This window comes from Cupriavidus sp. 8B, from assembly GCF_054589115.1.
Genome location: NZ_BAAILO010000150.1, coordinates 1 through 57,671 on the forward strand (window position 1 = coordinate 1; position 57,671 = coordinate 57,671).

48 protein-coding genes, 1 tRNA gene and 2 pseudogenes are annotated in these 57,671 nt (G+C 62.1%); 19 read left to right on the forward strand and 32 right to left on the reverse strand.

The window, feature by feature from the left end; all coding sequences use genetic code 11:
- Nucleotides 1–250: pseudogene (locus ACYP5B_RS15195) on the forward strand (transposase); the annotation flags it as partial.
- 20 nt (nt 251–270) lie between these two features.
- On the forward strand, nt 271–2,307 hold the full coding sequence (locus ACYP5B_RS15200; protein ID WP_459570264.1) for an acetoacetate--CoA ligase: 2,037 nt from the start codon (nt 271–273) through the stop codon (nt 2,305–2,307).
- A 67-nt stretch (nt 2,308–2,374) separates the two neighbouring features.
- Here the strand turns inward: ACYP5B_RS15200 and ACYP5B_RS15205 are convergent, their stop codons facing one another.
- The gene (locus ACYP5B_RS15205) at nt 2,375–3,031 is read right to left on the reverse strand and encodes a glutathione S-transferase family protein (RefSeq protein ID WP_267604017.1); all 657 of its coding nucleotides are present in this window, start codon (nt 3,029–3,031) and stop codon (nt 2,375–2,377) included.
- A gap of 492 nt (nt 3,032–3,523) precedes the next feature.
- On the opposite strand from ACYP5B_RS15205, the gene ACYP5B_RS15210 reads away from it, so the two are divergent.
- A complete protein-coding gene (locus tag ACYP5B_RS15210; protein WP_459570265.1) occupies nt 3,524–4,738 on the forward strand; it encodes a polyhydroxyalkanoate depolymerase in 1,215 nt (404 codons plus the stop codon).
- A 52-nt stretch (nt 4,739–4,790) separates the two neighbouring features.
- On the opposite strand, the gene ACYP5B_RS15215 is transcribed toward ACYP5B_RS15210, so the two are convergent.
- Nucleotides 4,791–5,276 (reverse strand): cupin domain-containing protein, encoded by a 486-nt coding sequence (locus ACYP5B_RS15215; protein WP_459570266.1) that lies wholly within the window; start codon nt 5,274–5,276, stop codon nt 4,791–4,793.
- Between the two features lie 257 nt (nt 5,277–5,533).
- Here ACYP5B_RS15215 and ACYP5B_RS15220 point away from each other — a divergent pair, with 257 nt between their 5' ends.
- The 3 genes and pseudogenes from ACYP5B_RS15220 to ACYP5B_RS15230 form a co-directional block, all read left to right on the forward strand.
- Nucleotides 5,534–6,469, forward strand: coding sequence for an aldose epimerase family protein (locus ACYP5B_RS15220; protein ID WP_459570267.1), 936 nt, complete (start codon nt 5,534–5,536; stop codon nt 6,467–6,469).
- 312 nt (nt 6,470–6,781) lie between these two features.
- Nucleotides 6,782–8,029 (forward strand): O-antigen ligase family protein, encoded by a 1,248-nt coding sequence (locus ACYP5B_RS15225; protein WP_459570268.1) that lies wholly within the window; start codon nt 6,782–6,784, stop codon nt 8,027–8,029.
- A gap of 292 nt (nt 8,030–8,321) precedes the next feature.
- Nucleotides 8,322–8,858, forward strand: a pseudogene (locus tag ACYP5B_RS15230) (IS630 family transposase); the annotation flags it as partial.
- 28 nt (nt 8,859–8,886) lie between these two features.
- On the opposite strand, the gene ACYP5B_RS15235 reads toward ACYP5B_RS15230, so the two are convergent.
- On the reverse strand, nt 8,887–9,747 hold the full coding sequence (locus tag ACYP5B_RS15235) for a phage integrase N-terminal domain-containing protein (RefSeq protein WP_459570309.1): 861 nt from the start codon (nt 9,745–9,747) through the stop codon (nt 8,887–8,889).
- A 1,159-nt stretch (nt 9,748–10,906) separates the two neighbouring features.
- On the opposite strand from ACYP5B_RS15235, the gene ACYP5B_RS15240 reads away from it, so the two are divergent.
- Both ACYP5B_RS15240 and trmB read left to right on the forward strand, forming a co-directional pair.
- Nucleotides 10,907–10,981 (forward strand) — tRNA-Gly (locus ACYP5B_RS15240).
- Between the two features lie 75 nt (nt 10,982–11,056).
- Complete coding sequence (gene trmB, locus ACYP5B_RS15245) at nt 11,057–11,824, forward strand: tRNA (guanosine(46)-N7)-methyltransferase TrmB (RefSeq protein ID WP_459570269.1); 768 nt, start codon at nt 11,057–11,059, stop codon at nt 11,822–11,824.
- 106 nt (nt 11,825–11,930) lie between these two features.
- Here trmB and ACYP5B_RS15250 read toward each other — a convergent pair whose 3' ends face one another.
- The 3 genes from ACYP5B_RS15250 to ACYP5B_RS15260 form a co-directional block, all read right to left on the reverse strand.
- Entirely contained in the window at nt 11,931–12,812 is an 882-nt protein-coding gene (locus tag ACYP5B_RS15250; protein WP_459570270.1) for an undecaprenyl-diphosphate phosphatase, read from the reverse strand.
- Nucleotides 12,813–13,014: 202 nt separating this feature from the next.
- Complete coding sequence (locus ACYP5B_RS15255; RefSeq protein ID WP_459570271.1) at nt 13,015–13,575, reverse strand: DUF1439 domain-containing protein; 561 nt, start codon at nt 13,573–13,575, stop codon at nt 13,015–13,017.
- Between the two features lie 19 nt (nt 13,576–13,594).
- On the reverse strand, nt 13,595–13,879 hold the full coding sequence (locus ACYP5B_RS15260; RefSeq protein ID WP_459570272.1) for a YkgJ family cysteine cluster protein: 285 nt from the start codon (nt 13,877–13,879) through the stop codon (nt 13,595–13,597).
- Between the two features lie 168 nt (nt 13,880–14,047).
- On the opposite strand from ACYP5B_RS15260, the gene ACYP5B_RS15265 reads away from it, so the two are divergent.
- The 6 genes from ACYP5B_RS15265 (at nt 14,048) to ACYP5B_RS15290 (ending at nt 22,020) form a co-directional block, all read left to right on the forward strand.
- Nucleotides 14,048–14,833, forward strand: a complete 786-nt coding sequence (locus tag ACYP5B_RS15265) for a TetR/AcrR family transcriptional regulator (protein ID WP_267604034.1) — start codon at nt 14,048–14,050, stop codon at nt 14,831–14,833.
- Nucleotides 14,830–15,954 (forward strand): efflux RND transporter periplasmic adaptor subunit, encoded by a 1,125-nt coding sequence (locus ACYP5B_RS15270; protein ID WP_459570273.1) that lies wholly within the window; start codon nt 14,830–14,832, stop codon nt 15,952–15,954. Before ACYP5B_RS15265 ends, ACYP5B_RS15270 begins: the two co-directional genes overlap by 4 nt.
- Nucleotides 15,955–15,966: 12 nt before the next feature.
- The gene (locus ACYP5B_RS15275) at nt 15,967–19,173 is read left to right on the forward strand and encodes an efflux RND transporter permease subunit (RefSeq protein ID WP_459570274.1); all 3,207 of its coding nucleotides are present in this window, start codon (nt 15,967–15,969) and stop codon (nt 19,171–19,173) included.
- A gap of 219 nt (nt 19,174–19,392) precedes the next feature.
- Nucleotides 19,393–20,046 (forward strand): protein-L-isoaspartate O-methyltransferase family protein, encoded by a 654-nt coding sequence (locus tag ACYP5B_RS15280; RefSeq protein ID WP_459570275.1) that lies wholly within the window; start codon nt 19,393–19,395, stop codon nt 20,044–20,046.
- Nucleotides 20,047–20,060: 14 nt separating this feature from the next.
- Nucleotides 20,061–20,384 (forward strand): rhodanese-like domain-containing protein, encoded by a 324-nt coding sequence (locus tag ACYP5B_RS15285; protein WP_267604038.1) that lies wholly within the window; start codon nt 20,061–20,063, stop codon nt 20,382–20,384.
- A 148-nt stretch (nt 20,385–20,532) separates the two neighbouring features.
- On the forward strand, nt 20,533–22,020 hold the full coding sequence (locus ACYP5B_RS15290) for a TolC family outer membrane protein (protein WP_459570276.1): 1,488 nt from the start codon (nt 20,533–20,535) through the stop codon (nt 22,018–22,020).
- 97 nt (nt 22,021–22,117) lie between these two features.
- Here ACYP5B_RS15290 and ACYP5B_RS15295 read toward each other — a convergent pair whose 3' ends face one another.
- From ACYP5B_RS15295 to ACYP5B_RS15310, 4 genes are all read right to left on the reverse strand, one after another.
- The gene (locus ACYP5B_RS15295) at nt 22,118–22,972 is read right to left on the reverse strand and encodes an META and DUF4377 domain-containing protein (protein WP_459570277.1); all 855 of its coding nucleotides are present in this window, start codon (nt 22,970–22,972) and stop codon (nt 22,118–22,120) included.
- A gap of 201 nt (nt 22,973–23,173) precedes the next feature.
- Nucleotides 23,174–24,487, reverse strand: coding sequence for a lipid IV(A) 3-deoxy-D-manno-octulosonic acid transferase (waaA, locus tag ACYP5B_RS15300; RefSeq protein WP_459570278.1), 1,314 nt, complete (start codon nt 24,485–24,487; stop codon nt 23,174–23,176).
- Nucleotides 24,487–25,512: a lipopolysaccharide heptosyltransferase I gene (gene waaC / locus ACYP5B_RS15305; protein WP_459570279.1), complete on the reverse strand. Its 1,026-nt coding sequence runs from the start codon at nt 25,510–25,512 to the stop codon at nt 24,487–24,489. Before waaC ends, waaA begins: the two co-directional genes overlap by 1 nt.
- Before the next feature lie 82 nt (nt 25,513–25,594).
- Nucleotides 25,595–26,980, reverse strand: a complete 1,386-nt coding sequence (locus ACYP5B_RS15310; protein ID WP_459570280.1) for a phosphomannomutase/phosphoglucomutase — start codon at nt 26,978–26,980, stop codon at nt 25,595–25,597.
- Nucleotides 26,981–27,316: 336 nt separating this feature from the next.
- Here ACYP5B_RS15310 and ACYP5B_RS15315 point away from each other — a divergent pair, with 336 nt between their 5' ends.
- From ACYP5B_RS15315 to ACYP5B_RS15335, 5 genes are read left to right on the forward strand one after another with little or no spacing between them, the layout of a single operon-like run.
- Nucleotides 27,317–28,474, forward strand: coding sequence for a glycosyltransferase family 4 protein (locus tag ACYP5B_RS15315; RefSeq protein ID WP_459570281.1), 1,158 nt, complete (start codon nt 27,317–27,319; stop codon nt 28,472–28,474).
- Entirely contained in the window at nt 28,471–29,787 is a 1,317-nt protein-coding gene (locus tag ACYP5B_RS15320; protein ID WP_318231835.1) for a sugar transferase, read from the forward strand. The genes ACYP5B_RS15315 and ACYP5B_RS15320 overlap by 4 nt, the downstream gene beginning before the upstream one ends.
- Nucleotides 29,788–29,822: 35 nt before the next feature.
- Nucleotides 29,823–30,947, forward strand: coding sequence for a glycosyltransferase (locus ACYP5B_RS15325; protein ID WP_459570310.1), 1,125 nt, complete (start codon nt 29,823–29,825; stop codon nt 30,945–30,947).
- On the forward strand, nt 30,947–32,197 hold the full coding sequence (locus ACYP5B_RS15330) for a lipopolysaccharide biosynthesis protein (RefSeq protein WP_459570282.1): 1,251 nt from the start codon (nt 30,947–30,949) through the stop codon (nt 32,195–32,197). The genes ACYP5B_RS15325 and ACYP5B_RS15330 overlap by 1 nt, the downstream gene beginning before the upstream one ends.
- Nucleotides 32,194–33,270, forward strand: coding sequence for a glycosyltransferase family 4 protein (locus ACYP5B_RS15335; RefSeq protein WP_459570283.1), 1,077 nt, complete (start codon nt 32,194–32,196; stop codon nt 33,268–33,270). The genes ACYP5B_RS15330 and ACYP5B_RS15335 overlap by 4 nt, the downstream gene beginning before the upstream one ends.
- Nucleotides 33,271–33,470: 200 nt before the next feature.
- Here the strand turns inward: ACYP5B_RS15335 and ACYP5B_RS15340 are convergent, their stop codons facing one another.
- The 22 genes from ACYP5B_RS15340 to rfbB all read right to left on the reverse strand — a co-directional run bounded on the left by ACYP5B_RS15340 (nt 33,471) and on the right by rfbB (nt 56,970).
- On the reverse strand, nt 33,471–34,385 hold the full coding sequence (locus tag ACYP5B_RS15340; protein WP_459570284.1) for a D-glucuronyl C5-epimerase family protein: 915 nt from the start codon (nt 34,383–34,385) through the stop codon (nt 33,471–33,473).
- A gap of 325 nt (nt 34,386–34,710) precedes the next feature.
- Nucleotides 34,711–35,307 carry a sugar transferase gene (locus ACYP5B_RS15345; RefSeq protein WP_459570285.1) on the reverse strand — a complete coding sequence of 199 codons (597 nt, stop codon included), beginning with the start codon at nt 35,305–35,307 and terminating at the stop codon, nt 34,711–34,713.
- Nucleotides 35,307–36,476 (reverse strand): DegT/DnrJ/EryC1/StrS family aminotransferase, encoded by a 1,170-nt coding sequence (locus ACYP5B_RS15350; protein ID WP_318231841.1) that lies wholly within the window; start codon nt 36,474–36,476, stop codon nt 35,307–35,309. The genes ACYP5B_RS15345 and ACYP5B_RS15350 overlap by 1 nt, the downstream gene beginning before the upstream one ends.
- The gene (locus tag ACYP5B_RS15355; RefSeq protein WP_318231842.1) at nt 36,473–37,060 is read right to left on the reverse strand and encodes a GNAT family N-acetyltransferase; all 588 of its coding nucleotides are present in this window, start codon (nt 37,058–37,060) and stop codon (nt 36,473–36,475) included. The genes ACYP5B_RS15350 and ACYP5B_RS15355 overlap by 4 nt, the downstream gene beginning before the upstream one ends.
- Nucleotides 37,057–38,169 (reverse strand): glycosyltransferase family 4 protein, encoded by a 1,113-nt coding sequence (locus ACYP5B_RS15360; RefSeq protein WP_459570286.1) that lies wholly within the window; start codon nt 38,167–38,169, stop codon nt 37,057–37,059. Before ACYP5B_RS15360 ends, ACYP5B_RS15355 begins: the two co-directional genes overlap by 4 nt.
- 11 nt (nt 38,170–38,180) lie before the next feature.
- Entirely contained in the window at nt 38,181–39,284 is a 1,104-nt protein-coding gene (locus tag ACYP5B_RS15365) for a DegT/DnrJ/EryC1/StrS family aminotransferase (RefSeq protein WP_459570287.1), read from the reverse strand.
- Entirely contained in the window at nt 39,284–39,697 is a 414-nt protein-coding gene (locus ACYP5B_RS15370) for a sugar 3,4-ketoisomerase (protein WP_318231845.1), read from the reverse strand. The genes ACYP5B_RS15365 and ACYP5B_RS15370 overlap by 1 nt, the downstream gene beginning before the upstream one ends.
- A 209-nt stretch (nt 39,698–39,906) precedes the next feature.
- A complete protein-coding gene (locus tag ACYP5B_RS15375; RefSeq protein ID WP_318231846.1) occupies nt 39,907–40,392 on the reverse strand; it encodes an acyltransferase in 486 nt (161 codons plus the stop codon).
- Nucleotides 40,389–41,258: a glucose-1-phosphate thymidylyltransferase RfbA gene (gene rfbA / locus ACYP5B_RS15380; protein WP_459570288.1), complete on the reverse strand. Its 870-nt coding sequence runs from the start codon at nt 41,256–41,258 to the stop codon at nt 40,389–40,391. Before rfbA ends, ACYP5B_RS15375 begins: the two co-directional genes overlap by 4 nt.
- 115 nt (nt 41,259–41,373) lie before the next feature.
- Nucleotides 41,374–42,150: a glycosyltransferase family 2 protein gene (locus ACYP5B_RS15385; protein ID WP_459570289.1), complete on the reverse strand. Its 777-nt coding sequence runs from the start codon at nt 42,148–42,150 to the stop codon at nt 41,374–41,376.
- A gap of 44 nt (nt 42,151–42,194) precedes the next feature.
- On the reverse strand, nt 42,195–43,463 hold the full coding sequence (locus ACYP5B_RS15390; RefSeq protein WP_459570290.1) for a hypothetical protein: 1,269 nt from the start codon (nt 43,461–43,463) through the stop codon (nt 42,195–42,197).
- A 29-nt stretch (nt 43,464–43,492) separates the two neighbouring features.
- Nucleotides 43,493–44,566: a non-hydrolyzing UDP-N-acetylglucosamine 2-epimerase gene (wecB, locus tag ACYP5B_RS15395; RefSeq protein WP_318231850.1), complete on the reverse strand. Its 1,074-nt coding sequence runs from the start codon at nt 44,564–44,566 to the stop codon at nt 43,493–43,495.
- A gap of 99 nt (nt 44,567–44,665) precedes the next feature.
- Nucleotides 44,666–46,549 (reverse strand): asparagine synthase (glutamine-hydrolyzing), encoded by a 1,884-nt coding sequence (gene asnB, locus ACYP5B_RS15400; protein WP_459570291.1) that lies wholly within the window; start codon nt 46,547–46,549, stop codon nt 44,666–44,668.
- An 11-nt stretch (nt 46,550–46,560) separates the two neighbouring features.
- On the reverse strand, nt 46,561–47,847 hold the full coding sequence (locus ACYP5B_RS15405) for a lipopolysaccharide biosynthesis protein (protein WP_459570292.1): 1,287 nt from the start codon (nt 47,845–47,847) through the stop codon (nt 46,561–46,563).
- 10 nt (nt 47,848–47,857) lie between these two features.
- Nucleotides 47,858–48,949 (reverse strand): DegT/DnrJ/EryC1/StrS family aminotransferase, encoded by a 1,092-nt coding sequence (locus ACYP5B_RS15410; protein WP_459570311.1) that lies wholly within the window; start codon nt 48,947–48,949, stop codon nt 47,858–47,860.
- 186 nt (nt 48,950–49,135) lie between these two features.
- A complete protein-coding gene (locus ACYP5B_RS15415; protein WP_459570293.1) occupies nt 49,136–49,483 on the reverse strand; it encodes a MarR family EPS-associated transcriptional regulator in 348 nt (115 codons plus the stop codon).
- 251 nt (nt 49,484–49,734) lie between these two features.
- Entirely contained in the window at nt 49,735–50,304 is a 570-nt protein-coding gene (locus ACYP5B_RS15420; RefSeq protein WP_318231854.1) for an acyltransferase, read from the reverse strand.
- Nucleotides 50,305–50,306: 2 nt separating this feature from the next.
- Nucleotides 50,307–51,368: a Gfo/Idh/MocA family protein gene (locus ACYP5B_RS15425; RefSeq protein ID WP_459570294.1), complete on the reverse strand. Its 1,062-nt coding sequence runs from the start codon at nt 51,366–51,368 to the stop codon at nt 50,307–50,309.
- Between the two features lie 13 nt (nt 51,369–51,381).
- Entirely contained in the window at nt 51,382–52,686 is a 1,305-nt protein-coding gene (locus ACYP5B_RS15430) for a nucleotide sugar dehydrogenase (RefSeq protein ID WP_459570295.1), read from the reverse strand.
- Nucleotides 52,687–52,781: 95 nt separating this feature from the next.
- Nucleotides 52,782–53,759: a hypothetical protein gene (locus ACYP5B_RS15435; RefSeq protein ID WP_459570296.1), complete on the reverse strand. Its 978-nt coding sequence runs from the start codon at nt 53,757–53,759 to the stop codon at nt 52,782–52,784.
- A gap of 73 nt (nt 53,760–53,832) precedes the next feature.
- Complete coding sequence (locus tag ACYP5B_RS15440; protein WP_459570297.1) at nt 53,833–55,755, reverse strand: polysaccharide biosynthesis protein; 1,923 nt, start codon at nt 55,753–55,755, stop codon at nt 53,833–53,835.
- Between the two features lie 150 nt (nt 55,756–55,905).
- The gene (rfbB, locus tag ACYP5B_RS15445; RefSeq protein WP_459570298.1) at nt 55,906–56,970 is read right to left on the reverse strand and encodes a dTDP-glucose 4,6-dehydratase; all 1,065 of its coding nucleotides are present in this window, start codon (nt 56,968–56,970) and stop codon (nt 55,906–55,908) included.
- Nucleotides 56,971–57,671: the final 701 nt, after the last annotated feature.

Genomic DNA, 57,671 nt, shown 5'->3' on the forward strand with positions numbered 1-57,671 from the left:
GCTGCAAGGCAAGCGCGAGGGCGACAAGTTTTACCGTGCCAACGGGGACGTTCTTCAGGCGGATACCAATGCAGCGCGGAACGTGCGGGACAGGATACACGACCGGGACATTACCCGGTATATGCCTCACCTCCAGGTGAAGCAGATTCTGCTCGCGCGCTCCTCCGGCGCAACTGAGCGTCAAGGGGCTTCAGTTGGGCGGCGCAAGCCGCGTCAACGAAGTGCGGATAAATCCAATGCTCAACTTTGAGCAGATTTTATGGAACAGACATGACGACCCTTGAAGAAGGGCAACTGATGTGGACGCCATCGCCGGCGTTCCGCGACGGCAGCCGCATTGCGCACTTCATGGGCTGGCTGGAGAGCGAGCGCGGCCTCGCCTTTGCCGATTACGCCGCGCTGTGGCAGTGGTCGGTGACCGACCTGGAAGCCTTCTGGGACGCCATCCGCGCCTATTTCGACCTGCGCTTCGACACCCCGCCCACGCGCGTGCTCGCCAGCGCCCAGATGCCCGGTGCGCGCTGGTTCGAAGGCGCCAGCCTCAACTATGTGCAGCAGGTGTTCCGCCATGCCGGCAGCGGCGCCGCGCGCCAGCGCACGGCCATCCGCTACGCCGGTGAATCCATCGCGGTCACCGACCTGAGCTGGGATGCGCTGGAGCAGCAGGTTGCCTCGCTGGCGCATGCCTTGCGCGGCATGGGCGTGGCGCGCGGTGACCGCGTGGTGGGCTACCTGCCGAACATTCCCGCCACCGTCGTCGCCTTCCTGGCCACCGCCAGCCTGGGCGCGACCTGGTCGGGCTGCGCGCCCGACATGGGCCAGGTCGCGGTAATCGACCGCTTCCGCCAGATTGAGCCCAAGGTGCTGATCGCAGTCGATGGCTACCGTTACGGCGGCAAGCCCTACGACCGGGCACCGGTGCTGGCCGACCTGGCCGCCGCCCTGCCCTCGCTCACGGACCTGGTGCTGGTGCCGGGCGAGCATGCCGATGCGCAGGCCGGCCCGGACGCCATCCCGCTCCCCGCCAACGTGCGCCGCCACACATGGCAGGCGGTGCTGGCGCATAGCGTGGCGCTGGCGATCGAGTCCGTGCCGTTCGACCACCCGCTGTGGATCGTCTATTCGTCAGGCACCACCGGCATGCCCAAGCCCATCGTGCATGGCCACGGCGGGATCGTCATCGAGCAGCTCAAGCTGATGGCCTTTCACAACAACCTCGGGCCGGACGACGTCTTCCATTGGTACAGCAGCAGCGGCTGGATCATGTGGAACGCGCAGATCGCAGGCCTGCTGCTGGGCAGCACCATCGCACTCTACGACGGCAATCCCGCGTGGCCCGATGGCGGTGTGCTTTGGCGCTTCGTGGACGCCGCCCGCGTCACCGCCTTTGGCGCGGGCGCGGCGTTCTTCACCGCCGGCATGAAGGCGGGGATCGAACCCGCCCGCCTGGCCGACCTTTCCCGGCTGCGCGCGCTCGGCTCGACCGGCTCGCCGCTGCCGGCCGAAGCCTATGACTGGATCTACCGCCACGTGGGCGCGGACATCTGGCTTGCGCCGATGAGCGGCGGCACCGACTTCGCCGGCTCGTTCGTGGCAGGCTGCCCGATCCTGCCGGTCTACTCGGGCGAGATGCAGTGCCGCTGCCTGGGTGCGAAAGTCGAAGCCTTCGACGAAGCGGGCAACGCGCTGGTGGGCGAAGTGGGCGAGCTGGTCTGCACGGCGCCCATGCCGTCGATGCCGCTGTTCCTCTGGGGCGACACGGACGGGCAGCGTTACCGTGACAGCTACTTCGACACCTATCCCGGCGTGTGGCGCCACGGTGACTGGATCAAGATCACCGCGCACGGCGGCGCCATCATCTACGGCCGCTCGGACGCAACCATCAACCGCCACGGCATCCGCATGGGCACCAGCGAGCTGTACCGCGTGGTGGAGGACCTGCCGGAAGTGCTCGACAGCATGGTGGTGGACCTCGAATACCTGGGGCGCGATTCGTACATGCCGCTGTTCGTGGTGCTGCGCGAGGGCATGGTCCTGGACGATGCATTGCGTGACACCATGCGCGCGCGCATCCGCTGCGCGCTGTCCTCACGCCATGTGCCCAACGAGATCCTGCAGGTGCCCGGCGTGCCGCGCACGCTGTCGGGCAAGAAGATGGAAGTGCCCATCAAGAAGCTGCTGCTGGGCCACCCGCCCGACAAGATCGCCAACCGCGACGCCATGGCCAACCCGGGAACGCTGGACTGGTACTTCGCCTACGCCGAGCGCTTTATCGCGGCGCGCGCCAGCGAATCCGCGGCGGTGTGAAACGAACAAGGGCGCACCGCGGCGCAAAACGCCGCGGTGCGCCCTCTTCCATCTCCTGGCAAGAAGGTCAGAACTCCACTTCGAGTTCGCTGATTTCGTCGGGCTCCTTCTTCGCCGCGGCAATCCATTCCTGCAACTCGGGCATGGCGAGTATCTGCTTGCAGTACTCCACCGGCGCCGGATCCAGCATCACGCCGTAGGTCACGAAGCGCGTCACCACCGGCGCGTACATCGCATCGGCCATGGTGCGCGTCGCACCAAACAGGTAGGGGCCGCCGTATTGCGTCAGGCACTCGGTCCAGATCTGCGTGATACGGTCGATGTCGGCCTGCGCGCGCGACCACACCTTGAAGCCAGGAAAATGCCCCTTCAGGTTCATCGGCAACGCCGCGCGCATGGCGGCGAAGCCCGAGTGCATCTCGCCGCAGATGGCGCGGCAATGCGCGCGCGCGGCGCGATCATCCGGCAGCAGTCCGGCCTTGGGGCGGACCTCGTTGAGATACTCGGCGATGGCCAGCGTGTCCCACACTGTCACGCCCTGATGCAGCAGGCGTGGAACGAGGATCGAAGGCGACAGCAGCAGGATTTCCGCGCGCGCCGCGGCGTCGTCGGGGGGCACCAGCACCTCCTCGAATTCCAGCCCCGCGAAGCGCACCAGCAGCCAGCCGCGCAGCGACCACGATGAATACGTCTTACTGCTGATGGTGAGTGTCGTCCTTGCCATCCCGCCTCCTTGCCACCTGGAAAAGCCGTTGCATGGCGGGCGAACCCCGTCATCTGTGTGCCAGCAGACGGTGCGCCCGTGCCTCTCGCTGCAGTGTCGCGCTATGCGTTGTGTGCTTTGTGCTAGCTGCTTCTACTATGAATTTGTACTACATCATGGCGGGAACATTAGTCCTGCTTGCGCTTACCTTGACGGGATGCAAAGGCATGCGCCGAGCCTGAAGCCGGTGTGCATCGGGTACGCCATTCCATGGTCCGGACGTGCTGCGGCCAAGGCGGCACCGGCACAGTGCGCCGCGCGGCACCAGCATGAGGCAGATGTACTGGCGAAGATCCGCGTGCGTCGTTCGCGCGCGCCGCTTGCGCCGCATACGAACCAGAACAGGTCACCCCGTTCCGCTATACGGGCAGGCCCGCAAGCCTCATGCCAACTGGAGCGGCCGTGGCACGCATATTGCGGCTGATGAGGTGAACGCATAAAAGGGGGCGAGCCATGCTGTATCAGGTGTACCAGACTTATGCGGATCTCATGCAGCCCGCATGCTGCATGGCCGACATGGTGTCGAGCACCCTTGCCGCCAACCCGCGCCTGGCAGGCAGCGAGCCGATGCGCGCCACGCGCGCGGCCTGCGACGTGCTGGCGCTGAGCCGGTTGACGCACCATCGCCCGCCCTTCGCCATCGACAGCGTGATGGTGAACGGCACACCGGTACAGGTCACGGAGGAAGTGACCGGGAGCACGCCGTTCTGCTCACTGCTGCACTTTCGCAAGCACGGCGTCTCGGGCCAGCCGCGCGTGCTGCTGGTGGCGCCGATGTCGGGCCACTTTGCCACGCTGCTGCGTGGCACCGTGCAGACCATGCTGCGCGATCACGATGTCTATATCACCGACTGGCACAACCCGCGCGACATCTCGCTGGCGCATGGCCGCTTTGGCTTTGACGAGTACGTCTACCACCTGATGGATTTCCTGCGCGCGCTTGGCGGCGGCACACACCTGATGGCGGTATGCCAGCCCACCGTGGCCGCGCTCGCCGCCGTGGCGTTGATGGCCGAGGATAGCGATCCGGCACAGCCGCCGAGCCTGATCCTGATGGCCGGCCCCATCGACGCGCGCATCAACCCGACCAAGGTCAATGAGCTCGCCACCAGCCAGCCCATCGAATGGTTCGAGCGCTCGCTCACCAGCTACGTGCCGTTTCGCTTTGCCGGCGCGATGCGTCGCGTGTATCCCGGCTTCATGCAACTGATTGCCTTCATGAGCATGAACAGCGAGCGCCACCAGCAGGCCTTCCGCGACCTCTATGATCTGCGTGCCAACGGCCAGCATGATCGCGCGGATGCCATCCAGGTGTTCTACGAAGAATACTTCGCCACCATGGACCTGACCGCTGAGTTCTATCTGGAGACCGTGAGCATGGTGTTCCAGGAATTCCTGCTGGCACAGGGCCTGCTGGACGTCGGCGGGCGCCGCGTGAACCCGCACGCGATCCACCGCACGGCACTCCTCACGGTGGAGGGCGAGCGCGACGATATCTGCGCCATCGGGCAGACCATGGCCGCGCAGGAACTGTGCGGCAGCCTGCGGCCCTATATGCGCATGCACCACGTGCAAACCGGCGTGGGGCATTACGGCGTGTTCAATGGCAAGCGCTGGGATTCGCAGGTTTATCCGCTAGTGCGCAACGCCGTCCATATGAACGCGTGATGTTGAACACACAAGGCCGAACGCATAAGGCCGCGCGGCGCGGCAAGGCGGCTTAAGCGGCGTCGTGGTCCGCCGGCCACGGCGTCACCGCCGGCACCGCGCACGGGCCCTCGACTTCGACGGTGCCAAAATCCGCTGGCCCCACGATCTCCAGGTACTCCATATCCGGCGAGTAGTCGAACAGGAAATGCGTGATGCCGGGGCGCTGGTGCACGCAATCGCCGGTCGCCACCAGCGTCTCCTTGTCCTCGTACATAAAGCGGGCCCAGCCCTTGAGCATCAGCACCACATGGAACTGCGCCTCGTGCCGGTGCCAGCCTGTGCCTTGCTCGGGCGGCTGGTTGGCCTTGACCAGCTGCACCAGCAGCTTGCCGCCGGTGGCCTCGGCGATGCCCAGGTCGCGATACAGGAAGAAATCGCGCAAACCCTGGTCGACGAAGGCGGTGTCTTGCGGGCGCACGTGGGAGAACTTCGTGGGAGAGGCGTCCTTAGCGGCATCGCCGGCGGACGCGGTGGACTTGCTGAGGGACTCGGCCATGACAAGCTCCTTTCGCTGGGGGACACGCTCTGCGCTGCGACGCAACATTCACGCCAGCGCCCGGCCTGCCCACGGCAGCACCGGAAGCGGCGAGAACCGATCCGAATGTGGCGCGCCGATCGCTGCGCAAGGCGCACGCCGGATGATCGCCCGACGCTTCTGCACTCGTCGAGGGCGCTGGCGGGCACCGGGCCGGTGCCGCGGCACGGCGCGTTGACGGCTATCATGCAGCGATGTCCACTCCCGCCGTAACTTGCATGCCGCCTCTCAATTCTATGCATTTCCAAGGCCAGGAACTGATCCGGGTCGGAGACGATTCCAGTTTCTTGCTGCTCGCCCCGGAGTTTGGCGCCCGCCTGGTGCGCTGGGTGCATCGCGGCGAGGACATCCTTTACTGGCCGGAGAACGCCGACTGGTCCCAGCTCGCCCGCGTGCGAGGCGGCAACCCAATCTTGTTCCCCTTTATTGCCAGGCACTTCGTCGACGGCGTGCCCGGCGCATGGAAAGACGCCAGCGGCACCGTGCGGGCGCTGCCGGTCCACGGCTTCGCACGCGACCTGCCCTTCGCGGTCAAGCAGTTTGAGGCGGGACGCAGCCTGACCATGACGTTGCAAGCGTCGGACGCAACGCGCGCGGCCTACCCCTTCGAGTTCCTGTTCGAGGTCACCTACCGGCTGCTCGACGACGGCCTCGAAGCCACGTTGCGCACGAGCAATGCCGGCGAGCAGGCGCTGCCTTACTACGCTGGCCATCACTTCTACTTCCCGCTTGCCCACCAGGCGCGCGCCGCTTCCACGCTGGCCATGCCGGCCGCGCAACGGATGCGCCAGCGCCCCGACGGCTCGCTGGAGTTGAACGGCCAAGGCGCCGAGACCTATCGGCTCGACGACCCACGCCTGCAAGACACCTTTCACGTACTGCAGGCACAGGCTGCAGCGCCGCGCAACTGCACGCTGGCCACGCCGCCCGATGCCACCGCCCCGCATGGCCGCAAGCTGGTGATCGAGCTGGATACGCCGGGCAGCACGCCGTGGTTCGCGGTCACCACCTGGTCGGAGCGCGCCGACTCCGACTTCTACTGCGTGGAACCCTGGCTCGGCCTGCCCAACGCCATCCACCACGGCACAGGGTTGCGCTGGCTCGCGCCAGGCCGGGAAGAAGCGGCGGTCTGCCGGCTGCGGCTGGCTCAATAGGGTCAAGCGCGCTATCGAGTTTTCCCGGACGCTTCGGCAGAGCGCGGCTCGGTCACGCGGGAGCCGCGTCGGACAGTGGACAAGCCATTTCCCGACGCGATCCTCGATGCTGGCCCCATTCGCGGTAGATGCCCTCTAGGCGCCGGGTGTTCTGTCTATCAGAACTTGCTGGCCTGCATCCTGAAGCTTGGCGCGGCGGTTCGACCTGTGGCTCGCAGCTCCCCGGCCCCCTGGGGCCACCTGCGATCCTATCCACTATAATCGCGCGGTCGCGACGGGGGTTCCGCCGCTATTGAGAGTCAAGCAGAGTTTATGACGTTTCGAGCAACGAAGCTGGCTACCTTTGCCAGCGCCCTGGTTCTGGCATTTCCAATTCTTCTTCTCTGTGTGCCACGTGGTTCAGGGATCTTTCTGGCCGCGGTGGTAGTGCTAGCGTTATGCGGCGGCCACCGAATGGCCAAGACCTGGGGGACATACCGTGATCTGCTCAATCCCTTGAGCCTGGCCATTCTGGCCCTGATGGTCGTCTACCTGGGATCAAAGCTGTACTTCGGCGTGCCGTGGAACGTCATCGACAACCCGTCAAGAATTCTACTTGCCCTACTGGCCTGCGTGGTGTTCATGCGCACGGTCCCGGATCCCACCGCAATCTGGCGTGGGATCACCATCGCACTGGTAGCTAGTCTCGCAATCGTCGCCATTCAGCACTACACGCTAGGCGAGGAACGACCGTCCGCGTGGACACAGGCCATTGCGTTCGCCAACATGGTCGCCGCGCTTGGTTTAGTCGGCTTTGCTCGACCGGGCACCAGTCGTTGCGCGCACGCGTTGGCCTGGGTGAACCTTGTGCTTGCAGCGATGATCCTGTTCTTGAACGGGACACGAGGGGCAACGCTCGCCATGCTTCTCACCGCGCTTCCACTGCTCTTTGTCCGGTACCGCGGACTGAGCGCTGCAAGGTTCTTTGCTGCAATAGCGCTTTTTGCAGCGTTGGGCGTTGGCGCCTATCTGATTCCTGGCGGTCCTGTAGCGCAGAAAATTGATCAGGTGCGCAACGAGGTCGGGCAGTTCGAGAAAGGGGATGTGGAAACATCCGCCGGCGCGCGCCTGGAGGTATGGAGAATCGCGGCAAAGTCGATCACCACGCACCCTTGGATGGGCGTAGGCGTTGGGCAGTTTGCCCGAATCCTGCATGCATCTGACTTCTGCAAGAGCACCAAGTCCGCGGCCTGCAATCTGGAGCACGCTCACAACGACGTGGTGGAGGCTGCCGCAACCACCGGCCTACCCGGCATGCTCGCGCTGCTGGGTATATTCCTTATTCCTGCAGTCCTGTTTCTACGGACGTTGCGCGCATGCCGCAGCAATGACAACGCGCTCGGCGTCAGCCTCAGTGGGGCTGGCCTTGGCGTCGTGATGGCAAGTTTGATCAGCGGCCTGACGCAAGTGACGATGGCGCATCAGGCGAACATCGTCTTCTACGCCGGCATTATTGGGCTGTTGCTCGGTCTAGCCGGGGTGCAAGCAAAGCTTCCACGCACCGCCAAGGCAAATGCCTGAGGAAGCCCTGTTCAACGACTTGCCAATCAACGGCCGGACGCGGAAACATGAAAGGCATCGGAAACAATGCTAGAACCCGCCTCCAGCAAGCCTTAGCGGGCGTCGTATAATGGCCATTACCTTAACTTCCCAAGCCGCAACGGCCTGACCAAACCCACTGTTCATGCGGGTTTCATACGCGAGTTCTCGCGGCTGACCATTTTTCCCCACCAAATCTGCGTATCTTGGCGCGATGCAAGTTTCGGCGCCACCTTGTTCTGAAGAAAGCTAATATCCTACCGATCGCTGTATAACCGGTGTTCAGACGCTGAATCGCAAAGATCCCGTGCTGCCACTTTTCGCCAGGTCGGGCTGAGCGCCATGGTTTCGAATACTACCGGCATGGCACGTTATCGCTCCATGCGGCATTCAACACGAGAACGGGTGAAGTGCTTGGCAAGACGGCTGCGAGGCACACCTCTGCAGAGTTCGTCGCGTTTCTGACTGACATCGTGGCCAATCAGCCTCGCGGTAAAGAGATCCATGTCATTGCCGACAACCTCTCCGCCCACAAGAGCAAGCTGGTTGAAGCATTCTTGGCCGACCACACCAACGTGCATATGCATTTCACTCCAACGTATTCGTCATGAATCAATCAGGTGGAACTGAGGTTCGCCAAGATCGAGCGAGATGTCATCGCCCCGCGGCATCTTTACCTCTGTGAGCGATCTCAAACGAAAGCTCATGCGCTATTTACCGCCACTACAACAAACAGCCCAAACCTGTGAAGTGGAAGAACTTCGATTCCGCTCGTCGAATTACTCCCAGTTCAAACCTTACGGCCCACTAGTAGCATCGAGCAAGGCCACGACAACGCGTTAGCGGCCTAGATAAACGGCTGTAATCTCCTCGCGATTGTGGCCCAACTCGGCAGACACCTGGAGCCGTGCTGCACGATCCACGGCCCGCTGCTGCGGCGTGAACTGTGCTGACACCGGACCACCCGCGGCAGGAGCAAGCCAGCCGGTGAGCTGGTGGTAACGCTGCTGGGCATACTCATGCCGAAGGCCATGTAACTTAGACATGCCAGCCTTCTCGACAGCCCAGACATAGCGGTGGAGCTGGTCGACGTACTTGAGATTCTTCGGGATCATGGAGCCACTTCCACAGAGCGCTACCGCACGCGCAAGCACAGCCCGCTGATGCTCATTCGTGACAGGCACAGCACGTGCCCGGCCGCCCTTACACCAAGTCGGCTTGAGCTGAATCTCCCGTACTACATCCGGCGTCAGGCCTGCCAGCGCAAACCTCGGCTGAAACTTGAGACACTCCTCTCGGCGCAACCCAAAGGCCTGCTGCAACTCGACAGAACAGCGCAGGCGCTCATCGGTAATTTTCTCGATATCACCCGAAGCCAGCACCAGTGCCTTCGAAACGTTGGTCACATACCGGCGCCTGCCAATGCCCAGCTCGCCATTGGTGCGCGGGACGCAATTCTGCTTGCCGACCTTCTCTGCCCACCACCGCACATGTGACATACGGTTCTTCATGGTGCCCAGAGCAATGCCGGAGGCCTGCCAACGATTGACCAGCGCGGCAACATGCTTTGGCTTCAACCCGGTAGCAGGAAGCGTTCGGAAGCCCATGTCCTTGAGGTCATGAGCCACCTGCGCGAGGACTTCCCTGCGGGCCGCCTGGGTCGCATACGAGCCATCCCGATTGCGCTCAACCATGCGCATCAGGTCCACAAAAATATCGATCTTCACAGGGTCCTCACTTGGTCAGTGTTAACTGCGGCTGGCTAAACCAGCCCTGGCACCGCGACCCTCGGGTACGCGGTACGGGTACAGCGAACAGCTTCGGCACCACCAGCGGGCCGGTGCGTCCCGTCAGGCACACACAGACGTTCTGGCGACAACATGCCGGGACTACGTGAGGTGGAGCGCTACAACAGCGTCGATGTCGGGGGCTGAGGCGGCAAGTAGCAACATTGCTCCAGCCACATCTCGCCCGGGCCAGCCGGACCTTCTTCGTACCATCGTCATCGATGTCCAGCTTCACGAACTGACCATCGCACTAGGTACAGGCTATCCCCCACGTCCACCTTCATCACCTTCCCCAACTGGCAACGGTTGGGTTCCGTTGGTTGGATGTCTGCTTTGAGAGTGCAGACGAACTCGCCGGATACAGTCCGGCCTTGCTCAGGCTGTCCTGAGGACATCACTAGGGAGAAGGGCCTGGAACCCCTTATCAACGCTGCTGATTTACGGCCACAGCGAAATGGCAAGAGTGGACGTGAGTACAAGGGCATGCAAAACCCTTCGGCTACGATTCGGGAAAGTTGCGGAGGAGGTAGAAGACAGGAAAACGGGAGGGATACCCGCAGCGACGCTACGGGGATCATTGCAGGCGGGGGATGAGAGCTGGACGGACTTAGATAGCCCGCCCGGATGGCCCAAAAAATGGATGGACGGTGGCTAAGGGAAGCACTTACGGTGCCAAAGCGCCCAAGCCCATGAGCCGCATCCTGTCGTGGCGCGTAACGCCAATGTCGATGTCAATGCCGCTAAAGCGGCGATAAGTGCTGACAGAATAATCTGTAGAATTCAATTTGACAAGGTTGCCAGCGCTCCATGGCCCCTCACCTTAGTTCAGGCGTGTTTCTTGAACTGCCATGCGCTACGCCCCAGTCCGTCGGCCATTATGCCGTACACGGCATATTTGCTTTTGGCGATTGGGCCTCTTGCAGCCTATTGCAGTCGCAGGTTTGACCTTTCCGTCGTCGCCGGCGAAGCTAGCGCATCCAGCACGAATTGTAGAAGTGGATACACTTTTCACCCCACTAGCCACCGAAGCACCTTGCACTTCCCCCAAGTTCCCGCATAGAATTGCGGATTCGCGGGCGTCGTATAATGGCCATTACCTTAGCTTCCCAAGCTAAAGACGTGGGTTCGATTCCCATCGCCCGCTCCACCTCGGATTGAGACGAGCCGCCTTCGCCACTGGTCGCATGCCCGATCAGGATCGCCCGGCGGCTTTTTTGTTGCCATGCTCCCCCAAGACCCCAGTTCCGACCCGACGCCAGCCGACGACGCTGACAACGCGCCCGCCAAGGCTGCCGACGGCAGCGACGTGGCGCATCCGCGCCGTATCCGTTCCTTCGTGCGCCGCGCGGGACGAACCTCCACCGGCCAGCAGCGTGCCATCGATGACCTGGGGCCGCGCTATATCCTGCCCTATGCACCGCAGCCGCTTGATTGGGAGGCCTCGTTTGGCCGCGCGGCGCCGGCGATCCTCGAGATCGGGTTCGGCATGGGCGAGACCACCGCGCATATCGCGCAACTGCGCCCCCAGGACAACTTCCTGGGTTGCGAGGTGCATGAGCCCGGCGTGGGCGCCCTGCTCAAGCTGCTGGGCGAGCGCGAAATCGGCAATGTGCGGATCATGCCGCATGACGCCGTAGAGGTCATCGCGCATATGCTGACGGAATCCTGCCTGGACGGCGTGCATATCTTCTTCCCGGACCCGTGGCACAAGAAGCGCCACAACAAGCGGCGCCTGGTGCAGCCGCCGCTGGTCAAGCTGCTGGCCAACCGCCTCAAGCCTGGCGGCTACCTGCACTGCGCGACCGACTGGGAAGAATATGCCCATCAGATGGTGGAAGTGCTGTCAGGCGAGCCCGCCCTGGCCAACACCTCGGACGCCGCCGACGGCTTTGCGCCGCGGCCGGACTACCGCCCGGTGACCAAGTTCGAACGCCGCGGTGTGCGGCTGGGGCATGGCGTGTGGGACGTGGTGTTCCGCAAGCGGGCCTGAACGCAAAGGCCGCGCCGAGAGCCGGCGCACATGAAAAAAGCGTGGCCTGGAGCCACGCTTTTTTTATTCCTGCGGCAGTCGCAGGCTCTATCCAACACTACCACCTTCAGGCATGCCAGGCGATCAGCCCCGAGTACGCGGTCGCCAGCACAACGATGCCGAAGATGATCCGGTACCAGGCAAACGGCTTGAAGTCATGGGTGGCGACAAAGCGCAGCAGCCAGCGCACGCACAGGAAGGCGGACAGAAAGGCAAAGACGAAGCCGATGCCGAAGATGCCCAGGTCGTCGGCGGACAGCAGCGCGCGGGACTTGTACAGCTCGTAGACGGTGGCGCCGAAGATCACCGGGATCGCCAGGAAGAAGGAGAACTCGGTGGCCACCTGGCGCGACAGCCCGAACAGCATGCCGCCGATGATGGTGGCGCCGGAGCGCGAGGTGCCCGGGATCAGCGCGAAACACTGCGCCAGCCCGACCTTGATCGCATCGCGCCAGTGCAGGTCGTCGACCGACTCGATGCGCGGTGCGCCGGCCTTGGCGGCCTCCAGCAGCGCATTGCCTTGCGGGTGGGAGACCTGGCCGCGATGGCTTTCCCGCCATTCGGCCCACAAGATCACCACACCGCCAATGATAAACGCGGTGGCCACGGTGATCGGGTTGAACAAGTGGGCCTTGATCCACTTGCCGAATACAAGCGCCAGCACGATCGCCGGCACGGTGGCCACGATCACGTTGATGGCAAAGCGCCGGGCCTTTTCATCGGTGGCCAGTCCGCCCACCACTGTGGCGATGCGGTGGCGGAACTCCCAGCAAACCGCCAGGATGGCGCCGAACTGGATCACGATCTCGAAGATCTTGCCTTTTTCATCATTGAAGTCGAGCAGCTGGCCGGCGAGGATCAGGTGGCCCGTGCTGGAGATGGGCAGGAACTCGGTCAGTCCTTCGACGATGCCGAGGATCACGGCTTTCAGGGCGAGGGCAATATCCATGCTGATTGGAATGAGTGGAATGCTGAATGGAGGAGCAAAGGAAAAGCCAAGGACAGGCCGAGGACAAGCGAGCAAAAAGGAAACGAACAACCGTCAGCCCTATGCCATCAGCCACGCACCAGGCGCCAGGAATCACGACTATCCACCACGACCATGACACCGGAGTGGCTGTGCAAAGCGCATGCCTGCGCGTGGCGCGTCATCAAGGACGATTGATCTTGACGTTGATCCCGTTGGGCAAAACGGTGATTGTACCGGGTTCGACACTGGCGCCGGCGAGGCGCAGCTCGTCGGGACGGAAGGTGTAGAGCGGATAGCCCTGCAACAACTGCTCCGCAAGGATGCCGCCGAGCGCATTGAGCTGGCGCGTGAATTGAGGCGGCAAGCCTTTGACGTCGAACTGCTGGACCTGCGGATCCTGCAGCACCACTGCGCGGCTGGCCGGGTCGTAGCGCAGGCCGCTGTCCAGCGCGAAGCGGCCTGCCAGCGGCTCGCCGAAGAACAGGCGGTTGTTCACGGTGGCGTCGAACTGCACGTTGACGCGGTTGCGGCTGGGATCGAGCGTGAGCTGCGGGTTGGCGAGCTGGATGTCGAACAGCTCCATGTAGCGTTTGTTGAACGGAAACTTGCGCTCCAGGGCCGATTGCAGCTGGCTCTGCGAGAAGGTGTAGTCGTTGCCCATCATGCCGCAGCCGGCCAGTGCCGCGGCCAGCGCGGCGACTGCGCTTGCTGCCAGCCAACGCCGGCGAGTGATCATGATCATCTGTTTGTTCCTTGCGGGTTCAGGCGGAGCGGCCAGGCGCGGTGGCAACCTCGAGCTGCGTCAGCCAGGCCAGCGCGTGCCCGCGGGTTTCGCCGCACATGTCGGCAGAGGGCTTGAGCCCGGCGCAAAATGCCGGCCGCGTGGGCTCGCCAAAAATCGCGCAGCGCCGGTCGGGCAGCAACTGCACACAGGGTACGCCGGCCGGCTTGCCGCCGGGCATGCCGGGAATCGGCGAGGTGATGGAGGGCGCGGTGCAACAAGCGCCACAATCGGGCCGGCAGGAGAGTTCAGACTGATGGGACATGGCAAAGGTTCAGGCGCGGACGACGCCCGGCAGCCCGTATTGTGCCCCAAGCCGTGCGGCCCTCCCCGCGCTTGACCGCCGGATTCCGCTCCACTACATTACTGACCCAAGAGTTATTAATTAGCAAATCTCGCGGCGCGCCCGCCCGCAGAGGTGCGCAGCGCCCCAGTGAAAAATCCTCCAGGCCAGAATCAGGAATCCGCGAACACCAAACGCTGGGCTCGCCGCAAGGCAGCGCGCCCACAGGAACTGGTGGCTGCCGCACTCGATCTCTTCGTCGAACGCGGCTATGCGGCCACCCGGCTGGAAGATGTCGCTGCCGCGGCTGGCGTGTCCAAGGGCACGGTGTATTTGTACTTCGCTAATAAGGAAGAGCTGTTCAAGACGGTAGTGCGTGAAAACCTGGTGCCGACCCTGACCAGGGGCATCGACCTGGTGGAGAACTACCAGGGCTCGACGCCGGAGTTGCTCAGGGAATTGCTGCGCGGCTGGTGGGGCCTGGTCGGGGCCACGCCGGTAGCCGGCCTGACCAAGCTGATCATGGCCGAATCCAGCCATTTTCCTGACATTGCCCAGTTCTACCATGAGGAAGTGGTGCTGCCGGGAGATGAGTTGTTCGCGCGCGTGCTCAAGCGCGGTGTGGCGCGTGGCGAGCTGCGAGACATGCCGGCCAACCCGACCACAACGCTGATCTGCGCGCCGCTGATGTTCCTGATGCTGTGGCAGCGTGCGTTCAGCGCGTCGTCGCGCATCGAGATCGACCCCGAGGCGTTCCTCGACAACCTGCTTCAGATGTTGCTGTTCGGCCTGACCACCGGCGCGGCGCGCGATACGCCGCTGCCACCTAAGGTCGGCCCCTACGTCTGGGAACAGATACAACAAGAAGCCCTGGCACAAGCGCAGGGGCAGCAGGCCGCGCGGGAGACCCCGGCGCAGCCGCCGGAGACAGCATGACCCGACGCAAGAAAATCCTGATCGCCGCGGTCGCCACCATCGCGGTGATTGCCGTGCTCAGCGCCGCTGCCGCCGTGCGCAAGGCGAGCAACGGCAAGCACGGCGCTGCCCCGGCTGCCAGGGCGCCCGAGTTGGTGGAGTTCCTGCAATCCGACCTGGTCGATGCCACCACGCAAGACTTGCGCGTGTCGCTGCCGCTCTCGGGCGGGCTGCGGGCGCTCAACCAGGCCTCGGTCAAGGCCAAGGTCTCGGGCGAGGTGCAGCAGGTGCTGGTGCGCGAGGGCGAAGCCGTGCGCGCCGGCCAGGTCATCGTGCGCATCGATGCGACCGAGTACCAGGCCAAGGTGGCGCAGGCGCGCGGGCAGATGCTGGCGGCGCGCGGCCAGTACGAGAATTCCAGGCAGACCTTCGAGCGCAACCGCGACCTTGTGGCCAAGGGCTTTATCTCCAAGACCGCCTTCGACAGCTTCCAGAGCAACCTGGACGTGGCGCACGCCAATCTCGACGCCGCCCAAGGCGGCCTTGAAGTCGCGCAGAAAGCGCTCGCCGACACCATCGTCAAATCGCCGCTGGATGGCCTGGTGGCCGCACGCGCGGTGCAGCCGGGCGAGAAGGTCTCGCCCGACACGCGCCTGATCGACGTGGTCGACCTGCGCGCGCTGGAACTCGAGGCGCCGATCCCCATGGCGGATGTGGCTCGCGCTGCCATCGGCCAGGCCGTGCAGCTCGATGTGGAAGGCAGCGGCCGCTTCGAGGGCAAGCTGGTGCGCATCAACCCGGCGGTAAGCCAGGGCACGCGCAGCATCATGGTCTATGTGCGGGTGGACAATCCCGAGGCGCGCCTGCGCGCGGGCATGTTCGCCCAGGGCGCGCTGGTGCTCGGCCACCACGCCGGCGTGGTGGCGGTGCCGGCCACGGCGGTGCGCAGCGATGGCGAGCGCGCCTTCGTCTACAGCGTGGAGAATGACGTGCTGGCGGAACGCCAGGTCCAGCTTGGCATCCGCGACGATGCGAGCGGGCTGGTGGAAATCACCAGCGGGCTGGCCGCCGGTGCCAAGGTGGTGCGCAACAACCTCGGCACCCTTCGCGCGGGCAGCCGCGTCAAGCTGGTCAAGGCGTAGGAGCCCCCGCCCATGTGGTTCACCCGCCTGTCCATCCACAACCCGGTGCTGGCCACCATGATGATGATGGCCTTCATCGTGATCGGCCTGTTCTCCTACCAGCGCCTGCCGGTTGACCAGTTCCCGGACATCACCTTCCCCATCGTCGTGGTGCAGACCGAGTACCCCGGCGCCGCGCCGGAATCGGTGGAGTCCGACGTCACCCGCAAGATCGAGGAAATCGTCAATACCATCTCCGGCATCGACGAGATCTTCTCGCACTCCTACCAGGGCACCTCGGTGGTGGTGATCAAGTTCGATCTCTCCGTCGATGTGGGCCAGGCCGCGCAGGACGTGCGAGACAAGATCGCGCTGATCCGCCCGCAGTTCCGCGACGAGGTGAAAGACCCGCGCGTGCTGCGCTACGACCCGTCGGACGCGCCGGTGTTCTACCTGTCCGTGTCGAACGCGCCGGGCGCGCAGCGCACGCAGCGCGAGCTGACCACCATCGCCGACCAGATCGTGCGCAAGCGGCTGGAGACCGTGCGCGGCGTGGGCGCCATCAGCCTCGTTGGCGGCACCAAGCGCGAGGTCGAGATCCGCATCCGCCCCGCCCAGCTGGAGGCGCTCGGCATCGGCGTGAACCAGGTGATGGACGCCATCCGCAACGAGAACCAGGAACTGCCCGCGGGCGAGCTGCGCTCCACCTCCACCGAGACGGTGGTGCAGATCAAGGGCCGCGTCATCACGCCGGATGCCTTCCGCCACATCATCGTGGCGCGCCGCGCGGGCCAGCCGGTCACGCTGGAGCAGGTCGCCGACGTGCGCGACGGCGAGGAGGAGCAGGAAAGCCTGGCGATGCTGGACGGCAAGCGTGCGCTGTTCCTGGCGGTGGTGAAGGCACAGGGCCAGAACACGGTCGACACCGTCGATGGCCTGATCAAGATGACCGACGAGGTGCGCAAGCTGGTGCCCGCAGGCGTGAAACTCACCGTGGTCAACGACGCGGCACGCGGCATCCGCAGCAGCGTCAAGGAAGTCCGCTCCACCCTGCTCGAAGGCGCCTTCCTGACGGTGGCCATCGTCTTCCTGTTCCTCGGCTCATGGCGCAGCACGGTCATCACGGGGCTGACCTTGCCGATCGCGCTGATCGGCACGTTCGGCGTAATGTATATGTTCGGCTTCACGCTCAACGTGATCACGCTGATGGCGCTGTCGCTGTGCGTGGGCCTGTTGATCGACGACGCCATCGTGGTGCGCGAGAACATCGTGCGGCACAACCTGATGGGCAAGGACCATCGCACGGCGGCGCTCGACGGCACCAACGAGATCGGGCTGGCGGTGCTGGCCACCACCTTCTCCATCGTGGCCGTGTTCCTGCCGGTGGGCTTCATGGGCGGCATCATCGGCCGCTTCTTCCACCAGTTCGGCGTGACGGTGGTGGCGGCGGTGCTGATCTCCATGTTCGTCTCGTTCACCCTGGACCCGATGCTGTCCTCGGTCTGGCACGACCCCGACCTGCACGGCACCGGCAACAAGAAAAGCCTGTACGGCCGCACCGTGGGCCGCATGCTGGACTGGTTCTCGGCGCGCATGGATGCGCTCGGCCACGGCTATGGCTCGATGCTGGGCTGGGCGCTCAAGCACCGGCTGGCCACCGCCATCATCGCGGCGGTGACGTTCTTCGGCAGCTTTGCGCTGGTGCCGCTGATCGGCACCGAGTTCGTGCCTGCCGCCGACCTCGGCGAAACGCAGGTGGGCTTCACCACGCCGGTGGGCACATCGCTTGCAGTTACCGAAGCCAAGGTCAGGCAGGTGCAGGCCGCGCTCAAGGCCTTCCCCGAGGTGGCCTACACCTACGCCACCATCAACTCGGGCAATACCTCCGGGCGCAACAACGCGCTGGTGTCGGTGCGCCTGACCGAGCGCCGCGCGCGCAAGCTCACCACCAAGCAGCTCAACCCCATGATCCGCGAGCGCATGTCCGCCATCGCCGGCATCACGCTGACCATGGTCGGCATGCCGGACGGCGCCGGCGGACAGAAGGCGCTGCAGGTATCGATCCAGGGCGACGACCTGGAAACGCTGCGGCGCCTGTCGCTGGAAGCCAGCCGGCGCATGGCCGAGGTGCGCGGCCTGACCGACCTCGACTCCAGCATGAAGGACGACCGCCCCACGGTGGAAGTGCGCATCCGCCGCGAGCTGGCATCCGACCTGGGCGTGGGCATCGTGCAGATCGGCAACGCGCTGCGCCCGCTGCTGGCCGGCGACGCCATCAGCTCATGGCGCGCGCCCGACGACCAGAACTATGACGTACGCGTGCGCCTGCCCAAGGACGCCCGCACCGGCATGGCCGACCTGAGCGCGCTGATGATCGCCAGCAGCCAGAACAACACGGATGGCTCGCCGCGCATGGTGCCGCTGCGCCAGATCGCCGAGCTGGTGCCCACCACCGGCGCCAACCAGATCAGCCGGCGCGACCTCTCCCGCGAAGTGGAGCTGACCGCCAATACCGCGGGCCGCTCGCAGGGCGAGGTGGCGCGCGAGGTCAAGGCGGCGCTGGACGGGATGAACTGGCCTGCCGGCTACAAGTACCGCTTCGGCGGCTCCACCAAGTCGATGAACGAATCGTTCGGCTTCGCGGTGTCGGCGCTGGCGCTGGCGGTGATCTTCATCTACATGATCCTGGCCTCGCAGTTCACCAGCTTCTTCCAGCCGATCGCCATCATGACCTCGCTGCCGCTCACGCTGGTGGGCGTGTTCGCCGCGCTGCTGCTGTTCCGCTCCACGCTGAACATGTTCTCCATCATCGGCTTCATCATGCTGATGGGGCTGGTGACCAAGAACGCCATCCTGCTGGTGGATTTCGCCAACCAGGCCCGGCGCGGCGCCGACGGACAGCCGCCGATGTCGCGCGAGGCCGCGCTGATCGCAGCCGCGCGCGTGCGGCTGCGGCCGATCCTGATGACCACGCTGGCCATGATCTTCGGCATGGTGCCGCTGGCCTTCAGCCTGGGCGAAGGCGCCGAGCAACGCGCACCGATGGGCCAGACGGTGATCGGCGGCATCATCACCTCGTCGATCCTGACCCTGGTGGTAGTGCCGGTGATCTATACGTACCTCGACGACTTCAGCGCGTGGCTGGGCCGCAAGTGGCGCGGCAAGCAAGCCGTGGCGACTCCCGCCACCGCGCCCGAAGCCGGCGGCACAGCGGCGCACAAGCCAGCAAGCGCGGAATGAGGCAAGCCGCCCCAAAAGCCCTGAGAAAGCCGGGAGCCAGCCCGGAATGGCGCAGCCATGGCCGGACTGCGGCATCGAGGCCACAACCTGGGCGACGCGCTTGGGCAAGTGTCTTGGCGCGGGGTTAAAATGTCAGGTTTGACGGATTTCCCCGGCCCCTGGCACCGCGCGGCCGGAACTCTGAACTGATTAGCGGTTGGCATTGGAAGGAATGGCAAGATGGACCTCGAGAAAGCCCGATTCAATATGATCGAACAGCAAATCCGCCCCTGGGATGTGCTGGATCAGGAAATCCTGGACCTGCTGGCGGTAGTCAAGCGGGAACAGTTCGTGCCGCAGGCCTACGCCGCGCTGGCCTTCGTCGACATGGAAATCCCGCTGCCGGGCGGCCAGAACATGCTGGCCCCGCGCGTGGAAGCCCGCATCCTGCAGGACCTGGCCGTGCGCAAGCATGAGCAAGTGCTGGAAATCGGCGCCGGCTCCGGTTACATGGCCGCCCTGCTCGCTCACCGCGCGCGCCACGTGCTGACCGTGGACATCCTGCCGGAACTGGCAGAGCTGGCCCGCAAAAACCTGGCCGACGCCGGCATGACCAATGTCGACGTGGCCCAAGGCAATGCCGCCACCGGCTGGGCCGCGAGCGCCCCGTACGACGTGATCTGCATTTCCGGCGCGCTGCCCTCGGTGCCCGCGTCCATCCTGTCGCAAGTCAAGGTTGGCGGGCGCATCGCCGCCTTCGTCGGCGCGCTGCCGGCCATGGAAGCGCAGATCATCACGCGCGTCAGCGAGACCGAGTACAAGACCCTCAACCTGTTCGAGACCGCCGTCACGCCGCTGATGGGCGCCGAGCAGCCCTCGCGCTTCCAATTCTGAGCGGGAAACAAGACATGCAGGTAATCAACGCCCCCGAACTGATGCACTGGCTGGCGGATGCCAGCCGGCCGCAGCCGGTATTGCTCGACGTACGCGAAGGCTGGGAGGTGCAGACCTGCGCCATGCCCGGCATCACGCATATCCCGATGGGCCAGATCCCGGCACGCGCCGGCGAGCTCGACGAAGACGCCGACATTGTCTGCATCTGCCATCACGGCGCGCGCAGCATGCAGGTGGCAAGCTTCCTCGAGCGCCAAGGCTTTGCCAAGGTCTATAACCTGACGGGCGGCGTCCACGCGTGGGCCGAGCAGGTCGACCCGGCAATGCCGAAGTACTGAGCACCACGATCACGAACAGCACTACCAGCATCACCAGCACCACCAGCACCAATCTCAAGGCGCCGGCTTCCCGCGGCGCCAATTCCCTAGAACGCTGATCGTTAGAAACGTTAGCCGCGCGCCCGGTGCCCGGCAGACTGGAGATGTCATGAGGTTTGCGCTTTTCCCTGCGCGGGGCGTGCCCAAGACGCGCCTGGCACTGACGGGTTCCCTGCTTGCGCTGCTGCACCTGCCGGCCGCGCATGGCGCCGACCTGCTCCAGGTCTACCGCGATGCACAGGCCAACGACGCGCAGTTCGCCAGCGCGCGCGCGCAACTGGTGGCCAGCCAGGAAAAGCTGCCCCAGGGGCGTTCGGGCTTGCTGCCGCAAATCAATGGCACGGTCGGCGCCACGCGGACCAAGATCGAGCAATCGGCACCCATCTCCGGCGACCGTTTTATCAACGGCAATAACTGGGCACTGCAACTCACCCAGCCGCTGTTCCGCTGGGACCGCTGGGAAACCTACAAGCAAGGCGAGCTGGCGGCGCTGGCCGGCGAGGTAACCTTCAGCCAGGCGCAGCTCGACCTTATCACCCGCACCTCCCAGGCTTACTTCGACGTGCTGGCCGCGCAAGACAACCTCTACCTCGCCGGCGCGCAGAAGAAGGCCATCGGCGAGCAACTCGCACAGGCCAAGCGTAACTTCGAAGTGGGCACGGCGACCATCACCGACGCCAACGATGCGCAGGCCCGCTACGACCTCGCCACCTCGACCGAGATCGCAGCGCAGAGCGACCTGGAAATCCGGCGCGCCAACCTGCAGCAGATCACCAGCAAGCCGGTTGACGAACTACTGGGATTGCGCACCGCCGCCACGCTTCCCGGTCCGCAGCCGGCCGATGTGAACACCTGGGCCAGCCAGGCGGAGAACACCAATCCGCAAGTCGGCCTGGCCCGCTACAACCTCGACACCGCGCAACGCGAGTACAACAAGGCGCGGGCCGGCCACCTGCCCTCCGTCGACCTGGTGGCCTCGTACGGTTTCAGCAACTCCACCGGTAGCGCGGTCCAGACCGTCAACATCAGCAACCGCTACAACAGCGCCCAGATCGGCGTACAACTCAACGTGCCGATCTACAGCGGCGGCCAGATCCAGTCGCGCGTGCGCGAAACCGCGGCGCTGGCCGACAAGGCCGCCAGCGACCTCGAGTTTGCACGCCGCACCGCCGCCCAGAACGCGCGGCAAACCTACTCCGGCGTGTCCAACGGCCTCGCCCAGGTCAAGGCCCTGGAAGCCGCCGAGCACTCCGCCCAGAGCGCGGTGGAATCCAACCAGCTCGGCTACGAAGTCGGCGTGCGCATCAACATCGACGTGCTGAACGCCGAAGCACAGTTGTTCTCCACCCGCCGCGACCTGGCCAAGGCGCGCTACGACACCATCATGAACGGGCTGCGCCTGAAGGCCGCTACCGGCGCGCTGACCGAGGACGATGTGGTGCAGATCAACACGCTGCTGACCTCAAGCCCGGGCTCGATGTACAAGCTGCCGGAGAAGGTCAAGCTTGGCACGGCATCGCCGGCAGGCACGCCGGCCGTAAAGCGCCCTGCCACGCGCAAGGAAGCCATTGCCGGAGCGCCCGCGCCGCGCAGCTGAACGCGGAACACCAAGCACCGATCGGCAATCGGTATCGGCTGAAAACCAAAACGCCGCGGCTTCGACCGCGGCGTTTTGCTTGCTGGCTTAGCCTGGCTCAGTTAGCCCTTGTACGCGACTCCACGTTGAGCAACTGCCAGCGAATAGCCGAAGCGTCCGCCGGCGGGTTCTCCACCCGCGTCTCGCGCACCCGCAGGGTGTACGCCACGCCCGGCTCGAAATCCAGCCCCTCGATCGGCCCATACCAGAGCGTCCACGGCGCGCCCGGGTTCTCGCGCACTCGGTAGCAGGTCTGCCGGCCCATGCCCGAGCACTCCACCCGCTGCGAATCCACGTACACCGTCTTCTCCACGCCGCCGGCGGCCGCCTGCGCATCCATCTTCGCGCCGCGCCGGCCCACGCCCTCCCGCTCGACGAACTGCAGCAGATCCCCGTCAACGGTCTTCCAGATGATCTGGCGCCCCGTCGAGCCGGCCGACGGCTGCGTGCCCACGGTGGTAAACGGCGACTGCATCGCCTTGAGCAGCGCACTCTCCAGCTCCCCGCTCGGCGCAATGCAAGCCATGCGGGTTCCCGCCAGCCTGTCGAAACGCATGCCCGTCGCCGTCTTGCCATAGCCACCGGTAAAGCGATTGCAGCCGCTGTAGCCGCTCACCGTGCCCTGCGCGGAATCGATCCCGCCATTGAACTCAAAAATGATCGGCTGGCCATTGTCGCCATGCGGAATGGATTTCAGCGTGCCATCGGCCTGCTGCCAGCGCACCAGCTCCCAGCGGCTGGGGCCGCCAGTCTGGGCCTGGTTCAGGCTGACGCCGGCACCCGGCGAATCCGGCGCGGGCGAGGTTGCACAGGCGCCCAGGGCGGCGGCGAGCAGCACCGCCGCCGCGGCCCGCGCTGCGAGCGCGCCGGGTGAAAGACGGGCTGGACGGATAGGACGAATCATTTTCTGCATCTGGAAGCTCCTGGTAGGGGGGCGCGCGGCTTGATCGGCCCGCACCGCTCGGCGGCAGCTCGCAGGCCCGGTAGGACCGCGAGTCTGGCCCTCACGCGGGATAGTTTAACAACTGCGGGGGGCGGGGGACATCGGGCGGGGGCCTACAAGTTCCGCAGGCGGCGGCAACGAAAAAAATACGTCGCTGCCGTACAGAACCGCCTAGTTCGCGTTGCCGAGCACCTGCCCCAGCGCAGCCATCGTGCGCGCCGTAGCTCCCCGGTGAAGCACGGCGAACTCGCGCGCATTGCCGCGCATGGCTTCCAGCCCGGGCGCGTCGCCCAGTATCGTTGCCGCCGCGCGCATCAGCGCATCCGCATCCGCCACGCGCTGGCAGGCGCCGGCAGCGATGGCGTCTTCGGTGGCCTGCGCAAAGTTGAAGGTATGCGGCCCGCTCAGCACGGGCGTGCCTGCGGCGCAGGCCTCGATCAGGTTCTGGCCGCCCAGCGGCAACAGGCTGCCACCGATAAAGGCGATATCCGAGGCGGCGAAGTACATCGCCATCTCGCCCATGGAGTCGCCCAGCAGCACGTCCGCCATGACCGGCTCGGGCAGGCCCGCCCGCTCCCACGCGGCGGCGTCGCCGAGCGCGCTACGGCGCTGCAGGGTGAAGCCGGCACGCGTGACCATCGCCGCCACTTCATCGAAGCGCTGCGGATGGCGCGGCACCAGCAGCAAGGCAGGGCGCGGCACGTCGGCGCCAAGTGCCTGCCAACGCGCGAACGCCTCCAGCAACAGCGATTCCTCGCCATCGCGCGTGCTGGTAGCGGCAAACACGGTGCGCTTACCGAACGCCTGGCGCAGCACGCGGCCACGCCGCAGGCCTTCTTCAGGCAGCTGCATATCGAATTTAAGGTTGCCGGTCACCTGCACCGAGGGCAGCCCGAGGGCACGGAAGCGCTCGGCATCGCCCTGCGTCTGCGCCAGCACCGCGGTGAAGTCGCGATACATCGCGGTGGCGGCGCGGCCAAAGCGCGCGGTGCGTCGGAAGCTGCGCGGCGACAATCGGGCATTGACCAGCAGCAAGGGCACACCAGCCACGCGGGCGCCGCGCACAAGGTTGGGCCATACCTCCGTTTCCATCAGCATGCCGGCATCCGGACGGAAATAGCGCAGGAAGCGTTGCACCAGCCAGGACAGGTCGTACGGCAGGTAGCACTGCAGCACGCGCGGCTCGGCGCCATACAGCTGCGCGCCGGTCTGCCGCCCGGTGGGCGTCATATGCGTGAGCAGGAGGCGATGGGTTGGATACCGCGCCAGCAGCGCGTCGATCAACGGCTGGGCGGCACGGGTCTCGCCTACCGATACGGCATGGACCCACAGCCAGGGACCGGCCGACGGCAGGGCGCCGTAGGCGCCAAGGCGCTCTCCCACGTGCTGCACGTAGCCGGACTCCTTGCGGGCGCGCCACACCAGGCGCAGCAGCGCGACCGGCAGCGCCAGCAGCCATAGCAGGTTATACAGAACGCGCAGCATCAATTCCCCTGCCCGCGCACGCGCCGGGCGGCGGCGTAGACTTCATCGACCGACGGCACGATGCCGTCGTCGCCCACATTGGCGATGCGATCCGACCAGTAGCCTTCGGTCTTCCAGCGCCACGTCGCGGTGTAGATCTCCACCGTAGGCCGGCACAGCGCCGCGGCGATATGGACCAAACCGGTATCGACACCGATCACCACCTCGGCACGATTGATCAGGCCAAAACCCTGCATCACCGTGAAGCGCGGCAGCACCTGCGCCCGCGGCACGCCCGCGGCGATTTCCTCCGCCGCGCGCCGCTCCGCGTCGTTGCCCCAGGGCAGCAGCATGGTCAGGCCTTCGTCCACCAACCGGCGGCCGAGGTCGTGCCAACTCGCCAGAGGCCACTTCTTCTTCGCGCCGGCGGTGGCGTGAAAGCACACCGCATAGCGCGTTGGCAGGCCGGACCATCGCGGGTCGTCGACATGCAGCGTGCGCGCCCCGGACCCAAAGAACTGCGGCGGCTCCGGCGGCGTGCCGCCAGTCAGCGCCGCGCCCAGCAGGCGGGAACGCCGCACGGAGTGGGTCTGGCGCGGCACCGTCACCGGCTCGGTATAAAACAGCCGCGCGGCTGGCTCGTAGCCGGAGCCCTGGGTGGCATTGGCCAGCCCGATCACCGGCGCACCGGCCCGCCGGTTGGCCACGCGGGCCACCACGGCTGTCTTGAGCAGGCCCTGCGTCTCGATCACGGCGTCATAGGCGTCCTCTCGCAGGGCACGCTTGAACGCACCGATCTCCCGCCAGGTAGCAGCCTGGTAGAAGCGCTTGCGCCAGCGCCGCAGCGCAAACGGAATCACCCGCCGCACTTCGGGCAGCAAGCGCACGAGATCGACGTAGCCCTCCTCTACCACCCAGTCGATCTCGCAATCCGGCCAGCGCGCGCGCAGGTCGTGCACCAGCGGCATGTTATGCACCACGTCGCCCAGCGACGAGACCTTGACCACCAGGATGCGTGGCCGCGCGGGCAGCGCATGCGGGGTCAAGGATTTAGCCGATTCATCCGCTTCATCCGATTTGTCAGATTTGCCCGATTTACCGGTTAGGGGCGCAGTCAACGGCATCCGCTCAGAACGGCAGTTGCGCGTCCGGCTTTTCCGCCAGGATCACGCGTTTGAATTCCGCCTGGATGCGTGCCAGCGCGGCGTCGTTGTCGGCCTCGAAACGCATCACCACCACCGGCGTGGTGTTGGACGGACGCGCCAGGCCAAAGCCGTCGGGGTATTCCACGCGCACGCCATCGATGGTGATGACTTCGCGCGCGCCGTCGAACTTCGCATTGGCGCGGATCTTGTCGAGCAGCGTGAAGGCTTCGCCCTCCGCGCACTTGAGCTGCAGTTCGGGCGTGCAGTTTGAGTTCGGCAAGGCATTGAGCACCGCGCTTGCGTCGGCATGCTTCGACAGGATCTCCAGCAGGCGCGCGCCGGTGTACAGGCCGTCGTCAAAGCCGTACCAGCGATCCTTGAAGAACACGTGGCCGCTCATCTCGCCGGCGATCGGCGCGCCGGTCTCCTTGAGCTTGGCCTTGACCAGCGAATGGCCGGTCTTCCACATCAGCGGCTCGCCGCCATGCTCGCGGATCCATGGGGCCAGCTTGCCGGTGCACTTCACGTCGTAGATGATCTGCTGGCCGGGATTGCGCGACAGGATCTCCTCCGCAAACAGCATCAGTTGGCGGTCGGGGAAGATCACCTGGCCGTCCTTGGTCACCACGCCCAGGCGGTCGCCGTCGCCGTCGAAGGCCAGGCCCAGCTCGCAATCCGTGTCGCGCAGGCACTGCATCAGGTCCCGCAGGTTTTCCACACGGGCCGGATCGGGATGGTGGTTGGGGAAGTTGCCATCCACCTCGCAGAACAACTCCATCACCTCGCAGCCAAGCGCGCGGAACAGGTCGCCCACGAAGGCACCCGCCACGCCATTGCCGGCATCCAGCGCGATCTTCATCGGGCGCGCCAGCTTGATGTCGCCGACGATGCGGTCCAGGTACTGCTGGCGGATGTCGACCTGCTGGTAGCCGCCCGCGCCGCTGGCGAACTTGCCGGCGTCGATGCGCTGGCGCAGCGACTGGATCTGCTCGCCGTAGATGGCCTTGCCGGCCAGCACCATCTTGAAGCCGTTGTAGTCGGGCGGGTTATGGCTGCCGGTCACCATGATGCCGGAGGTGGCACGGCGCCCTGCCAGCTCGACATTGGTGCCGAAGTACACCATCGGCGTGGCCACCATGCCGAGATCGATCACGTCCATGCCCGCGGCGCGCAGGCCCTCGACCAGGCCGCCCAGCAGGTCTGGCCCGGACAGGCGCCCGTCGCGCCCGACCACCACGGCGCGCTCGCCTTGCTCTGCTGCGGCGGTGCCAAAAGACAAGCCGATCGCACGCGCCACGTCACGCGTCAGGGTCTTGTCGACGATGCCACGGATATCGTAGGCCTTGAAAATGGAAGGATCAGCTTGCATGGGTCATCCTGTGTGTAGGCGGTAGAACCAGTCGACATTGCCGGCCGCAGATTCCGGCCAGGGCCGAGTCGGCGGGCAAATGCGCCAAAGACCGTATTTTGCCGGATTGCGAGTGGCGCGCCAGTTATAATCGAGTGGCTTTGCTGGAAAATGGCGCTACAAGCCAGCCTGGATGTGGATCGTTCCCCACCTGAGCGGGGTGCCCGGGTACCCGCCCATTGGCTGGGGACGGCCCAGCCGGACAGCCTTGCCGCCGGCCCACCCGCTGGCTCATCGGCCGTACTGAAATGCCCTGGTAGCCTGTTCCTGTAGCCCGCCCTCGCGTTTTTTGCCCCAGTGCCTTCGCCCCTGCCCTCCCACCGCCCGCGTATCGCCTTCCTGATCACGAACTCCGAGATCGGCGGGGCGCAGACGCACGTCGCCGATCTGCTGCAGGCGCTGCGCGACAGGATCGAGCCTGTGCTGCTGGCCGGGGGCGCTGGGCCCCTGCTGGACGCCGCCCGAGCCGCCGGCGCGCGCACTATACGCCTGGCGCTGCTCGACAACGCCCTCTCGCCGCTGCGCGCGCTGGCCGCGCTCAGGGAACTGCTCAAGGCTCTCCGGGAAACCGCGCCCGATCTGATCCATGCGCATAGCGCTAAAGCTGGCGCGCTAGGCCGGGTGGCAGGCTGGCTGCTTGGCATCCCGGTGGTCTACACAGTGCATGGCTTTGCCTTCAAGGCCGCCGCCCCGGCTCGCCAGCGCCTCATCTCGCGCTGCATGGAGTGGCTGCTGGCGCCGCTGACCGCCCGCCTGATCTGTGTGGCGCAGGGCGAACGCGCGCTGGCCGCGGCGCTGCCGATCCCCGCCGCGCGGGTCAGCGTGATCCGCAACGGCATCGCCGACGGCGGCGCGCTGGCCACGCCCGGCGCACCGCTGCGGCGCATTGTCATGGTGGCGCGCCTGGCCGCCCCGAAGCGCGCCGACCTGTTGATCCGCGCTTTTGCCCGTGCCGCCCTGCCCGATTGCGAGCTGGTACTGGCAGGCGAGGGCCCGCAAATGGCCGCCCTGCAGGCGCTGGCCGACGTCCTGGCACCGGGGCGCGTGTTATTTGCTGGCCCGGTCACTGACATCCCCGCCCTACTGGCTTCGGCCCAGGCCTTCGCGCTGGCATCCGACCATGAGGGCTTCCCGCTCTCGGTGCTGGAGGCCATGCGCGCCGGCCTGCCGATTGTCGCCAGCGATCTTCCGGGCATCCGAGAACAGCTGGAAGGCGGCGCCAGCGGGCTGCTGGTCGCCGGCGATGGCGAACACGCCTGGGCTGCCGCGCTGGCACGGCTGGCACATGACCCCACCCTGCGCGAGGCCCTGGGACGCAATGCCCGGACACGCTGGGCAAGCGAGTTTGGCCTGGCACCCATGGCCGAAGCCACCTGGGCGATCTACCAGCAAGCGCTGGCGTGCAAGCCAGGCGCCCCCCGCGCGGCGGCCAGCACTGGAGCGCGCGGACAATGAACAAGAGCCACAGCGTCGCCCGCCCGGCCCAGCTAACCCGCCCCCAGGGCTCGGAAACCGTCCGCCGCGCCAGCCGCATGCTGGCCTGGGCGCTGCTGGGCCTGCTGCTCTTCGGCCTCAACATCGTACTGGCCGAGTTCGCCCATCACGCCGGCCTGGTGACTTACGTCTTCACCCGCACCCTGCTTTGGTCGGTGCTGCCCTATCTTTTCGCCTTCGTGCTGCTGCACCGCTCGCTGCACCTGCCCGCCATGGAAGGCAACAGCCTGGTCGGCTTGGCCACCACGCTGCCCTTTGCCGCGCTGCTCTTCGTCTTCGCCGCCTTCCACCTCGAATATTCGCGCGGCGCGCTGCTGCTCAGCTACCTCACTACGCTGGGCTGGATCTGGTTCGGCTACCGGCGCTTCGTGCGCAACTACGTGCCCGTGTTCGGCTATACCGATGCCGCCACTCTCGCGCAACTGGAGCAGATCCTCGCCATGCCCGGCGCGGCGCCGGCCAGCCCCACCCGCTTCCAGGCCATCAGCTCGCTGGACGAAGCCGTGCATTGCGACGGCCTGATGCTGGACCGCAACGCTACCGCCGACCCCGAGCGCACCCGCGTGCTGGCCCAGTTCAAGCTCAGCCACGTACGCATGTATTCGGTAGAACGGATCGGCGAGATGCTGACCGGCCGCGTCGGGCTCGCGCACATCGACGAGAACTTCCTCGACGACTATGCCGCGCACTATTTCTACAGCTTCGCCAAACGCCTGATCGACATCGCCGCGGTGGCCTGCCTGGCGCCGCTCGCGCTGCCGATGGGCTTGGCCGTGGCGGTCGCCATCCGTCTCGAATCCCCGGGCCCCGCCTTGTTCCGCCAGGGGCGGGTTGGCCTGTTCGGCAAACCCTTCACGATGTTCAAGTTCCGCAGCATGACGTTCGACGCCGGCGCGCCGGCGCAATTCGCCGCCCGCCGGGATCCGCGCGTGACCCGCGTGGGCCGCGTCATCCGCAAGTACCGGCTCGATGAAATCCCGCAACTGTGGAACGTGCTGGCAGGCGACATGAGCCTGATCGGCCCGCGGCCCGAGCAGGTGCCGATGGTGGACGAGTTTGCCCATACGATTCCTTACTACCCGTACCGTCACCTGGTGCGCCCCGGTCTGTCCGGTTGGGCCCAGGTCCAGCAGGGCTACGTGGGCACGCATGAAGAAACCGTGACCAAGCTCAGCTACGACCTGTACTACGTCAAGCATTGTTCGTTTGCGCTGGACTTGCTGATCGGGGTGAAGACGTTGCGGACGCTGTTGACGGGGTATGGGGCGCGTTGATGAACCGGACGCCCGGGGAAGCGCTGCCGCAGCCGATGCGGATCATGCTCCTCAGCACAGGCCTGCGCCTTGGTGGCGCCGAGCAGCAGGTAGCCGCACTGGCCCGGCAATTCATCGCGCTCGGTCATGCAGTAGCCGTAGTCAGCCTGACGCCGGATTGCGACGTCGATCTGCCTGAAGCCGCAACCGTGCTGCGCCTGGACATGCGCAAGACACCATGGTCGATGGCGAGCACGCTATGGCAAATACGCGCATTCCTGCGAGCCTGGCAACCCGACATCCTCCATGCGCACATGGTCCACGCCAATCTTTTCGCCCGTGCCCTGACCCGGATAACGCGCACGCCACCGGTGATTTGCACCGCCCACAGCTACCGGGAAGGCGGCAGGCTGCGCATGCTTGCGTACCGGCTGACCGACCGCTGGGCAAGTCTCACGACCCATGTCAGCGCGGATGGCCGCCAGGGCATGATCGACGCCGGCGCAGCGCCCCCTGATCGCATCGTCGTGGTACCGAATGGCATCGAGCTCGATCGCTTTCACCCCTCGCCCGAGCTCCGGCTGGCTACCAGGCAAAGCCTCGGTGCCACCGAGGCATCGATCCTCATCCTCAATGTCGGCAGGCTTGTGCCCGAAAAGGCGCAGGACCTGCTGCTGGACGCATTCAGCCGCCTGCAATCCGAAGAGAGGGTCGAAGCCCGCTTGCTGATTGCCGGAGAGGGCTCCGAGCGCGAAGCGCTCGCCGCCACGATCGAACGGCTCGGCCTGGACGAGAGCGCCACGCTACTGGGCATGCGGCGGGATATTGCCGCCTTGCTCAATGCCGCAGATTTATTTGTGCTCTCTTCGGAAATAGAAGGCATGCCGCTGGTCATCGCCGAAGCCCTGGCATGTGGCTGCCCGGTCGTCTCCACTGACGCGCCCGGCGTTGCGGGCTTGCTTGGCGATGCAGGACAGATCGTGCCAAGAAACAATGCAGCCGCGCTGGCCGCCGCGATGCGGGTGGTGCTGCGCGCCGGGCTTGGCTCCCCCTCGGAGCAGGCCGCGCGCCGGGATCGCATCGCCTTGCGATTCGGCATCGATGCGGTCGCACGGCAATGGCTATCCTGCTACACGCGGCTGGCCAGGCGAGCCACCGCCGAGCGCGTGGAGTTGGCCTGATGCGGCGTCTAGTTGCCGGAAATCTCCTGTGGATGCTAGCCGAGCGCGGCATCCAGGTGGCCGCGGGGATCGGCATCGTCGCCATGCTGGCACGCGCGCTGGGGCCCGAAGGGTTCGCGCACTTCCAGTACGCCCAGGCCGTGGTCCTGATCGCCGCGTCGGTAGCGTTGATCTGCGGTGGCGAGGTGGTCGTGCCACGGCTGGTGGCGACGCCGTCGCCGCATGAGCAGCACAAGCTGCTCACGCATGCGTTTTCGCTGCGTGTCGGTGGTGCAATCCTCGGCTACTTGCTGATGTGCGGCTTCCTGCTGCTGCGCCAGCCCGCGCCGGACACGTGGGCCGCAGCCTTGTTGCTTGGCATCGCCATTCTGCTCAGGGAACCCTCCGGCGTGGTGATTGCCTGGCTGCAGGCGCATACCAACAATCGCCCCAATACGCTCTTCAGCCTGATATCGCTCTCCGCCAAGGGCGGCCTGGTGGCCATCCTCTTTGCAGCAGGCGTGCACAGTGTTCCATCCTTCGCCAGTGCATTTGCCATCGAGGCCATCATCCTTGCCGGCCTGCTGGCCACCTACTACTTCACCCGGGTGGAACCCTGTCGCGTGCAATACGACATCCAGTTCACGCGTGAGCTGATGACAAACGGCGCGCTGTTCTGGGTGAGCTTCATGCTGATGATGGGCGCGCGCCGGATCGACCAGTTGGTGCTGCAGCCCTCAGTGCCGCTTGCCGAGTTCGGCGCTTATGCAGCGTGCATGCAGATACTCGACAACTACACGGTTGTGGCTACCATCCTGGCCGCGGGGGTTGCGCCTATCTATGTCTACGGTAAGCCCGCTTTTGTGGCAGCTCGTGCAAACATCGCGCGCATTGCGATCGGCATGAGCGCGATCGGGCTATGCGGGGCGGTGCTGATCGCCGCCGGCGCGCCGTGGATCGTGCAGTTGCTATATGGCCACGCCTTTGTATCGTCCGCCGCCTTGCTGCAAACCGCAGCCCTGTCCTCGACGTTGATCTTCGCCGACGTCGGCCTGACCTTGCTTCCCGTCTATCTGCGCCGGCCCGACTGGATCGCCATCAAGTGGGGCGTGGTCCTGGCGGTCACGCTCGCATTCGACCTGGCGGTGGTGCCCAAGTATGGGGCATGGGGAGCCGTCGGCGGCTATACATTGGGCAATGCCGTTGCCGTGGCGTTTGGCATCTGCCTGTGGTGGCGCAGCAGAAAAACACCCTCCCTGGCGGCCGCATGAAGCCATTACCTACGCTTTGCTTCCTGACCGGCACGCTGAATGCCTTCGCTGGCGCCGAGCGGATGACAGCTGTCATCGCCAATGCGTTCGCGGAGCGCGGCTATCCGGTGCTGATCCTCAGCCTGTGGGATGAGCGCAGCTGCTTTACGCTCCATCCTGACGTCGTTCACGAAGCGCTGTTTGCACAACGGCCATCGTTCAAACGAGCCTATTTCTCCACAATTGCCGGAATAAGGCGCTTTGCGAAGCAGCGGCATGTCGACGTACTGATTGAAGTCGATACCATGCTCACCTTGTTCACACTGCCCGCGACCCTGGGCCTCAAGATTCGCAGAATCGCCTGGGAGCATTGTCATTTCGACGAGGACCTGGGGAAGCCAGCCCGGCGCTTTGCGCGCAGGCTGGCGGCAAGATTCAATGACGCCGTGGTAGTGTTGACAGAACGCGACCGGCAGCGATGGAAGGAGGCGCTTGCGCCGCGCTGCCGTGTCGAGGCGATTCCAAATCCACTACCGTTTCCCTTTCCAACAGTGCCGGCAAGGCGAGCATCAACCACGGTGCTGGCGGTCGGCCGAATGGTCCGCGCAAAAGGATTCGATGTCCTGCTAAACGCGTGGGCACGCGTACGCCAATACCACTCCGACTGGCGCTTGCTTATTCTTGGTGATGGCGAAGAGCGCCAAGCGTTGGAAGCGCTTACGCGCGAGCTCGGCATCGCGGATTCGGTGGAAATGCCGGGAGTCCGGGCAGAGATGGAAGACGCCTATCGAGATAGTGCGATCTTCTGCCTTAGCTCCCGCTATGAAGGCTTCTCGCTCGTACTCATTGAGGCTATGGCATTTGGCTTACCAATTGTGTCGACGAATTGCGAGACCGGGCCGAAGGAGCTGATCATCGATGGCACGAATGGTCTGGTGGCACCCGTGGATAGTGCCTCTGCTCTGGCCGAGTCCCTGACGCTGCTGATCTCGGATGAAGCGCTGCGCGATCATCTTGCGGCAAATGCCCGCGAATCGGCACAACCGTTGACAATCGAAAACACGTTGGATCGTTGGCACTCGGTCCTGGGGTAGGGAATCCAATCTTCTGCACCACTTCGCTGGCACCTCGGAACATTGAGTCCACCGTCCAGGGTAAATGCCGCAAGTGAGGAGCCCGCGTGAATGTATGCGAGCCGACGCTCTGGCGCGCCCGACGAACGCCCACCCAGTTCCGTCGGCAGTAAAAGCCGCTCGCCTGTCGGCTCGGGCGGGGCTGCCAGTTAAGCGAAATACTAGTGGGTCTTTTTGTATTCCCCTAGTGATCGCTCCCACTGCTCTGCGACTTCCAGATATTTCGCATAGCCGGTCCGCTTGAACATCTCTCTCAACAAGGCGATGTGGATACCCATGTAGAAGTCCGTGAGATAGTTCGGCTTCTTTTCGAAATTACGATGCTGTAGATCGTAGATACTCCACGGCATCGGCAATGTGGCGTCCTCGGGCGCTGCGTGGACCACGAACGCATCAAGATTCTTTCTCAATGAGGCATCACCAGCGCTCCATAGAGACAACGCCCGCCTGTCGCCTGTGGCCAAAAAATAGTCATTGATGCCCAATAGCGCGAACACAAAGCCATTGAAGATATGATTCGGGTCGCGTGGATCCGGCGTTTCCTCATACCACGGCATTCCGTTCAATTCACCCAGCAGACCACCATCCGTGGTTGGTATCGTAAACACACGGAGTGCCTTGCCAGCAGCAACTCTGTACTTGGAGTCTTTGGATTCTCCGTACGCACGAACAAGCAAAGAGATAGCATTCCCCTGGGTGACAGCCGAATACCACGGTGCCTTCAACCGGTATCCGTTCGGATGCGGATAATTGTGATCGAACTGAAGGGGAAACCCGCCATTCTGGCTTTGCGTTGCGATCAGCCAATCTGCGGCCTTAAATATACGCGCTTTTTCAATTTCCGCCCCATTTTTGAAGTAGCGTGCGTATGCTCCAAGCCCCCACTGCGCGACCGATGTCGGATTGGCATTGAATTCGCCGGTCGACCAGATTTTGATGTGAGGAATACCGTCGCTATCGAACTGCACTCCAGGCGATTTGTTCAGGTCAAATGGCTCGAAGATTACCGGCAACAGTGGTTCGGGTTTAATCGCCTGACATCCAGCATAGAGCGCCATGACAGCCGTGGCAGCCATACCTATCGCAAAATTACGAAAACGCCCTATATCTATCATGAATAATGTGCCGCTCCGTTTTCCAAGCAAAGCCGCTAAGGGCCGCGCCAGAATTCACCCGAATATTTGCTTCCGGGATTATTTCAATTAACAACTTTCTTGGCCAACGCCGCAAATCGCCGCACCCGATTACCTCAAATGCGGTGCCCACATTAATCGACCCCGTTTGCGGGTGGCATCCCCAGCTTGTTGCGCAAGGAAGAGCTCAAGGCGGCGAACAGGTGGGAAGCAATCAGTGCCGACGGCATGGCCAAGCGATGGAGGCGCGCAACCAGCGCAAGGAGGCCTACCTCCTCACCAAGGCAGATAGCGTCGAAAGAATGATCCTGAAATCGAGCCAAAGGGAACGGTGCTGGACATAGTCGAGATAGAAATCCAGCTTGATTGGCAGGACTTCTTCGATATAGGCACGCTCGGCATCCACCGCCCGCCCCAGAATAATATTCTCATCCTTGAACTCGATGGATGCTCGGTCGGTGATCCCCGGCCTTACGGACAGCACCCTCTCACGCGCCGCTGCCGGATAGCAGGCAACATAACGGGGCACTTCCGGCCGAGGTCCGACGAGGCTCATATCGCCCACGATAACGTCCAGGAGTTGCGGCAATTCGTCTAGTTTGTATTTCCGCAGTATGGAGCCGACCCGAGTAACGCGCCGGTCCGCTCCAACGGTAATCTGCAGGCCCTTCTTCTCTGCGTCGACCACCATGGTGCGGAACTTGTGAATGCGGAAAACCTTTCCGAATTGCCCCACGCGTTCCTGCCGGAAGAAAACCGGCCCCGAAGACTCGAGCTTTATCGCGAAGGCCAGCAACACTAGCAGCGGAGACAGCACGATGGTGCCTGCGCCTGCGAAGAACAGGTCAAACAAGCGCTTTGCCATCAGGCAAGAACCTCCCTCAGCGCACTGATTACCCGTGCCTGATCGGCATCGGACATGGCGGTATAAAGTGGGATGCTCAGCATAGTCTGATAAGCGTGGTCCGCCACCGGGAACATCTCGGGACGCAGCTCGTAGCGATCTCTCCAGTAAGGATGGCGGTGGAGTGGCACATAGTGCACACTGGTACCGATGCCACGATCCGACAGCCCCTGAATGACCTCGTCGCGGCGATGCCCGGCAGCCAGCGCCGCCTCACTGAGGCGCACCACATAAAGATGCCAGGAATGGATGTCACCCACCGGGGCGTCCGCCGGCAGTATCAATGGCAAGTCTTGCAGTTCCGACGCGTAGCGCGCCGCGAGTTCTTGCCGGCGAAGTAGAAACCGCGGCAATTTCGACAACTGGACCAGCCCCATCGCGGAAGCGATGTCGGTCAGATTGTACTTGAAGCCGGGCGCCACAACTTCGTAATACCATGCCGGAGTCTTAGAGACAAAACGGTCGAAAGCGTCGCGGTTCATCCCATGCAGACGCATCACCTTCATCCGCCTGGCCAGTTCCTCACTGCGCGTTACGACCATGCCGCCTTCACCGGTGGTCATGGTCTTGTTGGCGTAGAAGCTGAAGACCGTCGCATCCGACTCCAACTGGCCTACTTTAGTTCCGCCAAACGTAGTCGGCAAAGCGTGCGCGGCGTCCTCCACTACCTTCAGGCCGTGTTCGCGCGCGACCGCGAAAATTTCGTCCATCTGGCAGGCGAGACCACCGTAATGCACTGGCATGACCGCTTTCGTGCGCGGCGTGATCGCCGCACGGAGCTTCTCCACGTCCATATTAAGCGTCTTCGCATCCACGTCCACCAGCACGGGATCGGCGCCCAGATAACGCACGACCTCGGTCGTAGCCGTGAAAGTAAGTGTCGGCGCGATGACCTCATCCCCAGGCCCGATACCGAGCGCTTCCAGCGCCAGATGTAGGCCGGCCGTAGCCGAATTAACGGCGATACTCTCCACGCCGCCACCAAGATAGTCGGAAAACGCCTGTTCGAAGGCTTTTGTCTTCGGGCCGGTAGTCACCCAGCCCGAGCGAAGGGCCTCCGTGACCGCTGCGATTTCTTCATCGCCGATCTCAGGCAACGCGAAGGGAAGAAAGGGTTGGGAAGTGCTCATGAAGTAGCTGCCTCAAGATAAAACTGTCCGGCCGAATAGCCTTTGATGACAAACCCGTGGTCCAGATAAAAACGAATGGCCTTGACGTTGCTGACACGCACGTAGAGTCCGACCGCATCACATCCGATTGCCTTGGACTTCTGCTTTGCTTGCTCCAGCAATGCGGCGCCGATCCCTGGCCTGGACCTGTCGCTGGCAATGGAAAGAATCAGAAAACGGGATTCCTGATAGGGATGCTTCGTATCAAAAAAACGATAGAACACATCCGCCAGGACCTTGGCGGATGCCGCTACCGGGTTAGCCAACGCAGTCAGCAAGATGGCACTGCGTTGCTCCCGCTTAAAGGCAGCAATCCGCCCCCCCATGCCGAAGCCACTGACCACGAAGCCGATCGGCAGGGTCGAGCTGCCGTCGTCAGGCAGAGCCTTGACGACAAAGCAATCGCTGTCGAAAAAGTGGCCATAGTAGCGCTCCAGTAACTCTGACGAGAACCGCGAAGTGAAGTGCGCCTCCGAGTAGACCTTCTTGTGTACGGCAGCAAGGCTCGGGAGATCCTGCTGCGTTGCCGGCTCCAGCTTGATCATTGTGCGAGCGCCTCGTCATACGAGGCCAGCAGCTTCAGCCCTTCCCGATTCCAGGAGTATTTTTCCTCGATGAGAGTACGACCATTGCGCGAATACCGCTCCCACAGATCGGGACTGCCGTGAATGGCGTTGACGGCGCCAGCAATCGCGGCAGGCTCGGACGGATCCACGCAAATCCCGCATTCGCCGCTCTCGATTACACTGCGCCACAATTCAAAATTGGAGCAAACCACCGGAATGCCGGCCGACATATACTCAAAGAGCTTGTTGGGTTGAGAAAAGATGTGGTTCGGCGCGGGAAGGAAATTGACAATCCCGGCGAACGACCTGCCGTAGATATCTGAGATTTCCTTGCGGCTAACCTGTCCGAAGAATGAGACGCGACTCCAGTTCCGATGCGACTTCACTGCAGTCTCGATATCGGTGCCTGCAAATGTGCCCGCAAGATAGAATTTGATGCTGGGGTCGATGAAATCCAGCGAGTCCATCAACGGCAAGATGCCACGCACCTGGCTGATTGCACCCACGTAGCAGAACCCATCCTTCTCCACGCTATCACTGTGGGCCTGGATGAATTCCTCCACCAACGGGTAGTTGTTGATTGTCACGGTACGCTTGGCCACCGGCTTGAACCGCTTCTCGATATGCGAGGTGGCAGCCACCACGAGATCCAGGCGCTTGACCACGAAGTCCTCCAGGCAACGGAACGACGTCGAGACTATTTTGCGCAAGGGCAACGGAATCCATTCCTTCGACAGAATGTCATCCGGATAGCATTCATGCGAGTCGTAAATAACCTTCGCACCGGTCAGCTTCTTCAGCAGCAGCCCGTAGGGAAGCAATTCCGGATCGTGAAAGTGGTAGACATCGGCTTTCTGCGCCTTGGCCGCCTGAAATGCCTTAAGCGCACCGGTCAACATTCGCTTCAAACGCCCACCGCCACTCTGCAGTTGGATCACGTCGACCCCGCTCCCAGCAGTGACATCGGCTGGGCACGCAACTAATGAAACGTCGTAGCCTCCCGAAGCGAGCGTACGACACTCCTTGTGGAAGACGCGAACGTCATTCACCCTGTGCACCGAACTAAAATGGCAAACCTTTTTTCCCATGTCTCTGTCGCCTATGCGCTGAAAGCGTTTACGTGCCGGATCACTTCCTGCACGTCTGCATCGGTCATCACGGGTGAAATGGGAAGGCTCAACACTTCATCGTGCATGAGCTCGGTGATGGGATGGCTCTGGCTTGCATAGGCTGCGTAGGCCGCTTGCCGGTGCGGAGGAATGGGATAGTGAACGAGGGTCTGCACCCCGGCCTTGCCAAGATACTCGTGCAACGCCTGGCGCGCTTCCGTGCGGACAACGAACAGGTGCCAGACATGCTGTTCCCGGCTCTCCCATCTGGGAAGGCGGATCAGGGGATTGCTGATCCCATCCAGATACATGCGCGCTACCTTGCGGCGCTGCTCAGTCTGCAGGTCAAGATACTTGAGCCTTACGCTAAGCACAGCCGCCTGGATCTCGTCCAGGCGGCTATTAACACCCTGATAGACATTCTTGTATTTTTCGTGGGAGCCGTAATTGCGCAAGGCGCGCAGCGTTTCCGCCAGCTCGCTGTCATTGGTGGTGACGGCGCCACCGTCGCCCAGCGCGCCAAGATTCTTGCCGGGGTAAAAGCTAAACCCAGATGCATGGCCCCAGGCCCCCGCCTTGCGCCCATCGAGACGGGCGCCGTGAGCTTGCGCCGAATCCTCCAGCACCAGCAAGCCATGACGGTCGGCGAGTGCCATGATCTCTGGCATGTCCGCCAGCCGGCCATAAAGGTGCACTGGCAGGATGGCCCTGGTCCTGGAGGTGATCGCGGCCTCCGTCTTGGCGATGTCCAGGTTGAACGTATTGTCGTCGGGCTCGACAAAAACCGGGATCAACCTGTTCTCGGTAATCGCGAGGACACTGGCGATGTAGGTGTTTGCGGGCACGATGACCTCGTCGCCCTCCTTCAACCGGCCGAGTTCTTTCCAGGCCCGCAGCGTCAACGTGAGCGCGTCCAGCCCGTTGGCAACGCCAATGCAATGCCCGGCGCCACAATAGTCGGCGAATGCCCCCTCGAAGTTCTTCAGTTCTTCGCCGAGGATGTACCACCCGGAATCGAGCGTCCGCTCGAACGCCGCCAACAGTTCTTCACGCTGCTGCAGCGCAATCTTCTTCAAATCAAGGAAATGCACCATTATTTGCTACCCTTAGCCGCGCAGAGAAATTCTTCGTAGTCCCGGAAATAATCATCTTCATCGTACTTGGCCGACGCCAGCACCATGCAGACCGCCCCGCCGGAGAAATTGTCCAACTCCCGCCACATCATTGGACAGACATATAGTCCTTTGTCCGGGCTATCCAGAGAAAACCTCCGCCGTTGCGTGCCATCATTCAAGACGACATCGAAGCTGCCTGCGATCGCGACAATAAGCTGATGCAGAGCCTTGTGCGCGTGCGCGCCTCTCTCCGCACCTTCCGGAATATCATAAAGATAATAGATTCTCTCGATACCGAAAGGGACGTGTCGATCAGCTTCGATAAACGTCAGATTGCCGCGCTGATCGGCGATCTTCGGCAATTCGATTAACTTGCAATTCTCTACAGACATCAATTATTTTCTCCTGCTTGGACGGCCCGTGCGTTGGGCGTGTCCAGATCGGTCCGGTCCGCTCGCCGGAGTCGTTCCACGTGCGGGCGCAACCCCCGTTTTGCTGCCGGCATTCCTTTCAAGTCGCTGGCGAGACCGTTTGCCTCCGGAGTTGCGGGTACGCGATCTTCATGGAGCAAGATCGTATTGCGCAGGTCCTGCGTCATTGCTCATGTCGGACCGCTGGCATTCTGCGTCACATAGCCGCTGATTCTAGCAGGATTGCCTATCACGATGGCTCCGTCCGGCACTGATCGGGTAACGACTGCGCCCGCCCCGACCATGGCGTTGGCGCCGATCGTGATGCCCGCCAGGAGCACCGCGCCGCCGCCAATTGAAGCCCCCTTGCGAACCGTGGTCTGTGCGAATGCTTCCGGATACACTTTGCTGCGTGGAAACAGATCGTTCGTAAAGGTCACATTAGGGCCGACGAATACGTCGTCCTCAAGCCGCACCCCGTCCCACAACTGCACGCCGGATTTTACGGTTACACGATCACCGACGACAACGTCACTTTCTATCAGGCAATGCGAGCATATATTCGCATCCTTGCCGATAATAGCTCCCGCCAGAATCACGACGTATTGCCACACGCGCGTGCCCGCGCCAATGTCGGATGCGCTTACGTCTGCGCTCGGGTGAATAAAGACACTCATGATTCGTCCGCCAGTCCAAGCAGATACATCCCATAGTCGGTCTTGCCCAACTGCCGGCCCGCTACCCTGAGTGCATCGGCGTCAATCCAGCCGCTACGCCACGCGATCTCCTCCAGACAAGCGATCTTGTATCCCTGCCGGTTCTCTACCGTTTCAACAAAATGCGCCGCTTCCAGCAGGCTGGAATGCGTGCCGGTATCCAGCCATGCGAAACCGCGGCCAAGAACATCCACACACAGCTCGCCGCGACTCAAGTATTCCTGATTGACGCTCGTGATCTCCAACTCACCCCGGGGCGATGGTTTCACACTCTTTGCGATATCGATTACCTGATTATCGTAAAAATACAGGCCAGTGACGGCAAAATGCGATTTGGGATTGCTTGGCTTTTCCTCAAGCGAGATCGCGCGCTTCTCCTCATTGAATTCCACGACGCCGAAACGCTCGGGATCCTTCACCTGGTAGCCAAAAACCGTGGCCCCCTTGGAGCGGCTCGCTGCAGAGTGAAGGATAGGCCGGAAGCCCTGCCCGTAGAAAATATTGTCGCCGAGCACGAGGCACACGCTATCCGTACCGATAAACTCTTCGCCAATAATAAAAGCCTGCGCGAGTCCATCCGGACTCGGTTGCACGGCGTAACTGAAACGCACGCCAAATTTCTCGCCTGTCCCCAGTACCCGCTGGTATTGAGGAAGATCCAACGGCGTTGAAATCACGAGAATATCGCGAATTCCGGCCAGCATGAGCACTGAAATCGGATAGTAGATCATCGGTTTGTCGTAAACCGGCAGCAGCTGCTTCGATATCCCCAGGGTCGCCGGGTATAGTCGCGTGCCGGATCCACCGGCGAGGACGATGCCTTTCATAGTCACAACCTTTCTAGTCTTCGATTACCGTTCCGCTCGGTATTCCCTTGGAAATTCACGACGGGCATATATGCGTGCAGGAAGCCGCCAATCCGGGCGGGCTGTCAGCCCTCGATCACTTCCCAAGCATCCGGGCGAGGAAAATATCGTGGGCGAAATGAATCGACATCGCCAGAAACCATCGCTGCGGCGACACCAGGTGAAAATTCTTCGACAGGATCAAGGCCTTCTGCCGGAAAATCTCCGCCCTACCTCGGGTCTTCATGGTATTGCCCTGATGCCATCGATAGTAGAAAAGGGGCTCCCGGACCGCCACGAACTCAGTCTCCGCCGAGCAGCGGATAACAAAGTCCCAATCTTCCTCTTTCAGGCTTTCGTCGAAGCCATCGAGCTTATCGTACAGCTTCCGCGAGAACAGCATCGATCCCGCCGGCACGCCCTGCCGCAGGAAAACCTGGGAAGTGACCTTTCCAGTTTTTGGCTTCGCAGGAAATATGCGAAGAAGGCGGCCATCATCGGCAAACTCCTGGGCTTGCGTGAAGCAGAACTCGGCCGCCGGACTGGCCGCGAGCAACGCCATCTGCTTTGCCAGTTTCTCGGCTTGCCAGTAGTCGTCCGAAGCCAGCAGGGCGACGTACTCTCCGGTTGAGAATTCGCGAATTGCCCTGTTGAAGGTGCGGCAAACGCCGCGGTTCGATTGGCTGACAAAACGAAAGCCGTGGCGCGCGGCCAATTCCGTTAGCAGCTTGACGGATCCGTCCTTGGACCCGTCGTCGATCACGATGAGTTCGACATTCGGATAACTCTGCGCCAACACGCTCGCAATCGCCTGTTCCACGTATTTTTCGTGGTTATAGCAAGGGATGATAACGGAAATTAACGGGTAATCCATATTAGCGTCGGGGACTCTGCGGCCCCGTGTCCTTGTTCGTCAATTCAGGGAGCCTGCGTGGCCAGGCCGGAAGCAGGCGCAGCCACGGATACGCTTCGCGACAGCAGGTAGCAACTCAGGATCATCAGTACCCCCCCTCCTGTCAGGAGGACAGTAGGCAGCGGCGCATTCATCAGCTGAATCAACAGCGGAGTCAGCAGGATCAAGTACTTCGAGTCACGGAAGACGGTACGCAGGATGGCAAAAAAGCCCAGCAGCGGCGCGATCGACAGCCAGCCAAAATTCACATAGGCGTCAGCCAGGAAGTTGACATTCGCGCCATCCCCCTTGAGGTAATAGATGTCGCCAATTATCTGCGCCGGCGCGCCGTCGTAGGAATAGTGGAATACCTTCGACAAGAAACTGTACGAGTACATCAGGTATTCGCCTGTGAAATGCGATGCATACTTGAAAGCTATGTCCAGCGGCAGGATCACGAAGCGGTTGACAATGAACCCGAGCCAGACCGAATCGAAGATCGACGCCGCCGTAAACAAACCCGCGAATGCGGCCAGGATCAGGGTGACGGCAATGCTGATGCCCCGCAGCAGCAGGAATGCAATGATCAGGAAGACCAGGAACAGGTAGACCTTGTCGCCGGCGGAAAGAAAAAAGACAAGTACATAGCCTATTCCCAGCAACTTGATTGTCTTCAGGCGAGGAATAAAAATAAGGAACACGGCGAATACATAGACCGACCAGGCGTACGGGTAGGTCCAGGCTCCGCTGAGCCACTCGACGAATTCCTTGCGGCGCGCGTAGACCGAGGCAAAACTGAAATCCAGCCCGATATTGTAGCTGCGAAGCAAATTCAGAAGAAGCAACGACACAATGGCTGCATATACGCAGGCGAATGGTGTCTCCCACCGCGAGACACGGGGATCGTCATATCTCGCTGCCTGCCACGGATATAGTTCCGACAGGAAATAGAAGATTACGCTGCATCCAATCCAGAACGCCGCATCGAAGGCGAAGAAGCTGAAGTCCCCATCCGCCACCCAGAAAACGGTCGCGGACGGCAAGAAGGTGGCCAGGAATAAAAAAACCACCGCATAATCGATCTCGTCGCAACAGACGGACAAATATGGCAACGCGGAGAAAAACACGACAAGCGCCACCAGCCAGGAGAGATAATATTTCCCCGAGAACCATTCGCCCGATACCTGCAGGCCGTAAACCCCATAGCTGCCGGACACATGGTAGGCAAAATAATCCAGTGCCAGCTTGACCATTATCAGCAAGGCCAGGGCAAGCGGCAGCTTGGACAATTTCATTTCAGTTTCCTCGATTCTGCTAGCAAATATCAGCGGTTATGTTCCGCGATCACCTTTGCAATCAGCTCCGCGGCATGCCCGTCGCCATAGGGCATGGCATCCAGGCGGCCAGCAGCCGGGATGGACGAGAACACGGCCTTGAAGCCTTCCGACGCGGGCGAGGCCAGTCGATTCCAGCCCAGTTCCACCAACTCGACCCATTCGGTCTCATCACGCAGCGTAATGCATGGAACCTGGTGGAAGTACGCCTCTTTCTGCACTCCACCCGAATCCGTCGCGATCAGGCTGGCATTTTTCTCCAGCATAACCATGTCCAGGTAGCCGACGGGATCCACGACCTTCACATTGCCGGGAATGCTCAGGCCCATCTGCGCCACGCGCTGGCGGGTGCGCGGATGCAAAGGCAGGACCACCGGCTGGCACGCGGCCGCGAAAGCACGCAGGATACTCTCCAGCCGCTCCCGCACATCCGTATTTTCCTGTCGGTGTACGGTGGCCAGGATGTATTGCTTGGGGGCGAGGCCCAGGTCGTCCAGCACCCGGCTCTCCCGTTCGGCTTTGGCCGAGAATATCAGCGCGGCGTCATACATGACGTCACCGACATTCATCACATGGGCACCGCGAATACCTTCGGCATCCAGGTTGCCGAGCGCAACGACGTTGGGAACCAGCAACAAGGTACTGACATGGTCGGTCAGCTTGCGATTGGTTTCCTCCGGCATCCGGTTATTAAACGAACGCAGGCCTGCCTCCACATGCACCAGCGGGATGTGAAGCTTCACCGCGGCAATCGCACCAGCCAGCGTCGAATCCGTATCGCCGTAGACCAGTATCCAGTCCGGGCGCTCTTCCACCATGACCTTTTCAATGGCTTCGATCATCCGGCCGGTGTTCTGGCCATGGGATCCGCCGCCGATTCCCAGGTTGTAATCGGGGTGGGGGATCTCCAGCTCATCGAAGAAGATATCGGACATATTGGAGTCAAAGTGCTGCCCAGTGTGCACGATGACTTCCGAGAACAGCGCGCTACGCCGGAATGCGCGCGACACTGCCGCTGCCTTGATGAATTGGGGGCGGGCACCAATAATCGTTAGAACCTTCACAAACACCTCACGTTAGTCTGTCATCATCCCCCTCGGACTGAACCAAGGGCGACTGTTGTTGCTACCCGAAGCAGAATCACTCGGGGGATGCCGTCAATATCAGCACGAAGTCGTATGCCAGCGCACGAAGTTCACCCAGCGCCAGACCTGCCAGGTAAATCGTGCCTTACCGGCCATTACAGCATCAAAGCTTGCCAGCAATGCATCGCGATTGATGAAGGGGATATCCTTGCTGTCCTGCAGCCACCCGCGCAGTTCCCGCGAGAGTCCCATCAGCCAGTCCCGCTCCGGCGTAGCGAATCCGATTTTGTCTCGCCGGTCGAGCACGTCGTCCGGCACGATGCCGCGCATGGCGGCGCGGAACACGCTCTTGGTCTCGCCGTTGCGGGCGATCAGGTAGTGCTCCGGCAATGAAAGGAGCAGATTTGTCATCGGCACCGTCAGGAAAGGCACCCGGCTCTCGACCGAGAACTGCATGGAATTGCGGTCCGCGTGCCGCAACAGCGCGGGAAGCCCGCGTTGCTGCAAGGATTTGGCCAGTTGCTCCATCACCCGGCGCCCTTTGGCATCGGGAAGCAACGCAGTGCGGGCCTCGTTCAAGTTGACGCCCGCCTCCGCAAGCATGTCTGTCTTGAGCCAGGGCGGGGCAAAGTCGCGGCCAAGCGCCTTGCGCGCCGACCGGTAGAGACTGTCCGGCAAAACAACGCGTCCCAGTTCCATGCAAGCGAGCTTGTAGCTCCGGCCGGGCCATTGGCTCCATTGCCGTGCAAAATTGTGCGCCGCATAGGGCTGGCCCTGACCGAGCAGGCTCAGCAGGCGGTAGCCGGGGTATCCGCTGTAGCCGGCCAGCAGTTCATCCGCGCCTTGTCCATCCAAGGTCACGGTGACGGCGTGTTCACGTGCCAGCTGGAACACCCTGTACTGGGCGTAGATGCTGGTACTGCCGAACGGCTCTCCCTGTGCCGTAATCATCTGGTCAAGATCGCGGAACAAGTCTGCCCCGGTAGCGGTAACCTTATGCGCCTTCGCGTTGACGTGCAGATTGATCCGGTCCGCCCAGTGTTCCTCGGACAGGTTGCTGCCCTGCGCGATATAGCTAAACGTGTTGATCGGCAGGTCGGGCTCGACATGCCGCATGGCGCATACCACTGCCGAGGAGTCGATGCCTCCGGACAGGGCAGCCCCCAGCGCCACGTCGCTGCGCAGGTGCAGGCGGATATTCTGCAGGAATTGTTCGCGTACCGCCTCTGCTGCCTGCTCGAACGACAACGCCGAACGCGCCCTGGTATCGGGTCGCCACCAGCGCTCCGGCACGGCGCGTATCGACGCGGCCAGGTCGACCTGCAACAGGTGTCCCGGCAGCAAATGCTTGATCCCGTCGATAAAGGAGCGCTCGACGCTGTCATAGTCGCCGTGCACGAGATAGTCATAACTGCGCTGCCAATCGAGCCGGCCCTTGGTGCCGCGCAGCGCCATCAGCGCTGGCTGTTCCGAGGCGAAATACAGGCGGTCCTCATGCAGCTCATAAAAGAAGGGCTTGATCCCGAAGGCATCCCTGACGCACGTCAACCGGTTCAAACTGCGGTCGTGCACTACAAATGCAAACATCCCCTCCAGCCTGGGGAGGCATTCGGCCTGCCATTGCACCCATGCGCACAGCAGGACCTCGGTATCCGAGTCTGAGTGAAATTGATGGCCAAGCGCCTTCAGTTCCTCGCGCAGCTCACGGTAGTTGTAGATTTCGCCATTGAATATCATGGCGTACCGGCCGTCCGTGGTGATCATGGGCTGGTGGCCGCCGGCCGACAGATCAATGACCGAAAGGCGGGTGTGGCCGAGAACGACCGCACCGTGCGCCATGCGGTTCAGCTCGAAACCTCTGTCATTCGGGCCCCGATGGTGCATTGCCGCCAGCGCGGCTTGGAGTCGAGGCTCAAGACCATTGTCAGGGTGCTTCCAGTAGCCACCAACGATGCCACACATATAGTTCTCAGCTATTCAGTACGAAATGATCGGACGCGCACGGCATGCTTGCGAGTGTGCAAGAGAATCACAAGGACGCCACCAGCGTAGCCCGCCATACCAACCAGGGAAAAACCAATAATCGCCACCAGCGGACTGCCAACGTGAAATCCGTACCAGACTGCAATCGCCTTGGCGCAAAGCAGGAAGAGATTGATCCACAGATTGAGCTGCTGCCCCTCCGTTGCCATCAGCAAGATGGAAACCGGCGAGTAGAGGAATTGCGCGGACAAGCCAAGCATCATCCAGCTCGCATAGACTCCGGCTTCGCGCCAGCTCTGGCCGAAGATCAACGCGAACAGGTCCCCACCGATCCAAAAGACGACCAGCGTCGGCAGCGCGACGATCGCGATCAGCACAACCACCACCTTCAGGGCCAGCCGGTCCAGACCGGCATTGCGCGCCGAGTCCTGGCTGGCGCCGAGAAGAACCTGACCGACAGCTTGTGCCAGCAGCGTCATCGGCATCATCAGAACCCGTTCCGCCAGCATGTAGAAACCTGCCACCGCCGGGCTGAACAGCGCCGCGAGAAGCATGTTCGGCAATTGCGTTCCCATGACATCGACCAATGCGGCCGGGACATCGTATTTAGGAAACCGATGATAGCGGCGCAACAGGACCAGGAATCGCTGACCCGACGAAGATGCCCTGCCTACGAGCGACCTCAAGCCGACGCCCCTGGCAAGGCGCGCCGTGCCGGCGGTCAATCCGATCAGCTGCCCCAGGATCAATCCGAGCGCCCCCAGCCCCATCAGGCCAGAAACCAGCTGGGTCGCGACGTTTGCGCAGCTTTGCGTCAGCTTGGTCTGGGCGATGGCCTTGTAGTCGTTGTTGCGTACCGCCCAATAGTTAAGGGCCTTGTACGATCCCGCGCACAGGACAACCAGCGGCAGAAGCCAGAGATAGTCTGCCAGGGCGGGCGTCTTGCTCAGCCTGGCAATGTCATCCCTGAACAGGGCCACCACCACCACGGATGCAGCGGCGATAGCAGCATTGATCCCCAGCGTCAGCAACAGCAGCAGGCGCGCGCTTCCGACGCCCTTTGGCAAAGGTATGGCGAATTCATACCTCAGGCTGGAGACAATCAGAATCATCGACATCGCGGCGGTAAATACCGCCAGGATGCCGAATTCCGCGGGCGCATAAAGCCGCGTCAGCACAGGCGTCGCGAGCACCAGGATCAGCTGGCCTGCTGCCGTGCCCGAAACCAGCGCAAGCACAGATCGCAGGAAGCGGTTCTGCGGAATGAGTCTTCCCATACTCGTGCTGTTAGGCCCTGCTGCCGAGTACGTCGACGATTTTCAGAAGCTGAGCCTCGGAAAGATCTGCGCTCATCGGCAGGCTCATGACCTTTTGCGCCAGCGCCGCCGAAACTGGAGTACTGGATGGGCCGCAAAGGTCACGATAGGCCGGTTGTTCATTCAGGGGCACCGGATAGTGCACCGCGGTGGGCACGCCAGCTGCCTTCAGGACCTCCTGGGTTTGTGCCCGGTCGTCCAGCAGAACGGTGTACTGCGCGTAGACGCTCGTGCGATCTTCGCGCTGGCGAACCCGCTTGACCTTGGCGGCATCCAGCAAAGCGTTATAGCGAGCACCGATTTCAATTCGGCGCTGCACTTCCCAGTCAAAGCGTTCGAGCTTGGCGAGCACGATCGCACACTGGATGGTATCCATGCGCCCGCCTACGCCGATACGGGTGTGCACATAGCGCTTGCTTTGGCCGTGAACCCGGATTTCCCGCATTGCCTGGGCCAGTGAAGCATCCGAGGTAAAGATGGCGCCTCCGTCACCGTAACAGCCAAGCGGCTTGCTGGGGAAGAAGCTCGTGCATCCGATGGTGGAGAGATTGCAGCTCTTGCGGCCCTTGTAGTCCGCGCCGAAGCTTTGCGCGGCATCCTCGATCACCGGAATACGGCCATGGCGCTCGGCTATCGCGTTAATCTCGTCCATGTTGGCCGGCTGCCCATAGAGGCTGACGGGCACGATCGCCTTGGTCCTGGGCGTGATCGCGGCTTCAATGAGGCCAGCGTCGATATTGCAGGTATCCGGCTCGACATCAACAAATACCGGCTTGGCGCCCAGGAGCACAATGACTTCCGCGGTCGCCACGAAGGTGAAGGGGGTCGTAATCACCTCATCGCCGGCACCAATCCCCAGCGCCATCAAGCTGATCAGCAACGCCTCGGTCCCGCTGGCAACGGTGATGCAGTGCTCCGCACCCGTGTAGGCAGCCAGCTTCTCCTCGAGTTCACTGACTTCAGGACCCATGATGTACTGGCCATGATCCAGCACACGATTAATGCGCTCCTGGATTTGCGGTTGCAGCGCCCGGTATTGCGCCTTGAGGTCAATGAACGGAATTGAGGAATCAGACATAGATCACTTCTAATCGCTGTTGGTGACAATGGGAGACGATGGCGTCTTCGGCGTCCGTTCCGTACCAGCTGAACGGTTAGGGCTCGCTCGGACAATGCATGCCAGGTCCGGAGGCAAGACTCACGCCGGGTGAAATTGCGAAACGCAAACTGCTTGGGTCCGATACCTGGCTCAGCCAGTTCTCATCCCGTTTGTTTGCTCCAATTCCGACTTCAGTATCTCGATTTCGGAACGGAGCCTTTCATACTCATCCATCTTCCGCTTCAGAAACCGGGCGGTGAGTTCGGATTTCTCAGTAATGCCAACTGGCGTGAGCAAGTAGGCATAGGCTCGCTTGTTCTCGCTGTTCTTGAAATTCTGTATTTTGATCAGGCCCTTATCCAGCAAGGCCCTCAGGCAGTAATTGATCTTGCCCAGACTGACGCCGAGAGCGCCCGCCAGTTCGCGCTGGTTGATCTCCGGATTGGCGGCGAGAAGCTGAAGTACCCGGTAGTCGGTTTCGTCTTGATGGATAGTCATAAGGTATCGCCGAGGTATCGGCTTTGCCTTAACGGCTAAACCGACCCTAACGTCCCATTTCACGGGAACGACCAGGCTCGAGGCGGGGTGGGATAGCCTGCGTTCAACACTTGAACGCACTATACCACAAGGCGCCTCCCGCCCCTCCGTAACACCTCTCAATCCGAATGCCCGGGTAAGTGCCGCCCAAAAACAATGCGCAGCCGGAGCGTTGGCCTGGACGCTCCATGCCTCTTACCTTTGCACAGGTATTACACCGCGCGACGGCAAGTATCCGGTTCAAGCTGATACTGCGCGCCACAGTGCTCGCAGGTATGCGCGCCCGTTGTATCCGGCAGGCGTTCCCCGCACTGGCATATCCAGCCGATCCGCTTTGCCGGGCTACCGACCACAAGTGCGTACGCAGGGATGTCCCGGGTAACGACCGCGCCGGCCCCGACGAAAGCGAATTCACCGACTTCATGCCCGCAGACTACGGTCGCGTTTGCGCCGATCGAGGCACCGCGGCGTACCACCGTCCGCCGGTACTCGTCCTTGCGGGAAACGTGGCTGCGGGGATTGTTCACATTGGTGAACACCATGCTCGGCCCACAAAACACGTCATCCTCAAGCGTGACAGCATCGTAGATCGAAACATTGTTCTGCACTTTCACGTTGTTACCGATCGTGACATCGTTGCCGATGTACACGTTCTGCCCAAACGAACAACGCTCGCCAATTCGCGCGCCACCCGAGATGTGGACCCAGTGCCAGATCCGGGTGCCCTCGCCGATTTCCGCGCCATCGTCAACAATGGCTGTTGAATGTGCCTGATATGCCATGGTCATAGCTCGAGCGGAAGATTGACCCGCTTGCCTTCGCGCGACGAGCGGTAGGCTGCAATCAGAAGCTCCAGAGAACGCAAGCCTTCGCGGCCATCCGTTTCCGGCTGGGCTTCGCCCCTCAGGACCTTGATCACATTCTCATAGTAAGCCGGGTGGCCGAAGCCGTAGACGGAAGTCGTCTGATAGCTCGCATCCTTGATCGTCGCATCCATCGCGTGCGGCTCTGCAAACTCCCACAACTGGACCTCGTTCACGGCAACGCCACCTACGCGCACGGTGCCCTTCTCGCCAAGAATCGTGATGGATCCCTCGAGATTCTTTGGGTAGGCCAGCATTGACACGGCCATGGAGCCAAGCGCGCCGGAGCGCCAACGCAAGTTCAGCACCGCCGAATCCTCGACTTCGATGTCGCGCGCCAGCGTGGCGGTATAGGCATGCACACTTTCAACGGGCCCGATGATCCAGTCGAGCAGGTCGACATAATGGCTGGCCTGGTTCATCAGCGCACCGCCATCAAGTTCCCACGTACCACGCCACTTGGCCTGGTCATAGTAGCTCTGCGGACGGGTCCAGAATACGTTGAGGTGAACTTGGTAGATGCGGCCGAACCGCTTCGCCTCCACGGCCTGCTTCAGCAAACGGAGCGTGGCGTTGCGCCGGTTTTGCTTTACCACGAACAAGTACACGCCGGCCCGGTCGCAAGCATCAACCATGCGCACACCGTCCGCCCAGCGCGTAGCCATCGGCTTTTCCGTGACAACATGCAGCCCCGCGCGGGCTACCGCCTCCGCTTGCGTGGGATGCAGGCCGCTGGGCGTGGTCAGGACGACAACATCGGCGGTGGTCGCCGCCAGCAGGTCGTCCAGGGAACGATGGCCAGGAACTCCATACTTGGACGTAGCCGCCTCAAGCGCAACGGGATCGATGTCGCAGACATCAACCAGTTCGGCGTGTTCGGCATGTTGCTCAATCGCGCCAAAGTGATTCGCTGAGATTCGCCCACAACCAACCACGGCGAACCGCACCTTCCTGCCATTGACGGGCGGTTTGGTAATGTTCATGTAATGACTCGACTCAGGCTTTTACAACATTAGGAAGGATGCTCAGGTATTTGCCGCGGCTATCGACAACAAGCTGTGCCGACGCCTGAATAGAGGCGTAGTCGAAGCGGTCGTGATCTGTCGCCAGCACCACGCAGTCATACTGAGCAATGGATTCGGGAGTCAGAGCAATACTCGCAAGATCGAAATGGTGCTCCCGCATCTTCGGGAACTGGGGCACATGCGGATCGGAATAGGCAACATCCGCACCGAGCGCGCGCAGCCGCTCCATGATGTGGACCGATGGCGATTCGCGCATATCGTCGACGTTCTTCTTGTAGGCGATGCCGAGCACCAGTACGCGGCTGCCATTGATGGACTTCTTGCGCTCATTGAGGGCGTTCGCAATCTTGCTCACGACCCAATCCGGCATTGCACTGTTCACCTCGCCCGCGAGCTCGATGAAACGGGTGTGCAGCCCGTACTCTCGCGCCTTCCAGGTCAGATAGAAGGGATCGATGGGGATGCAATGACCACCTAGGCCGGGACCGGGATGGTACGGCACGAAGCCAAAGGGCTTGGTCGCCGCCGCGCGAATGACCTCGTGAATATCGATGCCCATCTTGTCGGCCACGATCTTCATCTCGTTCACAAGCCCGATATTCACCGCCCGGTGGATATTCTCCAGCAGCTTGGTCATCTCGGCGGCACGCGTGCTGGAAACCGGCACTACGCGGTCGATCACACCGCCATACAGCGCAAGCCCCGCTTCCTGGCAGGCTTCGGTGATACCGCCGCAGACCTTGGGAATAGTTCGCGTCGTAAAGTCCGGATTACCCGGATCTTCGCGCTCCGGAGAATAAACGAGAAAAATATCCTCGCCGACCTTCATGCCTCTGGACTGAATGCGCGGGAGCAATTCCTCATCCGTCGTACCGGGATAGGTCGTGCTCTCCAGCGACACAATCTGTCCGCGACGGAGGTGCGGCACCAGGGAATCAGTGGTGTCCAACACAAAGCTGAGGTCCGGTTCCCTGTATTTGTTTAGCGGAGTCGGCACGCAAATGATCAGGGCATCGGCTTCGCTGGCACGCGCAAAGTCGGCGGTTGCCTCGAATCCGCCGGCGCGCGCGTTAGCGATCGCAGCAGCAGGAATATGCTCGATGTAGGATTGGCCCTGCATGAGCGCCTCGACCTTAGTCTGGTCGATATCGAAGCCAAGCACACGGAAACCGACTTCGTTGTAGCGCAGCATCAGCGGCAAGCCTACATAGCCCAGCCCAACAATCCCAATCACTGCATCCTTGCTGGTAAGCTTATCCAATAGCTCTTTTTTCATACGATAGTTCGTTCAATAAATCAGTTATTCAATCGGCAGATTTTCCTGCACGCGGTGGCGACACAGCGCATTCATCGCAAATTTCGCCGGGTATCTCAAGACGTCGGTTTGTGCTTACGCCAGGCGGCATGTCCTAACAACGCGACTACAGAACCAAACAACGACAATACAAAAGCCAGGACGACGATGTAGACGCGATCCGGACCAGACTTGGCATCAGGAACAAACGCCGTGTCGAAGGGCAGGTCCAAGACCGCGACGCCCTCAAGCCGCGCTACCTCCCGCCCAAGTATTTCGGTTAGCGCCCGCCAGTACACATGGCGCTGAAGCAAATCCATCGCCTTCATCTGTTCGGGGCTCCTCGATTTCTGCTTCGCGCCGTTCTCCTGCTGGAGCATCAGAAGTTGGGACTGCAAGCGCACCATTGCCTGGTTCAACACGGCCCGCCCCGCCTCGTCATTGGCTGCAGCCGCTGTCTCTGCCTGGGTCTTAGCCACGCCTTCCAGCACATAGCGCTCGATGCCGGGAATCGATGCCACCGCTGCGGCCTGCCCCGGCTCCTCTAGCGTTCTTTCCAAGGCCGCCTCCTGTAACCGCGCCTGTTCCAGTAGGATCTTGCGATCACCCAGCAAGCGGCCGGCATCGGACAGTCCGCGCCTCACGACCTCTTCTTGCGTGAAGGCAGCAATGCCGTTGGCGATTTTTGCTGCGAACTCCGGATCCGGGTCGATCACACTAATGTTGACAAAACCCTCACGCGTCTTCCGAACGCCCACGTTCTCGCCCCAGAAACGCCGAAGCTGCTGCATGGACTTTGCCTTGTATCGCGTCTGCAGGTCAAACCGGCGGTTCATGATACGCACCATCTCATCGCTGGTCGCAACCCATGCCAGCACATCTGCCTGCTTGGCAGCGGTGAAGCTGGCAATGGCCGTATATTTGTCAGGCAGCGTCCGGTTGAACGCATACGCGCCACCAGCTACCAGGGATGAAAATGCCAACAACCAGAGAAGGCGGGAACGCACCAACAGCCAAATTTCGTACAAATTCGACTTAACCTCGTCTTTATTCATTTATATTCAATTCGTCTCGAAGACCACCAACAAATAACAATTACTGCTCGGAGCGCTTGACCCGGCACACCACTCATCGCAACAACCGCAAATAGGCCGCGCCCGTCTCATGCAGATGGTCCTTGATGTCCCCATCTGGCCGGAAGCCGGAGACACACTCGAGAAGAATATTCTGAAGCGTCTTGCAATCGTTGGACAGGCACGCGCGGACAAGGATCTTCATCTTCTCATCAAGCTCTTCGCGACTCAGGAAGGACTCATTCGCCTTCATGATGCGGGGATGGCTCGTTCCTACCACCGCATCCCCAATCAGTAATTCTTCATAGAGCTTTTCGCCCGGCCGCAGCCCGCTGTACTCAATTTCGATATCACCCTCGGAACTCAATTCATCCTTTACTTGAAAACCACTGAGGTGAATCATGCGGCGCGCCAGATCAACGATCTTGACCGGCTGCCCCATATCGAGCACGAAAACCTCGCCAGTTCCACCCATGGCGCCCGCCTGAATAACCAACTGGGCCGCTTCGGGGATTGTCATAAAATATCGGATTATATCCGGGTGCGTTACCGTCACCGGACCGCCACTTGCAATCTGCTTCTTGAAGAGTGGAACGACCGAACCGCTTGAACCGAGCACATTCCCAAAGCGTACGATGCTGAAACGCGTCTTGACTCCAGGGTCCTGCGCAAAGGCCTGCAAACACAGCTCCGCCATCCGCTTGCTAGCGCCCATTACATTGGTCGGACGAACAGCCTTGTCGGTGGAGATCAATACGAACGTTTCAACGTTCGCGCGAATCGCCGCCTCAGCGGTCACCTGCGTCCCCAGCGTGTTGTTCAGCACGCCCTCGGTGCTATTGAATTCGACCATCGGCACATGTTTGTAGGCCGCGGCATGGTAAATCGTCTCCACGTTATATCGCGACAAAATGCCGAATACGCGATCGCCGTTCTGGACGGAGCCAAGAACAGGAATCAGTTCCGTCGACAGTTCCTTAGCCGCAATCATCTGCTGGAGCTCATACTCCAGGGCGTAGAGAGCAAACTCGGACTGCTCATACAGAACCAGAATGGCGGGCTGGCTTTTGATGATCTGACGGCATAACTCGGAGCCGATAGACCCACCTGCGCCCGTCACCATGACGTTCTTGTCCGCAATGTTCTTCATCAACAGCTTTGTGTTGGGGGCAACCACTTCACGCCCCAGCAACTCATCGATTCCGACTTCACGAACGTCGTCAAGCCGGACCTCGCCGGAGACCAACTCACCCATGCCTGGTACAACGCGCACTTGGACCGCCAGTGGTTCCAGTGTGTTCACGATCTCGATGCGCCGGCCTCGCGATGCTGAAGGAATAGCAATCAGAACCTGCTCGATTGCCATTCGCCTGACCAACGCCGGAAGGTCGCCGCTGCCGTAGACTTTGATCCCGCCAATATTGAGTCCGCGCTTACCGATGTCATCGTCGACAAAAGCCATTGGCTCGCAATCGGGGCCGGCACGCAACGCCACCGCAAGCTGGCGCCCTGCATCGCCCGCGCCATAAATGATCACCTTCCGCCCGACGCGCGAGAACTGCGGCAGCATACGGAACGCTGCCCTGGCGAAAAATCGGCTGCAGACGATATAGGTAATTGCGAGAAGCCAGTAGATGAGCAGTGCACCACGCGGTACATAGGACAGGCCGAGAAAGAAAATCAGCGAGCCAAAGATCACAATAGAGATAGTGACCGCCGCGATAATGGTGAGGATTGCCCTGTCCTCCATATACCGAATGACCGAGCGGTACAGCCCCATCTTGATGAAAACCGGAATGGCGACGATCGAGGCGAGCACATACACGCTGATCGGATACTGCGTCTGTATCGACCAGTGATCCGTTCTCAATCCCACCGCGGACCACAAGGACAGCGGCAGAAGAAGGAAATCGAGAGCCAACATCAGCCAGATCTTCTTCTGGCGGGACATCTCGTATATTTTTTTGATTAGCATCATCTCTTCATCGGTCCATCTTCGACGGAACGCGTTACGAGGCGAAGGCTTCCTGCGGTCTTCCCAGGCATGCGGCGGACAAGCCAGCAAGCACTCCCTGATCTGGTCAGAGCGTTACTTGCGGTTACAAGAAGGGCTGGATGCACGAGCGCCTTATACAGCATATTGCGTAGCCACCCATTTTCGGTACTCACCAGACATCACATTTTGGACCCAGCCCTGACTGTCCAGATACCATTCGATTGTCTTGCGCAGGCCGCTCTCGAACGTCTCCGCGGGTTTCCACCCGAGTTCCCGCTCCAGCTTTCGTGCGTCGATGGCGTATCGCCGGTCGTGCCCGGGCCGGTCTTTGACAAAAGTGATCTGGTCGCGATACGAGCCTTTCGGCTTAGGCCGAAGGGCGTCAAGCAGATCGCACACCGTATTGACCACGTCGAGATTCGTCTTTTCGTTCCAGCCACCTACGTTATAGGTTTCTCCAACCCTGCCGCGCGCAAGCACTTCGCGAATGGCCGCGCAATGGTCTCCGACATACAACCAATCCCGCACATTCAACCCGTCCCCATACACCGGCAATGGCTTGCCGGCCAGCGCGTTGGTGATGACCAGCGGAATGAGCTTCTCCGGGAAGTGGTATGGGCCGTAGTTGTTGGAGCAGTTTGTGGTCAGGACCGGCAGCCCGTAGGTATGGTGGTAGGCCCGCACCAGATGGTCGGACGCCGCCTTAGAGGCCGAATAGGGGCTATTGGGAGCATAGGCGGTTGTCTCCGAGAACTGGGGATCCTCAGCGGCCAGAGAACCGAACACCTCGTCGGTCGATACATGCAGGAAGCGGAATGCGTCCCTATCCGCGGCCTCCAGGGTGCCCCAATAGGCACGCACCGCCTCTAGCAACGTGAAGGTGCCGACGATATTGGTCTGGATGAATTCGCCGGGGCCATGGATCGAGCGATCGACATGGCTCTCTGCGGCGAAATGCACGATCGCACGAGGCTTGTACTTCGCCAGGATCTGGTCCAGGGCTTCGCGATCACAGATGTCCGTCTGGGAAAAGACATGGCGCTCGTTGCCCTCGAGGCTGGCCAGGCTCTTGAGATTGCCGGCGTACGTCAGCTTGTCGACGTTGACAATGCTGTCCGCACCCAGGTCGCTCAGCCAGTTCAAAACGAAGTTGGCGCCAATGAACCCTGCGCCGCCTGTGACGAGAATGTAATGCAAACCCTGTGCTCCCTGCTTATCGATATGTTTCGAGTTCCCGACAAAAGCCGAGCGCCCACCTTGCTCCTTGAGGGGATGGCGGGATGTTAAGTACCTGCAGAAGTGGCGGTATTCTATCCGAGGCTGGGCCGGGTTCTACGATGGTCACCCATCTTTTTGTAGCCTGTTGTAACCTCCCACCGCAAGGTCTGGACAAATACGACGGATACCCAATTCCATCATTGCCCTCCCTTTTAGCACCCAATATTGTTATATATAAGTCACTTTATGAGCGGCTAGTAGCCGATTTCCGCACTCCACTCTTGAAACTGCATCTGTCCATGGGCACAGACTTCAGCAGCGTATTTCTCCCTCGGGAACCTTGCCGACTCGTATCTAGTGCCGCCACGGGATCGCGCAAGCCAGCACAAGATTGGCGGTATGCGTCCCCACCGTCAAGGCCTGCCCGGCATCAGTTGGATGCTACCCGTGGGCCTGTGAAAGTTCCGATACAACAAAGCATTGTTGCCCCCTGTCAGGCCAATCCACATCACAAGCAGAGCCCAACCCTCTCCACTAGTCACATTCTTTGAACTCGGCGATCTCCGAAGCCGGCGAGGGAACAGCCTGAAACCCAAGTGAGGATGATCATTGCCCGCCGCAGGCTTCGTGGCGCGCGCCAGTGGATAGGCTAGAATCGTCCGGTTCTTGACAATTTGCGA

What these genes read in the sequence shown, in the direction of transcription:
- ACYP5B_RS15200 (WP_459570264.1), top strand. Translation starts at nt 271, where the DNA reads ATGACGACCCTTGAAGAAGGGCAACTGATGTGGACGCCATCGCCGGCG.
- ACYP5B_RS15205 (WP_267604017.1), bottom strand. Translation starts at nt 3,031, where the DNA reads ATGGCAAGGACGACACTCACCATCAGCAGTAAGACGTATTCATCGTGG.
- ACYP5B_RS15210 (WP_459570265.1), top strand. Translation starts at nt 3,524, where the DNA reads ATGCTGTATCAGGTGTACCAGACTTATGCGGATCTCATGCAGCCCGCA.
- ACYP5B_RS15215 (WP_459570266.1), bottom strand. Translation starts at nt 5,276, where the DNA reads ATGGCCGAGTCCCTCAGCAAGTCCACCGCGTCCGCCGGCGATGCCGCT.
- ACYP5B_RS15220 (WP_459570267.1), top strand. Translation starts at nt 5,534, where the DNA reads ATGCCGCCTCTCAATTCTATGCATTTCCAAGGCCAGGAACTGATCCGG.
- ACYP5B_RS15225 (WP_459570268.1), top strand. Translation starts at nt 6,782, where the DNA reads ATGACGTTTCGAGCAACGAAGCTGGCTACCTTTGCCAGCGCCCTGGTT.
- ACYP5B_RS15235 (WP_459570309.1), bottom strand. Translation starts at nt 9,747, where the DNA reads ATGCGCATGGTTGAGCGCAATCGGGATGGCTCGTATGCGACCCAGGCG.
- trmB (WP_459570269.1), top strand. Translation starts at nt 11,057, where the DNA reads ATGCTCCCCCAAGACCCCAGTTCCGACCCGACGCCAGCCGACGACGCT.
- ACYP5B_RS15250 (WP_459570270.1), bottom strand. Translation starts at nt 12,812, where the DNA reads ATGGATATTGCCCTCGCCCTGAAAGCCGTGATCCTCGGCATCGTCGAA.
- ACYP5B_RS15255 (WP_459570271.1), bottom strand. Translation starts at nt 13,575, where the DNA reads ATGATCATGATCACTCGCCGGCGTTGGCTGGCAGCAAGCGCAGTCGCC.
- ACYP5B_RS15260 (WP_459570272.1), bottom strand. Translation starts at nt 13,879, where the DNA reads ATGTCCCATCAGTCTGAACTCTCCTGCCGGCCCGATTGTGGCGCTTGT.
- ACYP5B_RS15270 (WP_459570273.1), top strand. Translation starts at nt 14,830, where the DNA reads ATGACCCGACGCAAGAAAATCCTGATCGCCGCGGTCGCCACCATCGCG.
- ACYP5B_RS15275 (WP_459570274.1), top strand. Translation starts at nt 15,967, where the DNA reads ATGTGGTTCACCCGCCTGTCCATCCACAACCCGGTGCTGGCCACCATG.
- ACYP5B_RS15280 (WP_459570275.1), top strand. Translation starts at nt 19,393, where the DNA reads ATGGACCTCGAGAAAGCCCGATTCAATATGATCGAACAGCAAATCCGC.
- ACYP5B_RS15285 (WP_267604038.1), top strand. Translation starts at nt 20,061, where the DNA reads ATGCAGGTAATCAACGCCCCCGAACTGATGCACTGGCTGGCGGATGCC.
- ACYP5B_RS15290 (WP_459570276.1), top strand. Translation starts at nt 20,533, where the DNA reads ATGAGGTTTGCGCTTTTCCCTGCGCGGGGCGTGCCCAAGACGCGCCTG.
- ACYP5B_RS15295 (WP_459570277.1), bottom strand. Translation starts at nt 22,972, where the DNA reads ATGCAGAAAATGATTCGTCCTATCCGTCCAGCCCGTCTTTCACCCGGC.
- waaA (WP_459570278.1), bottom strand. Translation starts at nt 24,487, where the DNA reads ATGCTGCGCGTTCTGTATAACCTGCTATGGCTGCTGGCGCTGCCGGTC.
- ACYP5B_RS15310 (WP_459570280.1), bottom strand. Translation starts at nt 26,980, where the DNA reads ATGCAAGCTGATCCTTCCATTTTCAAGGCCTACGATATCCGTGGCATC.
- ACYP5B_RS15320 (WP_318231835.1), top strand. Translation starts at nt 28,471, where the DNA reads ATGAACAAGAGCCACAGCGTCGCCCGCCCGGCCCAGCTAACCCGCCCC.
- ACYP5B_RS15325 (WP_459570310.1), top strand. Translation starts at nt 29,823, where the DNA reads ATGCGGATCATGCTCCTCAGCACAGGCCTGCGCCTTGGTGGCGCCGAG.
- ACYP5B_RS15330 (WP_459570282.1), top strand. Translation starts at nt 30,947, where the DNA reads ATGCGGCGTCTAGTTGCCGGAAATCTCCTGTGGATGCTAGCCGAGCGC.
- ACYP5B_RS15335 (WP_459570283.1), top strand. Translation starts at nt 32,194, where the DNA reads ATGAAGCCATTACCTACGCTTTGCTTCCTGACCGGCACGCTGAATGCC.
- ACYP5B_RS15340 (WP_459570284.1), bottom strand. Translation starts at nt 34,385, where the DNA reads ATGGCTGCCACGGCTGTCATGGCGCTCTATGCTGGATGTCAGGCGATT.
- ACYP5B_RS15345 (WP_459570285.1), bottom strand. Translation starts at nt 35,307, where the DNA reads ATGGCAAAGCGCTTGTTTGACCTGTTCTTCGCAGGCGCAGGCACCATC.
- ACYP5B_RS15350 (WP_318231841.1), bottom strand. Translation starts at nt 36,476, where the DNA reads ATGAGCACTTCCCAACCCTTTCTTCCCTTCGCGTTGCCTGAGATCGGC.
- ACYP5B_RS15355 (WP_318231842.1), bottom strand. Translation starts at nt 37,060, where the DNA reads ATGATCAAGCTGGAGCCGGCAACGCAGCAGGATCTCCCGAGCCTTGCT.
- ACYP5B_RS15360 (WP_459570286.1), bottom strand. Translation starts at nt 38,169, where the DNA reads ATGGGAAAAAAGGTTTGCCATTTTAGTTCGGTGCACAGGGTGAATGAC.
- ACYP5B_RS15365 (WP_459570287.1), bottom strand. Translation starts at nt 39,284, where the DNA reads ATGGTGCATTTCCTTGATTTGAAGAAGATTGCGCTGCAGCAGCGTGAA.
- ACYP5B_RS15370 (WP_318231845.1), bottom strand. Translation starts at nt 39,697, where the DNA reads ATGTCTGTAGAGAATTGCAAGTTAATCGAATTGCCGAAGATCGCCGAT.
- ACYP5B_RS15375 (WP_318231846.1), bottom strand. Translation starts at nt 40,392, where the DNA reads ATGAGTGTCTTTATTCACCCGAGCGCAGACGTAAGCGCATCCGACATT.
- rfbA (WP_459570288.1), bottom strand. Translation starts at nt 41,258, where the DNA reads ATGAAAGGCATCGTCCTCGCCGGTGGATCCGGCACGCGACTATACCCG.
- ACYP5B_RS15385 (WP_459570289.1), bottom strand. Translation starts at nt 42,150, where the DNA reads ATGGATTACCCGTTAATTTCCGTTATCATCCCTTGCTATAACCACGAA.
- ACYP5B_RS15390 (WP_459570290.1), bottom strand. Translation starts at nt 43,463, where the DNA reads ATGAAATTGTCCAAGCTGCCGCTTGCCCTGGCCTTGCTGATAATGGTC.
- asnB (WP_459570291.1), bottom strand. Translation starts at nt 46,549, where the DNA reads ATGTGTGGCATCGTTGGTGGCTACTGGAAGCACCCTGACAATGGTCTT.
- ACYP5B_RS15405 (WP_459570292.1), bottom strand. Translation starts at nt 47,847, where the DNA reads ATGGGAAGACTCATTCCGCAGAACCGCTTCCTGCGATCTGTGCTTGCG.
- ACYP5B_RS15415 (WP_459570293.1), bottom strand. Translation starts at nt 49,483, where the DNA reads ATGACTATCCATCAAGACGAAACCGACTACCGGGTACTTCAGCTTCTC.
- ACYP5B_RS15420 (WP_318231854.1), bottom strand. Translation starts at nt 50,304, where the DNA reads ATGGCATATCAGGCACATTCAACAGCCATTGTTGACGATGGCGCGGAA.
- ACYP5B_RS15425 (WP_459570294.1), bottom strand. Translation starts at nt 51,368, where the DNA reads ATGAACATTACCAAACCGCCCGTCAATGGCAGGAAGGTGCGGTTCGCC.
- ACYP5B_RS15430 (WP_459570295.1), bottom strand. Translation starts at nt 52,686, where the DNA reads ATGAAAAAAGAGCTATTGGATAAGCTTACCAGCAAGGATGCAGTGATT.
- ACYP5B_RS15435 (WP_459570296.1), bottom strand. Translation starts at nt 53,759, where the DNA reads ATGAATAAAGACGAGGTTAAGTCGAATTTGTACGAAATTTGGCTGTTG.
- ACYP5B_RS15440 (WP_459570297.1), bottom strand. Translation starts at nt 55,755, where the DNA reads ATGATGCTAATCAAAAAAATATACGAGATGTCCCGCCAGAAGAAGATC.